Origin of the sequence: Enterobacter sp. KBR-315C3_2022, assembly GCF_041399425.1 — a bacterium.
Classification (GTDB): domain Bacteria; phylum Pseudomonadota; class Gammaproteobacteria; order Enterobacterales; family Enterobacteriaceae; genus Enterobacter.
On sequence record NZ_JBGKEB010000004.1, the window covers coordinates 113639 to 170310 of the forward strand.

Below are 56672 nucleotides of genomic sequence, written 5' to 3' on the forward strand. Positions count from 1 at the left end.
ACAGGTTGTTCACGATAATCTGCAGATCAACCGCGCCGCTTGGGCCAATCATATAGCCGCGGGAGGTCATCTGTTTTTCCAGCACTTCCTGCAGCAGGAAGCGCAGGTCGCGGGACGCGGTCAGGGTAACCTGCTGGTTGTCGCGGGTGACTTTTGCCAGCGCCTGATCCTGACGCTGGTCAGCGCCGTTGATGCTGACGGTGATGCCCATCAGGCTTGGATCCTGCTGCGGCAGGGCAATCTTAGGGGAGACCTCAATAGTGGTTGGCGGAGTGGCGCAACCTGCGAGCATAAAGAGTGCTACCAACGGAAAGAAGAGTTTTTTTAACATTTTCAGGTTCTCAACGAATCGTAAGCATTTACAGAGAAGAATTGCCGCCATCATAACATCGCTAACGGCGAGGGGAAGTGGTCAACGCATGTAAATTCATCGCCTTGTCCGAAAACTAACCGCCCTGGCGTTTTTCTCCGGCCGAATGACATAAAAGGTATGAGCCTTACAGTGAACTTCATCCGTTTGAATGAGAAAATCAGACGAAAGCTAAATATTTGTTGTCGGGATGCAATGAAAACGGTAAAAGCGGCTAACATTTAAAGGGATGGGTGACATCCTGGCGTTGTCGGAGGAGTGATTTCATGATGATACGTGAACAGATAGAAGAAAAATTAAGGGCAGCGTTCAACCCTGTGTTCCTCGAAGTCGTCGACGAAAGCTATCGTCATAACGTACCGGCAGGTTCTGAAAGCCACTTCAAAGTGGTTCTGGTCAGCGATCGCTTCTTGGGAGAACGTTTCCTGAATCGCCATCGTCTGATCTACAGTACCCTGACGGAAGAACTCTCCACAACCGTACATGCGCTGGCATTGCATACCTATACCGTTAAGGAATGGGAAGGGTTGCAGGATACGGTTTTCGCCTCCCCGCCATGCCGGGGTGCAGGCAGCATCGCCTGAAAAATCGGATTTGCAACCGCCGGAGATTTTCCAGTATGTTGCATAAAGATTGTGTCAAAACGGCCTTATGGCCGTTTTGTTTTGTCTGAGTTTTGAACGTATGGTGCGTTTTTAAGGCCAAAAATAGCCTTAATTTGTGAAAAAAGCCGCAGCAACTGACCCCAACCGTTCTCGACTCCCCTTAGTGATGCCGCTATAATGCCGCGTCTTATTGAATGTCTTCGGCATGATTCTGGCGACAGGGAATGTGAATCTGCACTAAGAGAGCATCCCGGAAAACAGACAGATTCAGAGTTGACCGAGCACTGTGATTTTTTTGAGGTAACAAGATGCAAGTTTCAGTTGAAACCACTCAAGGCCTTGGCCGCCGTGTAACGATTACTATCGCTGCTGACAGCATCGAAACTGCTGTGAAAAGCGAGCTGGTCAACGTAGCAAAAAAAGTACGTATTGACGGCTTCCGCAAGGGCAAAGTACCAATGAATGTTGTTGCTCAGCGTTATGGCGCTTCCGTGCGTCAGGATGTGCTGGGTGAACTGATGAGCCGCAATTTTATCGATGCGATCATTAAAGAAAAAATTAATCCAGCCGGCGCGCCGAACTATGTACCAGGCGAATACAAACTGGGCGAAGACTTCACCTACTCCGTAGAGTTCGAAGTGTACCCGGAAGTTGAGCTGAAAGGTCTGGAATCTATCGAAGTTGAAAAACCGATCGTTTCCGTGACTGACGAAGACGTTGACGGCATGCTGGATACCCTGCGCAAGCAGCAGGCGAACTGGAAAGAGAAAGAAGGCGCAGTTGACGCTGAAGATCGCGTGACTATCGATTTCACCGGTTCTGTTGATGGCGAAGAGTTCGAAGGCGGTAAAGCCTCTGACTTCGTGCTGGCAATGGGCCAGGGTCGCATGATCCCAGGCTTCGAAGACGGTATCAAAGGCCACAAGGCTGGCGAAGAGTTCACTATTGACGTGACCTTCCCGGAAGAATACCACGCTGAAAACCTGAAAGGGAAAGCAGCGAAGTTCGTTATCAACCTGAAGAAAGTTGAAGAGCGCGAACTGCCAGAACTGACCGAAGAGTTCATCAAGCGTTTCGGCGTGGAAGATGGTTCCGTTGCCGGTCTGCGCGCTGAAGTGCGTAAAAACATGGAGCGCGAGCTGAACGGCGCCGTGCGTAACCGCGTTAAATCTCAGGCAATCGAAGGCCTGGTGAAAGCGAACGAAATCGACGTTCCTGCTGCCCTGATCGACAGCGAAATCGACGTACTGCGCCGTCAGGCTGCACAGCGTTTCGGTGGCAACCAGCAGCAAGCGATGGAACTGCCACGCGAGCTGTTTGAAGAGCAAGCTAAGCGCCGCGTTGTTGTTGGCCTGCTGCTGGGCGAAGTGATTCGCACCCACGAGCTGAAAGCTGACGAAGAGCGCGTGAAAGGCCTGATCGAAGAGATGGCTTCGGCGTACGAAGATCCGTCAGAAGTTGTTGAGTTCTACGGTAAGAACAAAGAGCTGATGGACAACATGCGCAATGTTGCCCTGGAAGAGCAGGCTGTTGAAGCGGTACTGGCGAAAGCAAAAGTGTCCGAAAAAGCGACCTCCTTCAACGAACTGATGAACCAGCAGGCGTAATTTCGCCACAACGGTTTAAAGTTTGAACAAAAAACCCGTTGCCCCGGCGACGGGTTTTTTTTATCGCAGCAATAGCCCAGGAAGAGTGCTAAAACGGCTTTTCGGTGTTAGCGTAACATCAAAAGATTGTTATGCTTGAAATAGGGCGAAGTGAACCCCATAAGTATGAAATCACGATGAATGAGACTGGCTGATAATCCGTCCATAAGGTTACAATCAGTACAGCAGGTGTTTTCAATTTTGATCCAGGAGACGGAAATGTCATACAGTGGCGAACGAGATAACTTTGCACCCCATATGGCTCTGGTGCCAATGGTTATTGAACAGACCTCACGCGGTGAGCGTTCTTTTGATATCTATTCCCGTCTGCTCAAGGAACGCGTTATCTTTCTGACTGGCCAGGTGGAAGACCACATGGCTAACCTGATCGTGGCGCAGATGCTCTTTCTGGAAGCGGAAAACCCGGAAAAAGACATTTACCTGTACATTAACTCGCCGGGCGGTGTGATTACGGCGGGCATGTCTATTTATGACACCATGCAGTTCATCAAGCCGGATGTGAGCACCATTTGTATGGGCCAGGCCGCATCCATGGGCGCGTTCCTGCTGACCGCAGGTGCGAAGGGCAAGCGTTTCTGCCTGCCAAATTCCCGCGTGATGATTCACCAGCCGCTGGGTGGCTATCAGGGCCAGGCGACGGATATCGAAATCCACGCCCGTGAAATATTGAAAGTAAAATCGCGCATGAATGAACTAATGGCGCAGCATACGGGTCAACCTCTCGAGCAGATCGAGCGCGATACCGAGCGCGATCGCTTCCTCTCTGCTTCCGAGGCAGTTGAGTACGGCTTAGTCGACTCCATTTTGACCCATCGTAATTGATGCCCGCGACGCGAGTGTGCCGCTATACTAAGGTAGGGCGGCATTTTGCTGACTAGCAGCTTGCGTCTGAAAATGGCATTTGCGTCGTCATGTGCGGCACAAAGAACTTAAAAAGAGGTTTTGACTCATGACAGATAAACGCAAAGATGGTTCGGGCAAACTGCTGTACTGCTCTTTTTGCGGCAAAAGCCAGCATGAAGTGCGTAAACTGATTGCCGGGCCGTCCGTGTATATCTGCGACGAATGTGTTGATTTATGTAACGACATCATTCGCGAAGAGATTAAAGAAGTCGCACCGCACCGTGAACGCAGCGCGCTGCCAACGCCGCATGAAATTCGTCATCACCTTGACGACTACGTCATCGGCCAGGAGCAGGCGAAGAAGGTGCTGGCTGTGGCGGTGTATAACCACTACAAGCGTCTGCGCAATGGCGATACCAGCAATGGCGTAGAGCTGGGTAAAAGTAACATTCTGCTGATCGGGCCTACGGGTTCCGGTAAAACGCTGCTGGCGGAAACGCTGGCGCGCCTGCTGGATGTGCCGTTCACCATGGCGGATGCCACGACGCTGACCGAAGCCGGTTATGTGGGTGAAGACGTTGAAAACATTATCCAGAAGCTGCTGCAGAAGTGTGATTACGACGTGCAGAAAGCCCAGCGCGGGATCGTCTACATCGATGAGATTGATAAAATCTCCCGTAAGTCTGACAACCCGTCTATCACCCGTGACGTATCGGGCGAAGGCGTGCAGCAGGCGCTGCTGAAGCTGATCGAAGGCACGGTTGCAGCGGTTCCACCGCAGGGCGGACGTAAGCATCCGCAGCAGGAGTTCCTGCAGGTCGATACCTCCAAGATCCTGTTTATCTGTGGCGGTGCTTTCGCAGGGCTGGATAAAGTGATTTCTCACCGTGTTGAAACCGGCTCCGGCATTGGTTTTGGCGCGACGGTGAAATCCACGTCTGAAAAGCCGAACGAAGGCCAGCTGCTGTCGCAGGTTGAACCGGAAGATTTGATCAAATTTGGTCTGATCCCTGAGTTCATCGGCCGTCTGCCGGTTGTTGCGACGCTGAACGAACTGAGCGAAGACGCGCTGATTCAGATCCTGAAAGAGCCGAAAAACGCGCTGACCAAGCAGTATCAGGCGCTGTTCAATCTTGAAGGTGTGGATCTCGAGTTCCGCGACGAAGCGCTGGATGCGATCGCCAAAAAAGCGATGGCGCGTAAAACCGGTGCTCGTGGCCTGCGTTCTATCGTTGAAGCGGCGCTGCTTGATACCATGTACGACCTTCCTTCTATGGAAGACGTCGAGAAGGTGGTGATCGATGAATCGGTAATTGGCGGTCAAACAAAACCGCTGCTGATTTACGGCAAGCCGGAAGCACAGCAGGCATCTGGCGAATAATTCGCCAAATCATACAAGCAGTTAATCAAAAAGGGGGGATTTTATCTCCCCTTTACTTTTTCCTGATTCATAGCGTTGAATGTGTGGAATACATCCCCATATACTGGATTACATGTTAATGGTTGTGCGAGGCACAGTCGCATGACCAGTTTACCTGGCGGACACTAAACTAAGAGAGAGCTCTATGAATCCTGAGCGTTCTGAACGCATTGAAATCCCCGTATTGCCGTTGCGCGATGTGGTGGTTTATCCGCACATGGTCATACCCTTATTTGTAGGGCGGGAAAAATCTATCCGTTGCCTTGAAGCCGCCATGGATCATGATAAAAAAATCATGTTGGTTGCGCAGAAAGAAGCATCAACGGATGAGCCGGGTGTAAACGATCTTTTCACCGTCGGGACCGTGGCCTCTATTTTGCAGATGTTGAAGCTGCCGGACGGCACCGTGAAGGTGCTGGTCGAAGGCTTGCAGCGTGCGCGTATTACCACCCTGTCTGACAATGGCGAGCACTTCTCTGCAAAAGCAGAGTACCTTGATTCGCCTGAGCTTGACGAGCGCGAGCAGGAAGTGCTGGTTCGCACCGCGATTAGCCAGTTTGAAGGCTATATCAAGCTGAACAAGAAAATCCCACCAGAAGTGCTGACGTCGCTGAACAGCATCGACGATCCCGCACGTCTGGCAGACACCATCGCAGCGCACATGCCGCTCAAGCTCGCGGACAAACAGTCCGTGCTGGAGATGTCCGACGTTAACGAGCGTCTGGAATATCTGATGGCGATGATGGAGTCTGAAATCGATCTGCTGCAGGTTGAGAAGCGCATTCGCAACCGCGTGAAAAAGCAGATGGAAAAATCCCAGCGTGAGTACTATCTGAACGAGCAGATGAAGGCCATTCAGAAAGAGCTCGGCGAGATGGACGACGCGCCGGATGAAAACGAAGCGCTGAAGCGCAAGATCGACGCGGCGAAAATGCCGAAAGAGGCAAAAGAGAAAGCGGAAGCCGAGCTGCAGAAGCTGAAAATGATGTCTCCTATGTCGGCTGAAGCGACCGTCGTGCGCGGCTACATCGAGTGGATGGTTCAGGTTCCGTGGAACGCCCGCAGCAAGGTCAAAAAAGACCTGCGTCAGGCCCAGGAAATCCTCGATACCGACCACTACGGCCTTGAGCGCGTGAAAGACCGCATTCTTGAGTACCTTGCGGTACAAAGCCGTGTGAACAAAATTAAAGGGCCAATCCTGTGTTTGGTTGGGCCTCCAGGGGTGGGTAAAACCTCTCTGGGCCAGTCCATCGCGAAAGCGACCGGACGTAAGTATATCCGTATGGCGCTGGGCGGCGTACGCGATGAAGCGGAAATCCGCGGCCACCGCCGGACCTACATCGGTTCGATGCCGGGTAAACTGATTCAGAAAATGGCTAAAGTGGGCGTGAAAAACCCGCTGTTCCTGCTCGACGAAATCGACAAAATGTCTTCTGACATGCGTGGCGATCCGGCGTCTGCTCTGCTGGAAGTGCTTGATCCAGAACAGAACGTGGCATTCAGCGATCACTACCTGGAAGTGGACTACGATCTGAGCGACGTGATGTTCGTGGCGACGTCTAACTCCATGAATATTCCGGCTCCGCTGCTGGACCGTATGGAAGTGATCCGCCTCTCCGGCTATACCGAAGACGAGAAGCTGAACATCGCCAAGCAGCACCTGCTGCCGAAGCAGATTGAGCGTAACGCGCTCAAGGCCAGCGAGCTGACCGTTGAAGACAGCGCGATTGTGGGCATCATCCGTTACTATACCCGCGAAGCGGGCGTGCGTAGCCTTGAGCGTGAGATCTCCAAACTGTGCCGCAAGGCGGTTAAACAGCTGCTGCTGGATAAGAGCCTGAAGCACATTGTGATCAACGGTGAAAACCTGCATGCCTATCTGGGCGTTCAGCGCTTTGACTATGGCCGCGCGGACAATGAAAACCGCGTGGGTCAGGTTACCGGCCTGGCGTGGACGGAAGTGGGCGGCGATCTGCTGACCATCGAAACCGCCTGCGTACCGGGCAAAGGCAAGCTCACCTACACCGGCTCGCTGGGTGAGGTGATGCAGGAGTCCATCCAGGCGGCGCTGACCGTGGTGCGCGCGCGCGCGGAGAAACTGGGTATCAACCCTGATTTCTACGAAAAACGCGACATCCACGTCCACGTGCCGGAAGGTGCGACGCCGAAGGATGGCCCAAGCGCGGGTATCGCGATGTGTACCGCACTGGTCTCCTGCCTGACGGGTAACCCGGTTCGCGCCGACGTGGCGATGACCGGTGAAATTACCCTGCGCGGTCAGGTTCTGCCCATTGGTGGTTTAAAAGAAAAACTGCTGGCGGCGCATCGCGGCGGCATCAAAACCGTTCTGATCCCGGACGAGAACAAACGCGATCTGGAAGAAATTCCTGACAACGTGATTGCCGATCTGCAGATCCACCCTGTGAAGCGGATTGAAGAAGTTCTGAGTCTCGCGCTGCAGAATGAGCCGTCCGGAATGCAGGTTGTAACCGCAAAATAGTGACCTCGCGCAAAGAGCGTCAATAAAAACAGGGCTGGTAAGTCATTTCGTGCTTGCCAGCCTTTTTTTGTATAGCTAATTTAGATTGCTGATTAGGTCAGCCATCAACAACGGGTGTTGTAAGCTCATGGCAGGCCTGATATAACTGCTGCGCGGTCGCGTTGTGAAGGATTCAGGCGCGATATAAATTATAAAGAGAGGAAGAGAACAGTGAATAAATCTCAACTGATTGACAAAATTGCTGCTGGTGCTGATATTTCTAAAGCTGCAGCTGGACGTGCGTTAGATGCTTTAATTGCTTCTGTTACTGAATCTCTGCAAGCTGGGGATGACGTTGCACTGGTAGGTTTCGGTACTTTTGCTGTTAAAGAGCGCGCTGCCCGTACTGGCCGCAACCCTCAGACCGGTAAAGAGATCACCATTGCTGCCGCTAAAGTACCTGGCTTCCGTGCCGGTAAAGCGCTGAAAGACGCAGTAAACTGATTGCTTTCTCGCTTCAGGGAAGCCGAAAAGTACAAGGGCGCATCATTTGATGTGCCTTTTTTGTTTGTCCAGAGCTGATTTATGCGAGTTTATGCTTGTTGTGGGCTGACAATCGCCCTGGTTTCTTGTCACAATACGCCTTTACGCGCGACGGTCAGGATTCTCCGTGAGCGTCAGGTAACCAGTCACATACAGCGGAGTGTAGTTACACCATGATGGACAGCTTACGCACGGCTGCTAACAGTCTCGTGCTCAAGATTATTTTCGGTATCATTATCGTGTCGTTCATATTGACCGGCGTGAGTAGTTACCTCATCGGCGGTAGCGCCAACTATGCCGCAAAAGTGAATGGCCAGGAGATCGGTCGCGGGCAGTTCGAGAACGCCTTTGCGGGTGAGCGCAACCGCATGCAGCAGCAGCTTGGCGAACAGTTCTCCGAACTGGCGGCCAACGAAAGCTATATGAAAACGCTGCGTCAGCAGACGCTGAACCGTCTTATTGACGAAGCGCTGCTGGATCAGTATGCCAAAAGCCTTGGGCTGGGCATCAGCGACGATCAGGTTAAAAAAGCGATCTTCTCCACGCAGGCCTTCCAGTCTAACGGCAAGTTCGACAACGCGCGCTATAACAGCATTGTGAATCAGATGGGCATGACGGCCGATCAGTACGCGCAGGCGCTGCGTAACCAGCTGACGACACAGCAGCTGATTAACGCTGTTGTCGGCACGGATTTCATGCTGAAAGGCGAAACCGACGAACTGGCTGCGCTGGTCGCACAGCAGCGCGTTGTCCGTGAAGCGACCATTGATGTGAATGCCCTGGCGGCAAAACAGCAGGTCAGCGACGCGGAAGTGAGCGCGTACTATGAGCAGAACAAAAACAGCTTTGTTGCGCCAGAACAGTTCCGCATTAGCTACATCAAACTTGATGCTGCTGCGCTGCAGGAAACAGCATCTGACGCAGAAATTCAGTCCTTCTACGATCAGCATCAGGACCAGTTCACGCAGCCACAGCGTAACCGCTACAGCGTAATTCAGACCAAAACGGAAGCGGATGCGAAAGCGGTACTGGACGAGCTGAATAAAGGCGCTGATTTCGCTGCCGTAGCGAAGGAAAAATCGACCGATATCATCTCTGCGAAAAACGGCGGCGATATGGGCTGGCTGGAAGATGCGACTACGCCGGAAGAGCTGAAAAACGCGGGCCTGAAAGAGAAAGGCCAGCTGTCAGGCGTAATCAAATCCTCCGTGGGCTTCCTAGTTGCGCGTCTGGACGACGTTCAGGTCGCGAAAACCAAGCCGTTAGCTGACGTTCGTGATGATATCGCGGCGAAAGTGAAGCAGGAGAAAGCGCTGGACGCGTTCTATGCACTGCAGCAGAAAGTGAGCGATGCGGCGAGCAACGACAACGAATCTCTGGCGGGTGCTGAGCAGGCCGCTGGCGTTAAAGCGGTTGAAACGGGCTGGTTTGGCCACGACAACCTGCCGGAAGAGCTGAACTTCAAGCCGGTTTCTGACGCTATCTTCAACGGCGGTCTGGTTGGCGAAAACGGTACGTCGGGCAGCAACTCCGACATCATCACTGTAGACGGCGATCGCGCGTTTGTTATTCGCGTGAGCGAGCACAAAGCGGAAACGGTGAAACCGCTGGCTGACGTGAAAGAGCAGGTTATTGCTCAGGTGAAACACACCAAAGCCGAGCAGCAGGCGAAGCTGGATGCTGAAAAAGTATTGGCAGAGCTGAAAGCGGGCAAAGGCGATGCGGCGCTGAAGGCGGCCGGTCTGAGCTTTGGTGAGGCGAAAACCCTGAGCCGTACCGGTCAGGACCCTATCAGCCAGGCGGCGTTCAGCCTGAGCCTTCCTGCGAAGGACAAGCCGAGCTTCGGTTCCGCGACCGATATGCAGGGCAACGTGGTTCTGCTGGCGCTGGACGAAGTGAAAGCGGGTACTCTGCCAGAAGCGCAGAAGAAAGCCATGGTGCAGGGAATTACCCAGAACAATGCCCAGATCGCTTTCGAAGCGATGATGAGCAACCTGCGTAAAGAAGCCAAAATCAAGCTGGGCGACGTAGTGACTCAGCAGCAATAATTACGCGTCTGCTCGCAGAATTTCGTAACGCTCTGCAAAATCTAAAGGCCGCTTTCGCGGCCTTTTCCACATTTGTTATCTGCTGTTTGTGCCTGTTTTCGCGTGCGGTTATCGTGCCGTGGCTGTCAACAAACAAGGAGATAACAGCATGAAACGTGGAATCAAAGCACTGTTAATTACGCTGGCGATGACGACTGCCGGTATGAGCTATGGCGCACAGGCGGCGACGCCTGTGGCAAAAACACAGGCCGCGCAGGCTCAGTCTGATGCAGGCGCACAAACCCCCGCGCAGACAAAAGCCGTGGCGGCAAGCAAGGCCGCTGACGACGATGGCTCGCGTATCAGCATCAATTCCGCCTCGGCGGAGGATCTGGCTCGCGTAATGAACGGGGTGGGGCTTAAAAAGGCGCAGGCGATTGTGAGCTACCGCGAAGAGTATGGCCCTTTCAAAACGCTCGACGATCTCAAGCAGGTTCCGGGAATGGGCAGCGCGCTGGTTGAGCGCAACCTCTCACACCTGGCGCTGTAATCGCGCAATTTCTTGCACTGCGGCAAAATTTTGCCAGGATAAAGAGGTCATACCAGTTATGACCTCTGATCCTATAACAACAGTAAAGGCTATTGCGCTATGCAGACAAAAATCAAAGTACGCGGTTTCCATCTTGATGTTTATCAGCACGTGAATAACGCTCGCTATCTTGAGTTCCTGGAAGAGGCGCGGTGGGACGGACTGGAAAACAGCGACAGCTTTCAGTGGCTCACCGCGCACAACATCGCCTTCGTGGTCGTCAACATCAATATTAACTACCGCCGCCCGGCCGTGCTGGGCGATGTGCTCACCGTAACCAGCCAGGTGCAGCAGCTGAACGGTAAGAGCGGGGTGTTAAGCCAGGTGGTGACGCTGGATCCTGAAGGCCAGGTGGTGGCCGACGCGCTGATTACGTTTGTCTGTATCGATCTCAAAACGCAGAAAGCGCTGCCGCTGGAAGGTGAGCTGCGCGAAAAGCTGGAGCTGATGATCGTTTAGGTAATTTTGAGGAGTAACCGTGCTGTCGATATGTACCCTTCGACAGCACGGTGGCGTCACTTATTTCAGACCGGTCTTTTGCTTCATCGCGGTCATCACGCCGACCTTATCGGCCAGATAATGATTCAGGCCGTTAGCGCGCAGGTTACAGGCGGCGCACTGGCCGCAGCCGTCGCCTTTGATGCCGTTGTAGCAGGTGAGGGTCTCTTCACGCACTAAATCCAGCTTGCCCCAGTAGTCAGCCAGCGCCCAGGTTTCCGCTTTATCCAGCCACATCAGCGGCGTTTCAAAGCGCGTCTCTTTTGCCATGCCCAGATTAACGGCGTGGTTCAGGGCCTTCACAAACTCGTCGCGGCAGTCCGGGTAGCCGGAGAAATCCGTCTCGCACACGCCGGTGATCACCGCTTCGGCCTTCACCTGGTAGGCGTATATCGCCGTCAGGGTCAGGAAGAGAATGTTGCGACCGGGGACGAAGGTATTCGGAATGCCGCTGGCGTCCGGTTCGTAGTCCGGTACGGGGATGCTGTCGCGGGTGAGGCTGCTCACGGCCAGTTCGTTCAGCAACGTTACGTCCAGCACCTTGTGCGCACGCGCGCCCAGTTTTAACGCCAGTTCCCGCGCTACGTCGATTTCCGCGCGATGACGCTGGCCATAATCGAAAGTGACGCAGTGAACTTCATCATATTGCTGAAGCGCCTGAACCAGGCAGGTAGTGGAATCTTGTCCTCCGCTGAACACGACGACGGCACGTTTCATAAATCATCTCAACAGTTACGGTAAAGACATCATGGTAACGCCTGGCTACTGCGGCGACCAGCTTCTTCACGCTTTAGGCGCGGGAAGCCACGCCTCGGTGAAATCAAACCAGCCCCGGGCGTTGAGACGGATCCCGTTGACCCCCGGCGGCGCGCTGACCTGGTACTGATAGTTAAACAGCGGCGTCAGCACGGCGCTCTCCATCAGCTGAGAGAAAATGGCCTGCAAACCGGCGTGCCGGGCCCGCTCGTCGGCCTGGATCTGAACGGCGTCAAGCGTTGCCTGCAGATGGGCGTATTGCGGCGCGCTCAGAAGCTGCGGCCAAAGCGCGTCGCAGCGCAGCCACTGCTCGAGGGTATATTCCGGCGCTTCCCCGATGAGGCGGTCGCCCATCATGATATCGGCCTGCGCAAGCGCCTGGCATCCGTCCCAGGTTTTGGCATCGTGAAATATCACCTTCAGCGCGCAGCCCTGCCGGGCAAGGTACTGTTTTAGCTGATTCGCCATGGTGTGCAACTCCACGGGAAGGTGGTAGACCAGCGTCAGGGTGTCGGGCAGGGAAACGTCCGTTAAATCCGTCCAGCGGGGGATCTGCCACCCCGGCAGCAGCTCCTCGGTGGGCGTTATCAGCCCTTCATCCAGCGGAAGCGTGTGCAGAAGCGTGGAGAGATGAATGATATTGATCAGCCGCCGCGCCTGCATTTCGCTAAGATGCGGCCCCTGCTTAAGCGTGAGATAGCAAAAGCCCAGGCTGGTGCTGTTGCTGACCTTTCTGAGGCTGGCCAGCTCGTCAGGCTCACCAATGGCAATCTGGACGGGATGGCGGCAGCTTGTCCCCAGCCCCTGCTCAAAAAGCTGCGGCGTGATCCAGTACTCGATGGCTTTCAGCAGAGGGTGACTAAGATGATAGTGCTCATGGCTTTCCAGGCGCACCAGCTCGGGATCGTAGGCGACGATCCTGAAGGGCCCGCTCCCCGTCATCGGCTGTTCAGGGTGCGCCAGGCGGCTACAGTAGCTCGCCAGCCGGTGCGCCAGCCAGTAGTCCGGCTGGTGAAGCTGAACCGTCAGACACTGCGGATGGGTCACCTCAATGCTCGTCACGCTTTGAAAAAGCCTGTTCAGGGCCGGAAGCGCCAGCAGCGCGGTCAGGCTTTGCTGCAGCTGACGCGTGCTGATTTTGTCGCCGTTATGCCAGTGCAGCGTCGAGCGAATATAAAAGTGCCAGCGCAGGCCGTCGGGAGAGACCTCCCAGTGGTGGGCGAGATCCCCCACCGGCTCGCTGCCGTCGCCGTGAAAGCGCGTAAGCCCCGAGAAAACGTGCCCGGCCAGATGCTGCTCCGCGCGCCCGGGTAGAAAGCCGGGATGAAGCGGGTCCAGCGAACGGTAGTACGGAATACGCAGCGTCGGCGTATCGTTTTGCCACTGCCCGCCCAGAAACGGGTGCAGCAGCACGCGTAAATCGTCGGGCGCAAGCTGGGCCAGCTCCAGGGCGTTATGCTGCTGCCCGCTCCTTAAGGCTTCTTCCATCATCGTATTGCGCAGGAAATCCGGCGTAACGTGAAACGTCAGATCCCCGCGCTTGCCGCGCCCGGACCGCGCGCGCCAGCTGAGCCATCCCGCCTCCTGGGCCTGACGCAGCAGCGTGCGCACGTGCCGCTCGCTGCAAAAGCAGCGGTCGGCAAGTTCAGCGACGGTGACCTGCTGCGGCGCACCGGCGGAAGGTTGCCAAAGGCGCTGGTACTGATTAAGACGGTTAAGCTGGCGCATAATAAACCCGGAACAATAATCTTCATCTATTCACTATTACTTCCGTATATCTCACGCAATACTGATGCACAAGTTAACCGCATCACACTTCAGGAGTATTTATGGCCCGGCTCGCTGCATTTGATATGGACGGCACGCTGTTAATGCCCGATCACCGCCTGGGCGACAAAACCCTGGCCACCCTGAAACGACTGCGCGAGCGCGACGTAACCCTGACGTTTGCTACGGGGCGCCACGAGCTGGAGATGCGTCATTTGCTGGGCGCGTTTTCTCTGGACGCGTTTCTGATCACCGGCAACGGCACGCGCATTCACTCCGTGGAAGGGGACGTGCTGCACCGCGCAGATCTCAATCCGGAAGTGGCAGATATCGTTCTCCACAGCGCCTGGGATACCCAGGCCAGCGTTCACGTTTTCAACGACGGAGGCTGGTTTACCGGCCAGGAAATCCCCGAGCTTTTGCACGCCCACGTCTACAGCGGCTTTAAATATCAGCTTATCGACCTGCGCCGGATCCCTGCCCATGCGGTGACCAAGATCTGTTTCTGCGGCGATCATGACGATCTGCGCCGTTTACGCATCCAGCTAAACGAAGCGCTGGGCAACCGTGCGCATTTGACGTTCTCGGCGGTGGATTGTCTGGAAGTGCTGCCGGTAGGGTGCAACAAAGGATCGGCCCTCGCGGTACTGAGCGACCATCTCGGCTTAACGATGCAGGACTGTATGGCGTTTGGCGACGCGATGAACGACCGCGAGATGCTGGGCAGCGTCGGCCGTGGTCTGATCATGGGTAATGCGATGCCGCAGCTCATTGCGGAGCTGCCTCATCTTCCGGTTATCGGACACTGCCGCAACGAAGCGGTGTCCCATTTTTTGACACATTGGCTGGACAAAAACAACCTCCCGTATTCCCCCGAATAGTGAGACCCTTCCAGCAAGCCAGGCTTCGGCCTGGCTTTTTTTTTATTTCACCAGCGCGGCAATCTGCGCTTTCCACGGGGCAATGTCGCCAATATTGGCCTGCACCCATTCATCGTTGTAATAGGTTTCAAGATAGCGCTCGCCGCTGTCGCACAGCAGGGTGACGATCGAGCCCGTGCGGCCCTCTTCGCGCATCCGGGCGGCAAGCTGCAGCGCGCCCCACATGTTGGTGCCGGTGGAGGCTCCCACCTTGCGGCCCAGCTGCGTTTCCAGCCAGTGCGCCGTTGCAACGCTGGCGGCGTCCGGCACGCGGAGCATTTCGTCCACCACGTCAGGAATAAAAGACGGCTCCACGCGCGGGCGACCAATTCCTTCAATTTTACTCCCCACAGGGCTGCGCAGCGCCGCATCGCGGGTTTGCCAGTAGTCGAGGAAAACGGAGTTCTGCGGGTCGACCACCATCAGCTGGGTATCGTAGCCCTGGCAGCGAATGTAGCGGCCGATGGTGGCCGACGTCCCGCCCGTACCCGCGCTCATCACCACGTAAGACGGAACGGGATGCGGCTCGTGGGTCATCTGGCGGAAAATGCTGTCCGCAATGTTGTTGTTGCCGCGCCAGTCGGTTGCGCGCTCGGCAAAGGTAAACTGGTCCATATAGTGGCCGTTAAGCTCGCGGGCCAGCATTTCGGAAGCGGCGTAGATTTCGCAGGCGCTTTCCACGAAGTGGCAGCGTCCGCCGTAAAATTCGATCTGCTCGATTTTGCGTTTCGCGGTGCAGGAGGGCATCACGGCGATGAACGGCAGGCCCAGCAGGCGGGCAAAATAGGCCTCGGAGACGGCGGTAGAGCCGGATGACGATTCAATAATCGTCGTGCCTTCGTTAATCCAGCCGTTGCACAACCCGTACAGGAACAGGGACCGCGCGAGGCGATGCTTCAGGCTGCCGGTAGGGTGGGTGCTCTCATCCTTCAGATAGAGCTGAATGCCGGGAAATCCGGGCAGGGCAAGGCGAATGAGATGGGTATCTGCTGAACGCTGATAGTCGGCATTTATCTCGCTGATGGCATGTTTAACCCAGGTGGTATTCATCGTAATTATCCGTTTGTCATTTTGTGCCCAGCATAGCGAATAGCACAGAAAAAATTGTTGCTATCTGGCCTTTAAAATAGAATTAGGGGAGAAAAATTTTCTCTGCGAGGTGGGAATGTTAGATAAAATTGACCGCAAGCTGCTTTCACTGCTGCAAAACGACTGTACCCTCTCTTTGCAGGCGCTGGCCGATGCCGTTAATCTGACCACCACGCCGTGCTGGAAGCGCCTGAAAAAGCTGGAAGACGACGGCATCCTGCTGGGCCGCGTCGCGCTGTTAGATCCCGAAAAGCTGGGGCTTGGCCTGACGGCCTTCGTTCTGATCAAAACGCAGCACCACAGCAGCGACTGGTACTGCCGCTTCGTTACCCAGGTTTCAGAGATGCCGGAGGTGCTCGGCTTTTGGCGCATGGCGGGAGAGTACGACTATCTGATGCGCGTTCAGGTGGCGGATATGAAGCGTTACGATGATTTCTACAAGCGGCTGGTCAACAGCGTGCCGGGCTTATCCGACGTCACCTCGAGTTTCGCCATGGAACAGATTAAATACACCACTGCGTTACCCATTGAATAACTTAGTCAAATACCTTCAGGAAAAGACCGCGTGCGATTATTTGCCCAACTAAGCTGGTACTTTCGTCGGGAATGGCAACGCTATCTCGGCGCAGTATTCCTGCTTATCATCATTGCCATTCTGCAGCTGATCCCGCCTAAGGTGGTGGGGTACGTCGTGGATGGCGTCACGGAACAGCATTACACCGCCGCGCGGGTGTGGATGTGGATTGGAACGCTGGTGCTCACCGCGGTCATCGTCTACCTGCTGCGCTACGTCTGGCGCGTTCTGCTGTTTGGCGCATCCTACCAGCTGGCCGTTGAGCTAAGAGAAGATTTCTACCGCCAGCTGAGCCGCCAGCACCCGGAATTTTACCTGCGCCACCGCACCGGGGATCTCATCGCCCGCGCGACCAACGACGTGGACCGCGTGGTGTTTGCCGCAGGGGAAGGGGTATTAACGCTGGTGGACTCGCTGGTGATGGGCTGTGCGGTGCTGATCGTCATGTCCACCCAGATCAGCTGGCAGCTGACGCTGCTGGCGCTGCTGCCGATGCCGATCATGGCCCTGGCGATTAACCGCTTTGGCGAACAGCTGCACGAGCGCTTCAAGCTGGCGCAGGCGGCGTTCTCGTCGCTCAACGATCGCACCCAGGAGAGCATGACCAGCATCCGCATGATCAAGGCGTTTGGGCTGGAGGACCGTCAGTCCTCGCTGTTTGCCGCAGACGCGGCGGATACCGGCGCGAAAAATATGCGCGTGGCGCGCATCGACGCCCGTTTCGATCCGACTATCTATATCGCCATCGGTATGGCTAACCTGCTGGCGATTGGCGGCGGGAGCTGGATGGTGGTGCGGGGCACGATGACGCTCGGCCAGCTGACCAGCTTTGCGATGTACCTTGGATTAATGATTTGGCCGATGCTGGCGCTCGCCTGGATGTTCAACATCGTCGAGCGCGGCAGCGCCGCCTACAGCCGCATCCGCGCGATGCTGGCCGAAGCGCCGGTGGTTAACGACGGCAGCAGGCCTCTGCCTGAAGGCCGCGGGGTGATACAGGCGTCTGTTCGCGAGTTTACCTACCCGCAGGCGGAGCATCCGGTGCTCGAAAACGTCAGCTTTACGCTGCAGCCCGGCCAGATGCTGGGGATTTGCGGCCCAACGGGCGCCGGAAAAAGCACCGTTCTGTCGCTGCTCCAGCGCCACTTCGACGTCACGCAGGGCGATATCCGCTTCCACGACATTCCGCTCGACGAGCTGCTGCTGGACGACTGGCGCAGCCGCCTGGCGGTCGTCAGCCAGACGCCGTTTTTATTCTCCGACACCATCGCCAACAACATTGCGCTGGGCTGCCCGACGGCAACGCAGGCGGAGATTGAGCACGTGGCGCGCTTAGCCAGCGTGCACGAGGATATTTTGCGGCTGCCGCAGGGCTATGAAACGGAAGTGGGCGAGCGCGGCGTGATGCTCTCCGGCGGGCAAAAGCAGCGCATCTCCATAGCGAGGGCGCTGCTGCTGAACGCTGAAATCCTGATCCTGGACGACGCGCTTTCTGCCGTCGACGGGCGCACCGAGCACCAGATCCTGCACAACCTGCGCCAGTGGGGCGAGGGGCGCACGGTGATCATCAGCGCGCATCGTCTTTCTGCGCTGACGGAAGCAAATGAAATTTTAGTGCTTCAGCACGGGCATATTGCCCAGCGCGGCCAGCACGAGCAGCTTGCCGACCAGCCGGGCTGGTATCGCGACATGTACCGCTACCAGCAGCTCGAAGCAGCGCTGGATGATGCCCCCGAGCAGGGTCAGGAGGCGAAAGATGCGTAATTTTGGACAGCTATGGCCAACGCTCAAGCGCCTGCTGGCGTACGGTTCTCCCTGGCGCAAGCCGCTGTCGATTGCCGTGCTCCTGCTATGGATCGCGGCGATTGCCGAAGTGAGCGGCCCGCTGCTCATCAGCTACTTTATCGACAACATGGTGGCGAAAAGCTATATGCCGCTGGGGCTGGTGGCCGGGCTTGGCGTCGCCTACGTGGGGCTGCAAATCACCGCGGCCTCGCTGCACTACGCCCAGTCGCTGCTCTTTAACCGGGCGGCCGTTGGCGTGGTGCAGCAGCTGCGAACGGACGTGATGGATGCAGCGCTGCGCCAGCCGCTCAGCGAGTTCGACACCCAGCCGGTCGGGCAGGTGATTTCGCGCGTCACCAACGATACCGAAGTCATTCGCGATCTCTACGTCACCGTGGTCGCCACCGTGCTGCGCAGCGCGGCGCTGATTGGCGCGATGCTGGTGGCGATGTTTAGCCTCGACTGGCGCATGGCGCTGGTGGCCATCACCATCTTCCCGGCGGTGCTGATCGTGATGGTGATTTACCAGCGCTACAGCACGCCGATCGTTCGCCGCGTGCGCGCCTATCTGGCGGACATCAATGACGGCTTTAACGAAGTGATCAACGGCATGAGCGTGATCCAGCAGTTCCGCCAGCAGGCGCGGTTTGGCGAGCGTATGGGCGAGGCCAGCCGCTCGCACTATATGGCACGCATGCAAACCCTGCGCCTTGACGGCTTCCTGCTGCGTCCGCTCCTGAGCCTCTTCTCCGCGCTGGTGCTGTGCGGGCTGCTGATGCTGTTTGGCCTGACGACGCGCGGCACCATTGAGGTGGGGGTGCTGTACGCGTTTATCAGCTATCTTGGGCGGCTTAACGAGCCGCTGATCGAGCTGACGACCCAGCAGTCGATGCTGCAGCAGGCCGTTGTGGCCGGGGAACGCGTGTTTGAGCTGATGGACCGACCGCGGCAGACCTACGGCAGCGACGAGCGGCCTCTGCAAAGCGGCAGCATCACGTTTGATAACGTCTCGTTCGCCTATCGCGAAGACCGGCTGGTGCTCCAGGACATTAACCTTGACGTCCCGTCGCGCGGCTTCGTGGCGCTGGTCGGGCACACCGGCAGCGGCAAGAGCACCCTCGCCAGCCTGCTGATGGGTTACTACCCGTTAACGCACGGGGAGATCCGCCTGGACGGGCGTCCGCTCGCCTCGCTCAGCCACGGCGTGCTGCGCAAAGGCGTGGCGATGGTGCAGCAAGATCCGGTCGTGCTGGCGGATACGTTCTATGCCAACGTCACGCTGGGCCGTCCGTATAACCAGGAGCAGGTCTGGGACGTGCTGGAAAAAGTGCAGCTGGCGGAGCTGGCGCGCGGGTTCAGCGACGGCATCAATACGAAGCTGGGCGAGCAGGGGAATAACCTCTCCGTCGGTCAAAAGCAGCTTCTGGCGCTGGCGCGCGTGCTGATTGAGACGCCGCAGGTGCTGATCCTCGACGAAGCGACGGCCAGCATTGACTCCGGCACGGAGCAGGCTATCCAGCAGGCGCTGGCCGCCGTACGCGACCATACGACGCTGGTGGTGATTGCCCACCGCCTTTCCACGATCGTTGAGGCGGACACCATTCTGGTGCTGCATCGCGGCCAGGCCGTCGAGCGCGGGACGCACAAACAGCTGCTGGAGGCCAAAGGCCGCTACTGGCAGATGTATCAGCTCCAGCTGGCGGGCGAAGAGCTCGCCGCCAGCGCGCGCGAAGAAGAAACCCTTAGCGCCTGATGCACTAAAAGCAGGCAATGCGCTGACGCTCGTCGCTGTTGGTGCAAAACGGAAACGCGCCATGCACTGCCATGGTGCGTTTTTTTTCGCCCGTCCTGTCCTTCCCGCGCATTTACGCGCGTTCAACCGCGTATTCACCTCCATTCCTGTTTTGGCACACCGCTTGCAATAGCTTTCACGTGCGAGCTGCGGCCATTGGCAAATTCTGACTGGAGGGGATTTATGAAGCTGGTTACGGTGATTATTAAACCATTCAAACTTGAAGACGTGCGTGAAGCGCTCTCTTCCATGGGGATTCAGGGCCTGACGGTCACCGAAGTGAAAGGCTTCGGTCGTCAGAAAGGGCATGCCGAACTGTATCGCGGGGCGGAGTACAGCGTTAATTTCCTGCCGAAAGTGAAAATAGACGTCGCGATTGCTGACGATCAGCTCGACGAGGTTGTTGAAGCGGTGAGCAAAGCGGCCTACACCGGAAAAATTGGCGACGGCAAAATTTTCGTTGCTGAACTGCAGCGCGTCATTCGCATCCGTACCGGCGAATCTGACGAAGCGGCACTGTAATTAACGCCTGGCACACAGTGATAGGGATCGAGAAAATGAAGATAGCAAAAATGACAACAGGTCTGGCATCGTTAGCGCTGCTGCCGGGTGCGGCCATGGCTGCACCAGCGGTGGCGGATAAAGCCGACAACGCTTTTATGATGATCTGCACCGCGCTGGTGCTGTTCATGACTATCCCGGGCATTGCGCTGTTTTACGGCGGCCTGATCCGCGGTAAAAACGTGCTGTCGATGCTGACCCAGGTTGCCGTGACCTTCGCGCTGGTCTGCGTGCTGTGGGTGGTGTACGGCTATTCGCTGGCCTTCGGGGAAGGCAACGCCTTCTTCGGCAACTTCAACTGGGCGATGCTCAAAAACATCGAATTGACCGCGCTGATGGGCAGCTTCTACCAGTATATCCACGTCGCGTTTCAGGGCTCGTTTGCCTGTATCACCGTGGGGCTTATCGTCGGCGCGCTGGCGGAGCGCATCCGCTTCTCGGCGGTACTGATTTTCGTGGTGGTCTGGCTGACCCTCTCTTACGTGCCGATTGCGCACATGGTCTGGGGCGGCGGCCTGCTGGCGTCACACGGCGCGCTGGACTTTGCGGGCGGTACCGTTGTGCACATCAACGCCGCGGTAGCGGGCCTGGTGGGCGCCTACCTGATTGGCAAGCGCGTGGGCTTTGGCAAAGAAGCGTTTAAACCGCACAACCTGCCGATGGTGTTTACCGGTACCGCGATCCTCTACTTCGGCTGGTTTGGCTTTAACGCCGGTTCTGCCAGCGCGGCGAACGAAATCGCGGCTCTGGCTTTCGTCAACACCGTTGTTGCCACGGCGGGGGCCATTCTCTCCTGGGTGTTTGGCGAATGGGCCGTTCGCGGCAAGCCGTCGCTGCTGGGCGCGTGTTCCGGTGCGATTGCCGGCCTGGTCGGGATCACGCCAGCTTGTGGTTACGTGGGCGTGGGCGGTGCGCTGCTTATCGGCCTGGTCGCCGGTCTGGCGGGCCTGTGGGGCGTTACCGCGCTGAAACGCGTGCTGCGCGTTGACGACCCTTGCGACGTATTCGGCGTTCACGGCGTGTGCGGCATCATCGGCTGTATTATGACGGGCATCTTCGCCGCGAAATCGCTGGGTGGCGTGGGCTACGCGGAGGGTGTGACCATGGTTCATCAGGTGCTGGTGCAGCTGGAAAGCATCGCCATCACCGTCGTCTGGTCCGGCGTGGTGGCCTTTATCGGCTACAAGCTGGCGGACATGACCGTTGGCCTGCGCGTGCCGGAAGAGCAGGAGCGCGAGGGGCTGGACGTCAACAGCCACGGCGAGAATGCGTATAATGCCTGAGTAGAGTCCGCTGCCCGGTGGCGCTGCGCTTACCGGGCCTGCGTGTTGTGCTTTTGTAGGCCGGGTCAGGCGAAGCCGCCACCCGGCTTTTTAACGTCAACCGCGATTGCGCATCACCCCTTCCTGCACCGTTGACGCGACCAGAACGCCATCCTGCGTGTAGAACTCACCGCGCACAAACCCGCGCGCGCTCGAGGCCGACGTGCTCTCGACGCTGTACAACAGCCAGTCGTTCATATCAAACGGACGGTGGAACCACATCGAGTGATCGATGGTAGCGACCTGCATCCCTTTTTCCAGGAATCCGACGCCGTGCGGCTGAAGCGCCACCGGCAGGAAATTGAAATCAGACGCATAGCCCAGCAGATTCTGGTGAACGCGGAAATCCTCCGGCACCGTGCCGTTAGCGCGCATCCAGACCTGGCGCTTCGGCTCGGCGGTATGGCCCTTCATCGGATTGTGAAATTCCACCGGGCGGATCTCCAGCGGCTTGTCGCACAGGAATTTTTCCTTCGCCTGCGGTGGCAGCAGGTGGGCGAGCGCGCGGGCGATCTCCGTTTCGGATTTCAGATCGTCCGGCAACGGGGCGGGCGGCATCGTTTTTTGATGCTCATAGCCCGGCTCCGGCGCCTGGAAAGAGGCGGTCATGTAGAAGATCGGTTTGCCGTTCTGGATCGCCGCAACGCGGCGCGCGCTAAAGCTGTTGCCGTCGCGAAGCACCTCAACGTCGTACACGATCGGCTTTGCGCTGTCGCCAGGGCGCAGAAAATAGCTATGGAAGGAGTGCACCAGACGGTCTGCCGGAACGGTCTCCTTTGCGGCATACAGCGCCTGCCCAACGACCTGTCCGCCGAAGACCTGGCGCAGGCCTAAATCTTCGCTTTGCCCGCGGTAGAGCCCTTCCTCAATTTTTTCCAGATTAAGTAACGTCAGCAGATTGTTCAGTGCCTGACTCATAGTGGTCCTCAGTAAACGCCGTGGCAAAAGATAGGCTGATTATAACCCAGAAATGTAAGTGGTCCGACGGGTAGAATAATCTTAATATCCGGGCGAAATTAGGCATAAATCCGTGATTTGTGCCACACTTGTTTACGTTATGTGAATGAAACGACATCAGATGGGATCGATCCCGCTGGTGCATTGATGATAAGGAGACTTCAATGAAACTCGTGCCTATGGTAAGTGGTGTGGCAATTGCGGTGGCGCTGTCCGCCTGTGCCGGTAAGAGTGCCGATGTGCCGGTGCCAACAGCAGGTCAAAGCGGGATTAACGCCCCATCACAGCAGGCCATTCAGCAGCCAAATGTTTCCGGTACGGTGTGGATCAAACAGAAAGTGGCGCTGCCGCCGGACGCGGTCTTAACGGTAACGCTGTCTGATGCCTCTCTGGCTGATGCACCTTCGAAAGTGCTGGCGCAGCGCGCGGTGCGCACCGAAGGCAAGCAGCCACCGTTCAGCTTCGTTCTGCCGTATAACCCAGCGGACGTGAAGCCAAACGCGCGCATCCTGCTGAGCGCCGCGGTGACCATTAACGATAAGCTGGTGTTTATCACCGATACGGTCCAGGAAGCGGTTAACCACGGCGGTACGAAGATTGACCTGAACCTGGTTCCGGTGCAGCAGACGGAAGTACCGGTTGCGCCGCAGGGCAATCAGCCGTCCCTGCCTACGCCTCCGACCCAGCTGTAATCGCCCAGCCCTCTTCTGCGGAAGAGGGCTTCAGTACGCCCACCGGTATTTCTGCATATCAATCTGTCCTGAACCCGATACCTGCACGCCTTCTGAAAGCAGGGCCTGCCGCTGGCGCTGCAAGTCTGTACCCGTTAACGATATCGCTCCGTGGCGATTGACCACCCGATGCCAGGGCAGGGTGCTTCCTTCCGGCAATCTTTTCAACACGCCGCCGACCTGCCTCGCCGCGCGTGGCGATCCCGCCAGACGGGCCACGTCGCCATAGGTGGTGACATATCCCTCCGGAATGGAGGCGACAATCTGCCATACGCGCTGTGGGAAAGAGTCGTGGACGTCCATGGGGGCTCCTGTGAGGCTGGTCTGACACTCAGATTGGCAAAAGAGAGATATTACCTGATTACTGCGCAAGTTTGCGCAATAAACCAGCATACGGATGGCGGCGGCTTGCAATTGCAGGGCGGCATAGGGATAATGCGGCTGCGCGTTGGTTAACAACGCTCTCAATGGGGGCTCTGTTGGTTCTCCCGCAACGCTACTCTGTTCACCAGGTCAGGTCCGGAAGGAAGCAGCCAGGGCAGACGACGTGTGTGCCGGGATGTAGCTGGCAGGGCCCCCACCCATTTCTGCTCTTCCTGATTTTCCTCCCTTTCACTGAAATATCCTTTATATTTTAATGGATAATAAATCCGCGCGTTATTTAAGGTTATTGAATTAATATTTAATATATTGTTCATGCACCTGAAATATTACTGTCATAAAGATGAAATAAACGCGTGTCATTTTATATTTGGCCGTAATTTCTCCGTCATAAACAAAAAAGATATGTCTGGATTACCGCCTCACGTTCGTGTATTTAATTAAGCACTTATTCCGAAGGGAAGTGACCATCATGGCGACTGCGGTATTAAACGTTAAAATCGATGAAGCGCTAAAAGAAAGACTTCGCCACTACGCTGAAGTGAACAATGAGAACCTCAGCGTGACCACAGAGAAGCTGCTGCTGCTGGCATTTGAAGCGGAAGCAGAGGCGGGAGTATCGGAAGAGGATATCGATAATCAGCATACGGAAGAAGAGAGTGTTTCTCCATTTACTCCTAAAGAAATCAAAGCACTACGTAAACTTCTGAAGAAGAGAAAATGAAACAACAACTGTCAAACGCCCACGATTACAAAGAAGCCTGCGACCTTCTACGCTCCGGCTATGTTAAACACGTCCGGCTTGACTGGAACGTCGGAAGCGATGAGTTCTTTCGTATTGCGTCGGACTGGTGTGACACCGGTGCCAAAATAAAGAAAGACGGGGATAATTTTGTTATTTCACTGAAAGGCTTCCCGATTCCTCCTCAACACTGAATTCCTGTTTGTGAAAACTGCTGACTGCATCTGCTACAGTCAGCAGTTTTTATTTCAAACCACACTTCGCCTGATGGTGGGGCCCGCATTATTGAGCGCCAGCCACAGCGGCTTGATTTTTAACAGCGCCTGCTCTAATTCCTCCGGCGGAAGTGAAAAAGGCATGCGTAAATAACGATCGAACGCGCCCGAAAGGCCAAACCGCGTCCCGGTGCCGAGGTTGATGCCGATCGTTTCTGCACGGGCCGCCAGCTGCGTGGCCTGCATGCCCGGTAGCGCAATCCAGTAGGACAGGCCGCCTTCGGCCTCGTGAAACGTCCAGTCGGGAAAATGCTCGCGCAAAAGCGCCCTGCACCGGTTGCGCCGTTCCGCCAGCATGTTTCGACGCGCGGGGAGAAATTCGTTGGCATGCTCAATCAGCCACTGCGTGGCGAGCTGCTCCAGCAGCGGCGAGCCCAGGTCCATCGCGTCGCGCGTCTGAACCAGCATCGCTATCGTGCGCGACGAGGCGCGGATCCAGCCAAGGCGCAATCCTCCCCAGAAGCTTTTGCCGGTTGAGCCGAGCGTAATCACCGTGGCCTCAGGGTTAAAAGAGGCCAGCGGGGGCGGCGGCGGCGCATCAAACCACAGGTCTACCATTGTTTCGTCCACCACCAGCGCGGTGCGGGTTTGCGCCGCAACGTCTGCTATCGCCTGGCGCGTTCGAACGTCCATGCAGCGGCCCGTCGGGTTATGGAAATCAGGCATCAGGTAGGCCAGGCGAGGAGCCGTCTGGGCAATGGTGGCGGCGAAGCCATCGGTGTCCCATCCCGTTTCGGGCAGCGAGACGCCAACCGGGCGGCAAAGCGCCCCCTGAATGGCGGCAATCGCCAGCGCGTAGGTAGGATGATCGACCACGACGCGATCGCCGGGTCCGGTCATCATCCGCAAAACCAGCGCAAAGCCGCTCACCGCGCCGTTCACCACCATTACCTCATCGGCCCGCGTTGGCAGCCCGCGCGCGGCGTAGCGGTCCGCTATCGCCTGGCGCAGGGCGGGCAACCCCAGCTGATCGTAACCCGTCAGCGTCAGGTGCTGCGCAAGCGCGGTGAGCGCGTGGCTGTAGGCCTGGTGAATTTCAGGCCCGGCGCCGAGCGCGGCGGTGGAAAGATCCAGCGCCGCGCTGGCGGTTGAAAGCGTCGGGACGGCGTGCGAGTCCGGCAAAATCACGCGCGACCCGCTGCCGTGGCGGCTTTCCAGATAACCCTCTTCGCGCAGAAGCCCCAGCGCGCTGCCGATCGTGGTGCGGCTAACCTCCAGCGCGGCGGCGAGCTCCCGTTCGCCCGGCAGGCGCGTGTGCAGCGCCAGCCTGCCGTCCAGAATGAGCATGCGCAGCGCGTCCGCCAGCTGGCGCCACAGCGGCGTGCGGGAACCGGGATGCTGCCAGTTGCCCAGCAGGCGCACCAAAGACTGACTACCGAAACGACGAGCTGACATATGCAGTCCACTATTTGAAAACTGGACATTAATCATAGAGCCAATTTCACCGATGATGAAAGCCTGATTTTTGGGAGAAGAAAAAATGGTACGTCGTCTGATTCAGCTTTACGTCGGCCTGGGGCTTTACGGCCTGTCGACCGCAATGTTTATCCGCTCGGATCTGGGCGTCGATCCGTGGGATGTATTTCACCTGGGCGTGGCGCTGCAGCTGGGCGTGAGCATCGGCACGGTGATCATCGTGACGGGCGCGCTGGTCCTGCTGCTGTGGATCCCGCTGCGGCAGCTGCCCGGTCTTGGGACGATCAGTAACGTGATCTGCATTGGCCTCGCGGCGGATGCGTCGATGGCGCTGATCCCGGACATCGCCTCGCTGCCGATCCGCATCGCGCTGCTAGTCTCGGGGATCGTCGTGAATGCGATCGCCACCGGGATGTATATCGGCGCGGGGTTTGGCGCGGGGCCGCGAGACGGCCTGATGACCGGCATGCACGCCCGCTTCGGCTGGTCGATCCGCGTGGTGCGCACGGCGATTGAGGTCTCCGTACTGCTGATCGGCTGCCTGCTGGGCGGAACGTTCGGCGTGGGAACGGTGCTCTATGCGCTGACCATCGGCCCGCTGATCCAGCTCTGCCTGCCGTGGTTTCGCCATAAGCCGCGGGCGCGGGCGCTAGCCGAACCCGAGCGTATTGTTTAATTCTGCGAAGCGCTCACAAGCTTTAGCCACGCTGCTGTGCCAGAATAGCGGCATCTCTTCTGGCGATGCAGGAAAGCATGAAAGCTATCACGCTCTATGACGTCGCCCGCCTGGCGGGCGTCTCTTATCAAACGGTTTCCCGCGTGCTTAACGACGCGGATCACGTGTCTGACCGGACGCGGGAAAAGGTGCAGCAGGCGATGGCGGAGCTGCACTACGTGCCCAACCGCGGCGCGCAGCAGCTGGCGGGCAAGCGCGGCCGCACGCTGGGGCTGATCACCACCGACCTGGCCCTGCACGCCCCGTCGCAAATCGTCTCGGCGGTAAAATCCCGCGCGGTTGAGCGGGGGGCAAGCGTGCTGATCTCCATGGTGGGATCTGCCGGGCAGTGCCAGGGCGCGCTGCAGGAGCTGCTGTCCCAGCGGGTAGAGGCGCTGCTGGTGAACGTTCCGCTGGACGACGCGCACGCCGAGGCGCTGCGCGAGACGGCCGCGCCGGTGCCGGTGCTGTTTCTGGACGTTGCGCCCTCGGCGCGGGTTCATAGTCTGATTTTCAACGCGGACGAAGGGGCGAGGCTCGGCGTTGAGCACCTGCTTGGCCTCGGCCATCAGCGAATCGCGCTGCTGAGCGGGCCGGAAAGCTCGGTGTCCGCACGGGCGCGCCTCGCGGGCTGGAAAGCGGCGCTAGGGCAGGCCGGGCTTGAACCGGCGGGAATTGTGAGCGGAGACTGGAGCGCAGCCTCCGGTTATGAGAAGGGGCACCGGCTGCTTTCGGGCGCGGCGCTGCCGGGGGCTATCCTGGTGGCTAACGATCAGATGGCGCTCGGCGTTATGCGCGCCTGCGCGGAAAAGGGGCTGGCGGTTCCCGGCCAAATTTCCATCGTTGGTTTTGACGATACGGCCGACAGCGCGTGGTTTTCTCCGCCGCTGACCACGGTGCGCCAGGCGTTTCGTGACGCGGGGGAGCGCAGCGTTGAGTGGCTGCTCGCACCGATCGACGCCGATCGCTGCTGGCAGGTTCAGCTTCCCGTCACGCTGATCGCCCGCCACTCGTCTGCGCCCCGGGCGTCGCGGCAGGCCGATCGCGAAGCGCTCGCGCAGCAGCTTCGCAGCCTTGCGATCCTTGCCGAACAGCTGGCGCGGGAATAAGACTTTGTGATCTGACTCGCTTCATTGCACGCGCGGGCTTTACCGCACTTCATTACCAGGGCATGTTGCTTCAAATTGTGAGCGCTTCGCAAAGAGGTTAATATGTCCACGTTACCCCCGCTGACCCTCAGCGCACTTCTTGCCCGTCGGGACTGGGAAAACCCCGGCGTTACCCAGTGGAATCGCCTGGCCGCACACCCGCCTTTTCACAGCTGGCGCGATGAGCCGCTCGCGAGAAAGGACGCGCCGTCGCAGAGCCGACGCTCGCTGAACGGCGAGTGGCGCTTCCATTTTTATGCCGCGCCGGAACGCGTGCCGGAGGCGTGGGTTGCGCAAGACTGCGCCGAGGCCGTCGCCATGCCCGTGCCGTCAAACTGGCAGATGCAGGGCTTCGATACGCCCATCTACACCAACGTAACCTATCCGATTCCCGTCAATCCGCCGTTCGTACCGGCAGAAAATCCGACCGGCTGTTACTCGCTCACATTTGATGTGGATAGCGCCTGGCTGGCGCAGGGGCAAACCCGGATTGTCTTCGACGGCGTTAACTCGGCCTTCCACCTGTGGTGCAACGGCCAGTGGATCGGCTATTCCCAGGACAGCCGCCTGCCTGCCGAATTTGACCTCACGGCGGTCCTCCGCGCGGGGCAGAACCGCATTGCCGTCATGGTGCTGCGCTGGTGCGACGGAAGCTATCTGGAAGATCAGGACATGTGGCGCATGAGCGGCATTTTCCGCGACGTCACGCTGCTGCATAAGCCTGAAACGCATATTGCCGATTACCACATTACGACTGACCTGAACGCCGAGTGCGATCGGGCGGTCCTGAAGGTTGATATCGCGCTGGCGGGCCCGCGCTACGCGGAGTGCGAGGTAGAATGCACGCTCTGGCGCGACGACGAGCGGTGCGCCAGCGTCGCGCGGCGGGCGGGCTCAGCCGCTGTCGACGAGCGCGGAGGCTGGGCGGAGCGGCTCACGGTGTCGATGCCCGTTGAGGAACCGGCGCTGTGGAGCGCGGAGACGCCTTCACTGTACCGCCTGACGATGACGCTGCGCACCGCGCAGAATCAGCTGCTCGAAACCGAAGCCTGCGACGTCGGCTTTCGCCGCGTGGCGATCGAAAACGGGCTGCTGAAGCTGAACGGTAAACCGCTGCTGATCCGCGGCGTCAACCGCCATGAGCATCACCCGGAAAACGGCCAGGTCATGGACGAGGCAACGATGCGCCGCGACATTGAGCTGATGAAGCAGCACAACTTCAACGCCGTTCGCTGCTCGCACTATCCCAACCATCCGCTCTGGTACACCCTCTGCGACCGCTACGGCCTGTACGTGGTGGACGAGGCCAATATTGAGACCCACGGCATGGTGCCGATGAGCCGCCTTGCCGACGATCCCCGCTGGCTGCCCGCCATGAGCGAGCGCGTCACGCGGATGGTGCAGCGCGATCGGAATCATCCCTCCGTTATCATCTGGTCGCTCGGCAACGAGTCCGGGCACGGTGCGAATCACGACGCGCTCTACCGCTGGGTGAAAAGCACCGATCCGACGCGTCCCGTGCAGTATGAAGGAGGGGGGGCCAATACGGCGGCGACCGATATCGTTTGCCCGATGTACGCCCGCGTCGACGAGGATCAGCCGTTCCCGGCGGTCCCGAAATGGTCGATTAAGAAATGGATCGGCATGCCGGACGAAGCGCGCCCGCTGATCCTCTGCGAGTACGCCCACGCGATGGGCAACAGCTTTGGCGGGTTTGCCAAATACTGGCAGGCGTTTCGCGACCACCCGCGCCTGCAGGGCGGGTTCGTCTGGGACTGGGTCGATCAGGCGCTGACGAAGAAGGACGACGACGGCCGGGCGTTCTGGGCCTACGGCGGGGATTTCGGCGACAGGCCGAACGATCGCCAGTTCTGCCTGAACGGACTGGTGTTCCCGGACCGGACGCCGCATCCGGCGCTGTTCGAAGCGCAGCGCGCCCAGCAGTTATTCACCTTTACGCGGGCCAGCGCCTCGCCGCGGGTGGTTGAGGTGCACAGCGACTATCTGTTCCGCACGACCGACAACGAGCGCCTCAGATGGTCCGTTGCCCGCGACGGCCTGATACTTGCCTCCGGTGAGGTGGCGTTGGACATTGCGCCTCAGGGCACGCAGCGCGTGGAAATCGTTTTGCCAGAATGGGATGCCGCGCCGGGCGAGGTCTGGCTTAACGTAGAGGTGTTTCAGCCGCGGGCTACGCCGTGGTCACCGGCCGGACACCGCTGCGCCTGGGATCAGTGGCAGCTTCCGGCACCGATGCACGTCGCGCCACCGGCGCGCGGGGGAACGCCTGGGGCACTGTCGGAGCACGCCGACGCGTTTGAGGTTGTCCATCAGCAGCAGCGCTGGCGGTTCGACCGAGCCTCCGGCAGCCTGACGCAGTGGTGGAACCACGGCGTGGAGACGCTGCTTTCGCCGCTGACGGATAATTTCACCCGCGCGCCGCTGGATAACGATATCGGCGTCAGCGAGGCCACGCGCATCGATCCGAACGCCTGGGTTGAGCGCTGGAAGGCGGCGGGCATGTATGAGATGTCGCCGCGCGTATTGCAGTGCGAAGCGCAGCAGCGGGAGGAAGAGGTGGTGGTGACAACGCGCCACGTCTGGGAATATCGCGGCAAGGCGCTATTCCAGAGCGACAAGGTCTGGCGGGTGGACGCCCGCGGCGCGCTGCACGTTGACCTGACGGTTTTGGTCGCGTCCGATATTCCCGAGCCCGCCCGCGTGGGCGTGAGCGTTCAGCTTGCGCAGGCGCCGGAAACGGTATCCTGGCTTGGCAAAGGGCCGCTGGAAAACTACCCGGACCGGAAGCTGGCGGCGCAGCACGGGCGCTGGACGTTACCGCTCGCCGCGCTGCATACGCCCTACATCTTCCCAACGGAGAACGGCCTGCGCTGCGACACGCGCGAGCTGGCGTTTGCCGGGCATCAGCTTCAGGGGGATTTCAACTTCTCGCTGAGCCGCTACGGCCAGAAGCAGCTGCACGTGACGACGCATCAGCACCTGCTGCGCGAAGAGCCGGGCTGCTGGCTGAGCCTGGACGCCTTCCATATGGGGCTGGGTGGGGACGACTCCTGGAGCCCGAGCGTTTCACCGGAGTTTCTGCTGCCAGCGCGCCGGCTGCGCTATGCGTTTAACTGGCAGCAAGCGCCGCGCTAGTCCGCGCCCCGCCGCCGTCAGGCCTGCGGCGGCGGGGCGAGGTTGCGCTCGGCCCAGAAGATATATTCCACTTTTGGCAGCGCCCTGCTGTAGTACCAGCCTTGCCCGTACTGGACGCCGTGGCGGCGCAGCCAGGCAAGCTGGCCTTCCGTTTCAATGCCTTCCGCCACCATGGTCAGCTTCAGCGATTTTGCCATCTCGATAATGTGCGGCGTGACGTTTTTGTACTCCAGCGCGTCCACGAAGGACTTGTCGATCTTCAGCGTATCGACGTCCAGATCCTGCAGATAGCTGAGGCTGGAATAGCCGGTGCCGAAGTCGTCAATGTAAACGGCGTGGCCCGCGCGGCGGAAAGCGGCAATCGCCGGGGCGCTCACTTTGGGATCGGCAAAGCCGCGCTCGGTGAGCTCAAGGGCAATCTGTCCGGGATGAACGCCCCATTTATTCAGAAGGTCGTGCAGCAAGGGCAGCAGCCTGCCGGAGGTTAAATCCGCGGGGGCGAGGTTAATCGAGATATGCTGCTCCGGGTGTAAATGCAGCCAGCTCCCCATGTCTTCGAAGACTTTTTCGATAACCAGCTGGGTGAGCTGCGAAATGAGCCCCGTCTGCTCCGCCAGCGGAACGAAGATTTCCGGTGAAAGATAGCTCCCGTCAGGCTGAGGCCAGCGGGCCAGGGCCTCCGCGCCCGCTATTTTTCCGCTGTTTAACGCCACGATGGGCTGGTAGTTCACGATAAAATCGCGGCTGTTGAGTGCGTCAAGCAGGCGGTTGCGCGGGGACTGCAGGCGGCGCAGGATCCGCAGCACGAAGAGGGCGGCGATCAGGCTAACCAGCATGCCGAAGGGGAGCCAAAAGAGCAGCTGCTTGTGCCAGCTTTCGGCCAGCGGTTTTAAAGGCGCCCACGCGATAACGGCAATGCCCAGCTCCGGGATGGCCTTGCGGATATACATCGCCCCGTCATACTCAAGCTGCGCCAGCGCTCTGCTTTCCATCAGCAGCCGAACGTGCTGGTTAAGCGCGCTGCTGCTGGCAAAAACAAGGTGGCTGGTGTTCCCGATCAGGGCGGCGTCGATGGCGATCGTCCCGAAGGGGATCACGTCCACCAGCGAGGCCGGGTCGATCATGACGAGGTAATTTCCTTTCCCCAGCACGGCCATGTAGTGATGAAAGCCGAGATCGTTTTGTGGCGTAATCCAGGCGCTGTAGCCGTCGGAGGTGCGGCGCATGGGCGGCGGGAAAGGAACGCCGCTGCTGTTCTGCTCAAGGGAGGAGCAGATCGGCCTGAGGTTTTCGACGTAAATGGCTTCCTGAATATAGCGACGAGAAAAGGCCACCTGGCGTATCTCGCGCAGGTGCTGACGGCTGCACGGGACGCCTTTGGAGCGCTGCAGCTGCGTCAGGGCATCTTTGGCCTGGTCAACAACCCTGTCCGTGCGCAGCAGCACGCGCGATGCGTAGTTATCGAGCGTATCAATAAACTCCTCTTCCGCCTGGCGATGCGCCAGCCAGATGCTCAGGCAGATGGGGAGTAGTACGGACAAGATCAAAATCCCTGTGACCAGGCTGACCAGATGTCGGGTTTTCATGCTGCCGTTCCTTCCTCTTGCGCCCGCTCCCGGGCAGCGACGACGTTTGCCTGAGGAGAAATAATTTCACCGTGAAATGATACAGTTATAGCATGAGAAAACATTGATCTTGTAGCGGTGGCAGGGATCGGATGATATTCCCGATCGGAAAGGGGTTGTTTTTGGCGAAAAGCTTCGCTATTCTTTTGTTATGTTATAACAAAACAAAAGGCCAATTATGAAACCGAATATTCATCCTGCCTATCGCACCGTGGTTTTCCACGACACCAGCGCCAACGAATATTTCAAAGTCGGTTCGACGATCAAAACCGACCGCGAAATTGAGCTCGACGGTGAAACCTATCCCTATATCACCATCGAGGTGTCATCAAAATCGCATCCGTACTATACCGGCAAGCAGAAAACGTTTTCGACGGAAGGCAGTGCGGCCCGCTTCCGCCAGCGTTTTGGCGGCTTTCTTAACGCGAAGCGAGGCTAATCATGCAGGTACTTAACTCGCTGCGCAGCGCAAAACAGCGCCATCCTGACTGCCAGATCGTTAAGCGCAAAGGGCGCCTGTACGTCATTTGTAAGTCTAACCCGCGTTTTAAAGCGGTGCAGGGACGTAAAAAAAGACGCTAAACGCGCGCTTCACGCCAGCTCTCCAGGGTTCTTCGCTGCTTGCCATCGTCGGTAAAATTGTCGTTGGCAAGCCAGCGTTGAAACGCCTGCGAAAGCGCCGGCCACTCGCTGTCGATAATCGAAAACCAGTCCGTATCCCGGTTGTGGCCCTTCACGACCAGCGCCTGACGAAAACGCCCCTCATACTGAAACCCCAGGCGCAGCGCCGCGCGCCGCGACGGTTCATTCAGGCTGTTACATTTCCACTCGTAGCGACGATAGCCCAGCGTCTCGAACGCATACTGCATCAGCAGAAACTGCGCCTCGGTCGACATCGGCGTGCGGCTGAGCAGGGGCGAAAAGTGCACGTGTCCCACTTCGACCACGCCGTTTTTAGGATCGATGCGCATCAGCGCGAGCGTCCCCACGGGGGCCTGTGTTTTATTATCGATCACGGTGAAGTGGATCGGATCGGGCAGTTCGCACACGCTCGCGACCCAGCGGGTGAACTCGTCCGGGGTGGCGTCCGGCTCGCGAAGCAGCCAGGTCCAGCTTCGGGTATCTTCAGCCAGCCGATAGGCGTTAAACAGCGCGTCGGCGTGCGCCACGCTCAGCGGCTCGAGCCGACAGTAGCGTCCGCTTAGCGTTACGCGGGCAGGATGAGGGCGCGGCTGCCAGTCGACGAGCGCGACGCCCACGGGCTGTCCAAACTGATTCAACGTATTCATTGTTAGCTCTCGTTGGGGGATAAGATCGCCAGATTATGGAAAATCTGGTTCCTTAAAAAGAACCACCGGGGTATGTTCTGGTGGTACCACGGAGAGCAAAATGAATATACCCGGCGATGACTTTTACACCCTGATGCACGCCGCGCTGGCGCAGCGCGGCGCGGAGACCCTGCAGCGAGCGCTCTATCTCGCGCTTCGGGAGGCGATCCTGTGCGGCAGGCTTCAGGCCGAAAGCCGCCTGCCGGGGTCGCGCGTTATTGCGCGACAGCTCTCCCTGTCGCGCAATACCGTGAATGCCGCGCTTGAGCAGCTGACGCTTGAAGGGTATCTGCACCGCAGCAGGCAGGGCACCCGGGTGGCTGCGCAGGTTTATCGCGCGCCTGAAGGCGCATTGTCCGAGCCCTCCGTGAAGCTGGCTAAACGCGTGGCCCGGCTCCCACGCCCCACGCCGAGAGATACGCCGGTGCCTGCGCTGACGCCCGGTACGCCAGCCATTAACTATTTTCCGCTGCCGCTGTGGCGGCGCTTGTACGACCGCGTGCTGCGCGAGCAGGGAAGCGCGCTGCTGGGCTATGGCGATCCGGCGGGGGAACCGCTCCTGCGCGAGGCGATTGCCCGCCACCTGGCGCTGTCGCGCGGCATTGATTGCGATGCCGGGCAGGTCATCATCACCGAGGGGGCGCTCGAGGGCGTTAACCTGTGTACCCAGCTGCTGAGCGAGCCCGGCGACGTGGCGTGGGTGGAAAATCCGGGCTACGCCGGAGCGAAAAGCGCCTTTGCCAAAGCGGGGCTGGCGATGGCCGGTATCCCCGTCGATGAAGAGGGGATGTGCTGGGAGGGGTTAACGCTTCCTCCTCCGGCGCTGATTTTCAGTTCACCCTCGCACCAGTTTCCCTACGGCAGCGTGCTCAGCGCGCGCCGCCGTCTGGCGCTGCTGGCGCTGGCCCAGCGGCACAGCGCATGGATTATTGAAGATGACTACGACAGCGAGTTTCGCTATTCCGGCGAGCCTGTGCCCGCCATGCTCGGGATGGTGAAAAATGCGCCCGTGGTCTATCTCGGCACGTTCAGTAAAACGCTGTTTCCGTCCCTGCGGATTGGTTTTATGGTGCTTCCTCCGGCGCTGGCGAACGCCGCGCGTCCAGCCATCGGCGCGCTGCTGCGGGGCGGCCATCGCGCCGAGCAGCGCACGCTGGCGCGGTTTATAGAAGAAGGCCATTACGCCCGCCACCTTGCCGCGATGCGTCGGCTCTACCGCAAGCGCTATCGGCAGCTGCGCGAGGCGATCGATGCAGAGCTTCACGTTGCGCATCGCGTGCTGGCGGGGGAGGGCGGAATGCACCTGACGGTGGCGATTGACGGGATTGACGATGTGGCGGTTGTTCAGCAGGCGCGGGCTTTTCAGCTGGCGCCCGCTGCACTGAGCGGGTACTACCTGGATAGTCAGCAGGGGCAAACCGGCCTGGTTATCGGATACGGTAATACCTCTGCGTCACAGTTTGCGTCGGCTATCCGACGCTTACAGCAGGTGATTGGGCAGCAGACGGGCGGGAAAGCGTGAAAACGTCATAAAACGAAAGCTCGCCCTTGGTCGACACCATTTTCTGCAGCTTCTCTTTCTGCGTCGCGTCTACCGCAGGAGAACGCATAATGCTGTCAATCAGCTCTTCAGGCACAAAGCGGGTGTTATACCACTCGCCGTTGTAGCAGACGCGAAAATCAAGCACGTCGATATCTTCATAGCGGTAGCGCGGATTAACGTCGAAGAAGAAGAACGCGTTAAACACCACGAACAGCACCACCAGCAGCCAGACCGAGTCCACCAGGGTTTCGGACCTGAGCATCACAATCAACGTTGCTAGCCAGGCGGCGTACATGGCGATAAAAAGACCCGGATGTTTACGGATAAAGCTGATGCTAAAGCGCGGGCGATTGTCGCGCTTTTCGCGGGTATTCAGGTCGTCGATGGTTACAGTGAGCAGGCGCTGTATCTCTGTCATTTTTTGCCTTCATGAATCGTGAAAATACAGGGGATCTGCCCATTTTAGAGGAGCGGTTCAGCCTGAAAAAGTAACAGTTGTTGGCTGAAAGACCATAACAGTTGCTCGCTACGCCTGAAGCATTTTAATCACCTTCGCCGGATTGCCGCCCACGACCGCATTGGCCGGAACGTCTTTCGTCACAACGGCACCTGACGCAATCACCGCGTTGTCACCGATCGTTACGCCCGGGTTAATGACCGCGCGCCCGCCGATCCAGACGTTATGGCCGATGGTCACCGGTTTGCCAAACTCTACGCCGCTGTTTCGCTCGACCGGGTCCACAGGATGGGTTGCCGTATAGATATGCACGCCCGGCGCGAGCATGCAGTTATCACCGATATGAATAGGGCAGACGTCCAGCATCACGCAGTCGAAGTTGGCGTAGAAATCCTTGCCGAGGAAAATGTTATAGCCGTAATCGCAGCGGAAGCTCGGTTCTATATAGGCGCCTTCACCGCGGCCCAGCAGGGCGGCAAGCAGCTCCTTACGTTCGGCTTTTTCATCGGGAGCGGTATGGTTATAGCGGTGAATCAGATGGCGAGCGCGGATGCGGTCGGCGCGTAACGTTTCGTCACCGGGGCGGTAGTGTTCCCCGGCAATCATCTTTTGCTTTTCAATACTCATTGTAACCTCTCCAGCGGTGTCCATTTTCTCTACAGGGTAACGGAGAGATACCGGAAAGGGAACGTTCCCAAAAGGCGGGTGTGACAATAATCACAACTTTATTGTCGCAAAGCACTTTGCCAAAGGGGCCTGTCTTTTCATCCGGGGGGGATAACTCGAAAGGTAAATTCTGCTACATACTGCGACGTAGAACTCTACAGCCACCGATCAGGATTTAACGTACAAATTTCCACACAGAAGACGGTATCTTGTCATACAGCTTATTCATGGTTAACTCTGCAAGACGATGGTCAGCGGCTGAATAAAATACAGCCAGTTCATTGTCAGAGAGCTCATATTTATTTTTTTCAATGACGCGCTCGAGTGTGTCAATTGACTGGCAACGTCGTAAGCGCATCAAATAATCGACTTTAGTGAGTGGTTTATCAGACATAAATTTACCTTAATAATTGTAATAATTTTAACAGGAAAGGCTAACAGGGTTAGCTCTGCTCACATTGGTGAAACAGCGGAATAGTCTGTTCCCGGACTTTCGCCATTTCTGTAAATCCTGTGCATTAATGCCGTAGCTGCTGAACAACATAAAGGTGTCGTCCAGATATTCGTCAATTTGCTCAATCAATTTATTATCGTCATTGTACTTAATTTTATAATTAAGTGCGAAGGTCGCGATATGCTCAATCAGTTCATTGAGCTGCAAATTGATAGCAGAAGTTGGATCGTTCACCCAGCCATGGTTGCTTTCATCAAGATTGGCAAGGCAGTCATGGTACAAGGATTCGCAGAGAAATTTCAACTGCGCGATATCATGCCTTTTTGGCGAGTACTCGTCCATAGCGCATCCCCTTTTGAGTGATTTCTTACTCACCGAGCTTTAAGGTCGGGATGGATACCACATACTTAACATCATGGGTGCTGTGTTCCTGATACCTCTAACTATATGTCACTCTGATCAAGATTTCATCGCGCTATTACGAAAAATTACAATTAAAACGCGGTGCTGCGAGCCTCTACGCAAATGTTCACATACGGAGAGTCTATCGTTCTATTTTAAACGAGCGCCATTAAGGCATCCTTAAGTTTCATTACGTTAGCACGTTCTTTCAGATGAAGCTTTCGCCAGAGTCGCCTAAGCCACCAGGAATATTCCTAATGTCTTAAGAGAGCCTTTAAAATTAGAGAATTAAAAAAAGTTCAAAACATTATCCATTAATTATGATGTGCCTAATCGCGAGGCAAAAAATAAATAAAGGCGCAATAAGCGTATTTGATGATTTTTATCGACGTAAAAAAGGCCGCTATTGCGGCCTTTTTAGGATGTGAAACCGGTATCAGTGATGTTCTACCGAATGGCTGTGCTCAACGTCTTCATTCTTACGGCTGAAGCGGCGGCGTACCACCACGAAGAACACCGGTACGAAGAAGATCGCGAGAACGGTCGCGGTCACCATGCCGCCCATTACGCCCGTACCTACGGCGTTCTGCGCGCCGGAGCCCGCGCCGGAGCTGATAACCAGCGGCATAACCCCGAGGATAAACGCCAGAGAGGTCATCAGGATTGGACGCAGACGCATACGGACCGCTTCAAGCGTCGCTTCAATCAGCCCTTTGCCCTCTTTCTCCATCAGATCCTTGGCGAATTCAACGATAAGTATCGCGTTCTTCGCCGACAGGCCAATGGTTGTTAGCAGGCCCACCTGGAAGTATACGTCGTTGGTCAGGCCGCGGAAGGTTGCGGCCAGCAGCGCGCCGATAACGCCCAGCGGGACAACCAGCATAACGGAGAACGGAATCGACCAGCTCTCGTACAGCGCTGCCAGACACAGGAACACCACGATCAGTGAAATGGCGTACAGGGCAGGGGCCTGGTTACCGGACAGACGTTCCTGATAGGACATCCCCGTCCAGTCGTAGCCGATACCCGCTGGCAGCTTGCTGGCCAACTGCTCCATCATCGCCATCGCTTCACCGGTACTCTTACCTTCTGCAGCCTGACCGAGGATTTCCATCGATGGCAGGCCGTTATAGCGTTCCAGACGCGGTGAACCGTATTCCCAGTGCGAAGTCGAGAAGGCGGAGAACGGCACCATCTGACCATCGCTCCCGCGAACGTACCAGTTGTTGATATCGTTCGGCAGCATACGGTATTTCGCTTCCGACATGACGTACACTTTCTTCACGCGTCCGCGGTCGATGAAGTCATTGACGTAGCTACCGCCCCAGGCGGCACCCAGCGTGGTGTTGATGTCGCTAATGGACACGCCCAGCGCCTGCGCTTTTTCCTGATCGACGTCGATTTTGTACTGCGGCGTATCTTCCAGGCCGTTAGGACGCACGCCGGTCAGCAGATCGGGGTGTTTGGCAACTTCCCCAAACAGCTGGTTACGCGCCTGCGTCAGTTTTTCATGACCCAGACCGCCCTGGTCGATCAGCTGGAAGTCGAAGCCCGTTGCGGTACCCAGTTCAACAATCGCCGGCAGGTTAAAGGCGAAGACCATCGCATCTTTAATCTGCGAGAAGGTACCCATTGCGCGCGCGGTAATCGCCTCAACCTTGTTCTCTTTGCCCGGACGTTCAGACCAGTCTTTCAGAGAGACGAAGGCGATACCGGTGTTCTGACCGCGACCCGCAAAGCCAAAGCCGTTAACCGCAAACACGGATTCAACGTTGTCTTTCTCTTTGGTGAGGTAGTAGTCGGTCATCTCATCCAGCACTTTCTGGGTACGCTCCTGCGAGGCACCCGCCGGAAGCTGAGCCATGCTCAGGAACACGCCCTGGTCTTCATCCGGCAGGAACGAGCTTGGCAGACGAACGAACAGGAAGGCCATGCCCGCCACGATGATGATATACAGCAGCAGATAACGACCGGTGCTGCGCAGGATGTTGCCCACGCTGTCGGTGTAGTGGTGCGTGCTCTTATCAAACATGCGGTTAAACCAGCCGAAGAAGCCTTTATGCTCGCCGTGACCGCCTTTCTGAATAGGCTTCAGCATGGTGGCACACAGGGCTGGCGTCAGGATCAGCGCAACCAGTACAGAGAGCGCCATCGCCGAAACGATGGTGATGGAGAACTGACGGTAAATCGCACCGGTGGACCCACCAAAGAAGGCCATCGGGATAAATACCGCGGACAGCACCATCGCGATACCGACCAGCGCGCCCTGGATCTGGCCCATAGATTTACGCGTCGCTTCCTTCGGCGGCAGGCCCTCTTCGGCCATAACGCGCTCGACGTTCTCAACCACGACGATGGCGTCATCCACCAGCAGGCCGATGGCGAGCACCATCCCGAACATCGTTAGGGTGTTTATCGAATAGCCAAATATCGCCAGTATCGCAAACGTCCCGAGCAATACGACCGGTACGGCGATGGTGGGAATCAACGTCGCGCGGAAGTTTTGCAGGAACAGATACATCACCAGGAATACCAGGATGATCGCTTCAACCAGCGTTTTCACCACTTCGTGAATGGAGATTTTCACGAACGGGGTGGTGTCATACGGGTAAACAATTTTCAGACCTGACGGGAAGAACGGTTCCATCTTCTTCAGTTCTTCGCGGATCGCGTTGGCGGTGTCCAGCGCGTTGGCACCCGTCGCCAGCTTGATACCCAGGCCGGAAGCCGGCTTGCCGTTGAACTTCGCAATCACGTCGTAGTTTTCACCGCCCAGCTCCACCTTCGCCACATCGCGCAGGCGAACCTGAGAACCGTCCTGATTCACTTTCAGCAGAATTTTGCTGAACTCATCGGCGGAGGTCAGACGCGTTTGTGCGATGATCGAGGCGTTAAGCTGCTGGCCTTTCACCGGCGGCGTACCGCCGAGCTGGCCCGCGGCCACCTGGGCGTTCTGCGCTTTAATAGCGCTGATCACGTCAACTGGCGTCAGCTGGAAGTTGTTGAGCTTGTTCGGATCCATCCAGATACGCATCGCGTACTGGGAACCGAACAGCTGAACGTCACCCACGCCTGACGTACGGCTGATGGCGTCCTTCATGTTGGCGCCCACGTAGTCGGAAATATCCTCCTGCGTCATGGTGCCGTTGGTGTTGATAACGCCGACAACCATCAGGAAGCTGCTGGACGATTTCTCGACGCTCACACCCTGCTGCTGGACTTCCTGCGGCAGAAGCGGCATCGCCAGCTGCAGTTTGTTCTGCACCTGAACCTGGGCGATATCCGCATCAGTACCGGATTCAAAGGTCAGCGTAATCTGCACCGTACCGGTAGAGTCACTGTTGGAGGACATGTACATCAGGTTATCGATACCGTTCATGTTCTGTTCGATAACCTGCGTAACGGTGTCCTGCACCGTTTTGGCATCAGCCCCAGGGTAGGTTGCGGAGATCGTCACCGCCGGTGGCGCAATCGTTGGATATTGCGCGACAGGCAGCTTCAGGATCGCAAGTCCCCCGGCTAGCATGATGATAATGGCGATCACCCACGCAAATATGGGGCGATCGATAAAGAAATTAGGCATGTCTTAACGGCTCCTGTTTAAGTTAAGACTTAGGTTGTTCTGACTGACCACCGGCTGCGGCTTGTTGTTTATCGTCAGACTTCACTTCCTGTACTTTTACCTGCGCACCGGGACGCACTTTCTGCAGGCCCTCAACGATGACGCGATCGCCATCTTTCAGACCATCCGTGACCAGCCACTTATCGCCAATCGCCTGCGTTGCGGTGATATTGCGCGTTTCAACTTTGTCATCGGCACCCACAACCAGCGCGCTCGCATCGCCGCGCGGCGTACGGGTCACGCCCTGCTGAGGAACGAGAAGCGCCGTTGGGTTTGTCCCTTCTTCCAGACGCGCGCGAACGAACATGCCCGGCAGCAGATTTTTGTCTGGGTTCGGGAAGATGGCGCGCAGGGTGATAGACCCGGTGGTCTGATCGACCGTCACATCAGAAAATTCCAGTGTGCCCGTCTGCGGGAACTTGATACCGTCATTGGTAACAAGCTCGACTTTGGCCTTGCCGTTTTCCTGCTTCAGCGTGCCGTTGGCCAGCTCCTGCTTGAGGCGCAGGAAATCGTTGCTGGACTGGGTGACGTCAACGTAGATCGGATCAAGCTGCTGCACGGTTGCTAGCGCGTTAGTTTGACCGTTCTGCACCAGCGCACCTTCCGTAACGGAAGATTTACCAATGCGACCGCTGATAGGGGAGGTCACCTTGGTGTAGGCCAGGTTGATACGCGCCGTCTCTACCGCCGCTTTTGCTGCGACAACGGCTGCGCTGGTCTGCTGTGCATCCGCCAGTGCAGTATCGTAATCCTGTTGGCTGATGTACTGGGTGCCGAGCAGCTTTTTATAACGGTTCAGCGTCACCTGGGAGATTTTGGCTGCGGCTTCCGCCTTTGCCAGATCGCCTTTCGCGCTCTCGTAAGACGCCTGATAGGTTGCTGGATCAATCTGATACAGAGACTCACCGGCCTTAACGTCACCGCCTTCGGTGAAGTTACGTTTGAGGATAATGCCGCTTACCTGAGGACGAACTTCCGCAATGCGGTAAGCGCTGGTACGGCCCGGTAATTCGGTAGTCATCTGGAGAGGTTCGGATTTGAGCGTCACAACGCCAACTTCCGGCATCTGCTGCGCTCCCTGTTGAGCCTGTTTGTCGTCACATCCTGTAAGCGCTAAGCTGCCTGAGAGCATCAGAACGACCGCCAGAGGCGTTAACCCTCTGTTTTTGTTCATATGTAAACCTCGAGTGTCCGATTTCAAATTGATCAATGGTCCTGAGTCTAAAAACCCATTGCTGCGTTTATATTATCGTCATGCTATGGTACATACATTCATAAATGTATGTAAATCTGACTCCTGTAAATTCACAGACGTATGGCACGAAAAACCAAACAACAAGCATTGGAAACCCGGCAACACATCCTCGATGTGGCAATGCGTCTGTTCTCACAGCAAGGTGTTTCGTCAACCTCGCTGGCGCAGATTGCTCAGGCCGCGGGCGTCACGCGGGGAGCGATTTACTGGCATTTTAAAGACAAGTCAGATCTGTTCAGCGAAATCTGGGAGCTTTCAGAATCCAGCATTAGCGATCTTGAGACTGAGTATCGGGCAAAATTCCCCGACGATCCACTCTCAGTATTAAGAGAAATTTTAGTATATATCCTTGAAGCAACGGTAGTTGAAGAACGCCGACGCCTGATGATGGAGATTATTTTTCATAAATGCGAGTTCGTTGGCGAAATGGCGGTGGTTCAGCAGGCGCAGCGTAGCCTGTGCCTGGAGAGCTATGACCGCATAGAGTTTACGCTAAATCAATGTATCCAGGCGAAATTACTTCCTGCCAATCTGCTCACGCGCCGGGCGGCGATCCTGATGCGCAGCTACATTTCCGGCCTGATGGAAAACTGGCTGTTTGCCCCGCAGTCCTTTGATCTGAAAGCCGAAGCGCGCAGCTACGTCGCGATCCTGCTGGAAATGTGCCAGTTCTGCCCGACGCTGCGCGACGCGGCTTCCTCATCTGTCGTCTGAAATCCCCTGGAATTATCTTAGAGGACCACGTTCCCGCTATTCTGCTCCCTGCGGGCGTGATATTCTGCACGCCGGACTATTTTCGGTCATCTGCTCAGATCAAACTCACGACTATGCTGCACTCCAATCGCTCGCAAGCTTCTGTTTTTGCATTTATTTTTGCAATGCTGTTTCTTTTCGTCGCGGTGCCCGCTGCGCACGCCCGCGCGGACAACACCAGCGACATCCCAACGCGTGCTGACGTTCAGTCGCAGCTGGACACTCTTAACAAGCAGAAAGAACTTTCCCCGCAGGAGAAGCTTGTCCAGCAGGATCTGACGGAAACGCTCGAAACGCTTGATAAAATCGATCGCGTCAAAACCGAAACGACGCAGCTGCGCCAGAAGGTCGCGCAGGCGCCCGACAACATGCGCAAGGCGATGGATGCGCTGGCGGCCCTGAGCGACGTTGATAACGATGACGAAACGCGCAAAACCCTCGCGTCTCTTTCGCTGCGCCAGCTGGAATCGCGGGTAGCGCAGCTGCTCGACGATCTGCAAACCGCGCAATCCGATCTCGCGACCTACAATAGCCAGCTTGTCTCGCTGCAAACGCAGCCCGAGCGCGTGCAAAACGCAATGTACGCCGCCTCGCAGCAGCTGCAGCAAATACGCAACCGCCTGAACGGCACCGAGGTGGGCGAAGGGGCATTGCGTCCGACCCAGCAAACGCTGCTTTTAGTGCAGCAGATTTTACTCAATGCCGAAATTGAGCAGCAGCGTAAGAGCCTGGAAGGCAACACGGTGCTGCAGGATACGCTGCAAAAGCAGCGCGATTACGTCACGGCCAACATCAACCGCCTGGAACACCAGCTGCAGCTTTTGCAGGAAGCGGTGAACAGCAAGCGCCTGACGCTTACCGAAAAAACGGCGCAGGAGGCGGTATCGCCGGATGAAACGGCGCGCATTCAGGCTAACCCGCTCGTCAGGCAGGAGCTGGAGCTTAACCACCAGCTCAGCCAGCGGCTGATTACGGCCACCGAAAGCGGTAACTCGCTGGTTCAGCAAAACATCAAGGTCAAAAACTGGCTCGATCGCGCGCTGCAGGCCGAGCGCAACATCAAGGAGCAGATTGCGGTGCTGAAGGGCAGCCTTCTGCTGTCGCGCATCCTCTACCAGCAGCAGCAGACGCTGCCGTCGGCGGACGAGCTGGAGGACATGACCAACCGCATCGCCGATTTACGCCTCGAGCAGTTTGACGTGAACCAGCAGCGCGACACCCTTTTCCAGAGCGATGCCTTTGTCGCCAAAATTGAAGAGGGCCACTCCGAAGAGGTAAATCCGGAAGTTCACGATGCGCTGCTGCAGGTGGTGGACATGCGCCGCGAGCTGCTCGATCAGCTTAACAAGCAGCTTGGCAACCAGCTGATGATGGCCATCAACCTGCAGATTAACCAGCAGCAGCTGGTGAGCGTGTCCAAAAACCTGCAGGAGATTTTGACCCAGCAGATTTTTTGGGTAAACAGTAACAAGCCGATGGACTGGGACTGGATCAAGTCCTTCCCCGAGACGCTGAAATCCCAGATCAAGAGCATGAAAATCACCGTGAACTGGGAGAAAGCCTGGCCTGCGGTGATGATTGCGTTCCTCGCCGGATTGCCGCTGCTGCTCATTGCGGGCCTGATCCGCTGGCGCTTGCGCTGGCTGAAAAACTACCAGGCGAAGCTGGCGGGCGAAGTGGGGCAGCTGCGCAATGACAGCCAGCTGCATACGCCGAAGGCGATCCTGATCGATCTGATCCGCGCTCTGCCGGTCTGTCTGCTGATCCTCGCCGCGGGCCTGATCCTGCTGACGATGCAGCTCAACGTCAGCGATCTGCTGTGGGCCTTCAGCAAAAAGCTGGCGCTGTTCTGGCTGGTGTTTGGCCTGTGCTGGAAGGTGCTGGAAAAAGACGGCGTGGCGGTGCGTCATTTCAACATGCCGGAGCAGCTCACCAGCCACTGGCGCCGCCAGATTGTGCGCATCAGCCTCGCGCTGCTGCCGCTGCACTTCTGGTCGGTGGTGTCCGAGCTTTCCCCGCTGCACCTGATGGATGACGTGCTGGGCCAGCTGGTTATCTTCCTCAACCTGCTGCTGATTGCCGTGCTGATGTGGCCCATGTGCCGCGACAGCTGGCGCGACAAGGAGTCCCACAATCTTCGCCTGGTCACTGTGACGGTGCTGGCGATCATACCCCTGGCGCTGATGGTGCTGACGGCCACCGGCTACTTCTACACCACGCTGCGCCTTGCCGGGCGATGGATTGAAACCGTTTATCTGGTAATTATCTGGAACCTGCTGTTCCAGACCGTACTGCGCGGCCTGAGCGTCGCGGCGCGCCGCATTGCCTACCGTCGCGCCATCGCGCGTCGCCAGCATCAGGTGAAAGAGGGCGCCGAAGGGGCCGAGCCGCAGGAAGAGCCGACCATCGCTCTCGAGCAGGTCAACCAGCAGACGATGCGCATCACCATGCTGGTGATGGTGGCGCTGTTCGCGGTGATGTTCTGGGCCATTTGGTCCGATCTCATCACCGTGTTTGCCTATCTCGACAGCATCACGCTCTGGCAGTACAGCGGCACCGAAGCGGGCGCGGCGGTGATGAAAAGCGTCACCATGGGCAGCCTGCTCTTTGCGCTGGTCTCGCTGGTCGTCGCCTGGGCGCTGATCCGCAACCTTCCGGGCCTGCTGGAAGTGCTGGTGCTATCCCGCCTGAACCTGCGGCAGGGGGCATCGTATGCGATCACCACCATCCTCAACTACGTAATCATTATCGTCGGCGCAATGACGGTCTTCGGCTCGCTGGGCGTGTCGTGGGATAAACTGCAGTGGCTGGCCGCCGCGCTGTCGGTCGGCCTGGGCTTTGGCCTGCAGGAGATCTTCGGTAACTTCGTTTCCGGCCTGATCATCCTGTTTGAACGCCCGGTGCGCATCGGCGATACGGTGACGATCGGCACGTTCTCCGGGACCGTCAGTAAGATCCGCATCCGCGCGACCACCATTACCGACTTCGATCGCAAAGAGGTGATCATTCCGAACAAGGCGTTCGTGACCGAGCGCCTGATCAACTGGTCGCTTTCGGATACCACCACCCGCGTGGTGATCCGCCTCGGCGTGGCCTACGGTTCCGATCTGGACAAGGTGAAAGAGGTTCTGCTGAAAGCGGCGAACGACCATCCGAAGGTGATGCACGATCCGGCGCCGTCGGTGTTCTTCACCACCTTTGGCGCGAGCACGCTGGATCACGAGCTGCGCTTATACGTTCGCGAGCTCCGCGATCGCAGCTACACCGTTGATGAGCTGAACCGCGCTATCGATCGCCTGTGCCGCGAAAACGACATTAATATCGCCTTCAACCAGCTTGAAGTTCACCTGCACAATGAGAAGGGTGACGAGCACACGGAAGTGAAGCGCGAGATTAGGGGTGATGAAAACTCTGACCCTCACCCTAACCCTCTCCCTTGAAGGGAGAGGAAACAGTCTGGTGCGGGCTGAATGATTGCCACGAGCCCGCTTTTCCCCCTCTCCCTTGTAGGGGGAGGGAACAGTCTGGTGCGGGCTGAATGATTGCCACGAGTCCGCTTTTCCCCCTCTCCCTTGAAGGGAGAGGGAACAGTCTGGTGCGGGCTGAATGATTGCCACGAGTCCGCTTTTCCCCCTATCCCTTGAAGGGAGAGGGAACAGTCTGGCGCGGGCTGAATGATTGCCACGAGTCCGCTTTTCCCCCTCTCCCTTGAAGGGAGAGGGAACAGTCTGGTGCGGGCTGAATGATAGTCACGAGTCCGTTTTTCCCCCTCTCCCCTCAGGGGAGAGGGCCGGGGTGAGGGGCGAGCGTGAAACCTTACCCTCAAAATCCTTTCTAACAATCTCCAGCGCCTTCAGCACCGTTTCCGCCGGAATAGCGTGATCCTCCAGCAGCATAATTAAATCGACGGCCAGTTTGACCTCGTCGGGGGCGTTTTCAAGTGACATGCAGGGCTCCAGTTATCGGGTCAGGCGTTCAATTACGCGTTCAATCTCATCCAGCGCCTGGCGGCAGCGAACGAGGCGTCCTTCCAGGGCGGTAATTTCTCGCATCAGTCGCTGCTGTTCTTCCAGCGTTTCGGCGGCGCGTAGCCGCGTTTCCCGCTCGTGCTTCATCTCAAACAGGCGGCGCTCAAACTCCTGGTTTTCCAGACGCTTGCGCTGCCACTTGCCTAGCCCCGGCGAGGCGCTGTCCCAGGCGCGCAGCGGCCAGGCGATGATTTCGCGGTGCAGGGCGGTGAGCTGCTCGGCGAGATGTTCGGCAAGCCAGGCAACCTGGTTTTTCTGTCCGCTCTCTACCGCATGGCGCAGCGCGTCGAGCTGGGTTTGCGCTTCGGTAAGATAGTCCTGAATGCGCGTGCTGCGGGTGCGAAAAAGCTGTCGGTCGAAGCGCGGCTTCAGCGTGGCGTGCCCCATCAGCGGCGCGGCCTGCGCGCGCAGCGCGGTCAGCTGATTTTGCAGCGTTTCCAGAAGCAGGGCTGTTTTCAAAACGCTCTCCAGTGGTAAAGTAGCCGTTCAGTTTGATAACGATTCGCATTATGCAGCGTACTATTTTAATCATCATTGGCTGGCTCGCGGTAGTGCTTGGCACGCTGGGCGTCGTTTTGCCCCTGCTGCCCACCACGCCGTTTATCCTGCTGGCGGCCTGGTGCTTCGCCCGCTCGTCGCCGCGCTTTCACCACTGGCTGCTCTATCGCTCGTGGTTTGGCGGCTATCTGCGCCACTGGCAAAAGCACCGCGCGATGCCGCCGGGCGCGAAGCCGCGCGCAGTTGCGGTGATCCTGGTGACCTTCGCCGTTTCACTGTGGATGGTGAACATGCTGTGGGTGCGTATTCTGCTGCTTATTATCCTCAGCTGCCTGCTTTTCTTCATGTGGCGAATCCCCGTGGTGGACGAAAAGCAATAAAAGCACGGAAGCCTTATCATGGCTGTTGCAATTATCGCGCGCAGCCAGTAAATTCGACCGTTTTCGAGCACAGGTGCGCCTGGTTAAAGGTTAAACAATTGTTACCTTGACCGACTCGTCGCGCGCCGTGAGTCACACTGTTTCATTTAGGCACAAACCGATGACCGCAACTGCACAGCAGCTTGAATATCTTAAAAACAGCATCAAAAGCATCCAGGATTATCCAAAGCCTGGCATTCTTTTCCGTGATGTCACCAGCTTGCTGGAAGACCCGAAAGCGTACGCGCTCAGCATTGAACTGCTGGTCGAGCGTTATAAAAACGCCGGGATCACCAAAGTCGTAGGGACCGAAGCCCGCGGCTTCCTGTTTGGCGCACCGGTTGCGCTGGCGATGGGCGTCGGTTTTGTACCGGTACGCAAGCCGCGCAAGCTGCCGCGCGAAACCATCGCGGAAAGCTACGAGCTGGAATACGGCACCGATCAGCTGGAAATCCACGTGGATGCCATTAAGCCTGGCGACAAAGTGCTGGTGGTGGACGATCTGCTGGCGACCGGCGGCACCATCGAAGCGACCGTGAAGCTGATCCGTCGTCTGGGTGGTGAAGTGACCGACGCGGCCTTCATCATCAACCTGTTCGATCTGGGCGGCGAACAGCGCCTCGAAAAACAGGGTATTACCAGCTACAGCCTGGTGCCATTCCCGGGTCATTAATCCCGGTTTTCACAACCTCGCTCAACGGGTGAGGTTGTGATAGCATTCCCCTCCATAAATTCACCTTCCAGCGTTGCAGAGCCTGCCCATGAGTTATCAGGTGTTAGCCCGTAAGTGGCGACCACAAACCTTTGCTGACGTTGTCGGTCAGGAGCATGTGCTGACGGCCCTGGCGAACGGCTTGTCGCTAGGTCGCATACATCACGCCTATCTTTTTTCCGGCACCCGCGGCGTCGGTAAGACCTCTATTGCCCGCCTGCTGGCAAAGGGACTGAACTGTGAAACCGGGATCACCGCCACGCCGTGCGGCGTGTGCGACAACTGCCGTGAGATCGAGCAGGGGCGCTTTGTCGATCTGATCGAAATCGACGCCGCCTCGCGCACCAAGGTAGAAGACACCCGCGACCTGCTCGACAACGTGCAGTACGCGCCGGCGCGCGGCCGCTTCAAGGTCTACCTGATCGATGAAGTGCACATGCTGTCGCGCCACAGCTTCAACGCCCTGCTGAAAACGCTGGAAGAGCCGCCGTCGCACGTTAAGTTCCTGCTGGCGACCACCGATCCGCAAAAGCTGCCGGTCACGATCCTGTCGCGCTGCCTTCAGTTCCACCTGAAGGCGCTGGACGTCGAGCAGATCCGCGCCCAGCTTGAGCATATTCTCGACGAAGAGAAGATTGTCCACGAGCCTCGCGCCCTGCAGCTGCTGGCGCGCGCGGCGGACGGCAGCCTGCGCGATGCGCTCAGCCTCACCGATCAGGCCATTGCCAGCGGTGACGGCAAGCTTTCAACCGAGGCGGTCAGCACCATGCTCGGCACGCTGGACGACGATCAGGCGCTCTCGCTCATTGAGGCGATGATTGCCGCCAACGGCGAGCGCGTGATGTCGCTGGTGAACGATGCCGCCGCCCGCGGCGTCGAGTGGGAATCACTGCTGGTGGAGATGCTCGGCCTGCTGCACCGCGTGGCGATGCTGCAGCTTTCCCCGTCGGCCATCGGCGCGGATATGGCGTCCATCGAGCAGCGGATGCGCGAGCTGGCCCGCACCGTGCCGCCTGCCGACGTTCAGCTGTACTACCAGACCCTGCTGATTGGCCGCAAGGAGCTGCCTTTCGCGCCGGATCGCCGCATGGGCGTTGAAATGACGCTGCTGCGCGCGCTGGCGTTCCACCCGCGCATGCCGCTGCCGGAGCCGGAAGTACCACGACAGTCCTTTGCGCTGGTTGCGCCCACGGCGGTGATGTCGCCGCAGCAGGTGCCCCCGCAGCCGACGCCGCCACCGCAGCAAAACGTACCGCTGTCGGATGCCACCAGTTCGGTGCTTGCCGCACGCAGCCAGCTGCAGCGCGCGCAGGGAGTAACCAAACCAAAAAAGAGTGAACCGGCAGCGCCTGCAAGAGCGCGGCCGGTGAACAACGCCGCGCTTGAACGTCTGGCCTCGGTAACGGAGCGCGTACAGTCGCGCCCTGCGCCGTCCGCGCTCGAACAAAAAGCCCCGGTGAAGGAAGAGGCTTACCGCTGGAAGGCGACCACCATCATCGAAACGGTGAAGGAAGAGGTCGCCACGCCAAAGGCGCTGAAAAAAGCGCTGGAGCATGAAAAAACGCCGGAGCTTTCCGCGAAGCTCGCCGAGGAATCGATCGAGCGCGACGCCTGGGCCGCCGAGGTCAGCAAATTGCATTTACCGAAGCTGGTAGAACAGGTCGCGCTGAACGCCTGGAAAGAGCAGGAGGGGAATACCATCCGCCTGCATCTGCGTCCGGGCCAGCGGCATCTTAATTCCCCTGGCGCGCAAAAAGCGCTGGCGGAGGCGCTCTCTGCATTGCACGGTGCGCCGGTTGAATTGACTATCATTGAAGATGATAATCCGGCCGTGAAAACGCCGCTGGAGTGGCGACAGGCAATTTATGAAGAGAAGCTCGCGCAGGCGCGCGAGTCGATTATTGCGGATAACAACATTCAGACCCTGCGCCGGTTCTTCGACGCCGATCTGGATGAAGAAAGTATTCGCCCCATTTGATCGTGAGCCTGGCTTACGGTTGTAATCCTTAAACGTGAAAGAGAGAGAAGCCTATGTTTGGTGGAAAAGGCGGTCTGGGTGGCCTGATGAAGCAGGCTCAGCAGATGCAGGAAAAAATGCAGAAGATGCAGGAAGAGATCGCTCAGCTGGAAGTCACGGGTGAATCCGGCGCGGGTCTGGTCAAAGTGACCATTAACGGCGCGCACAACTGCCGCCGCGTTGAAATCGACCCAAGCCTGCTCGAAGACGACAAAGATATGCTGGAAGATCTGGTTGCCGCCGCGTTTAACGATGCCGCGCGCCGTATCGACGAAACCCAGAAAGAGAAAATGGCCTCTGTTTCCAGCGGTATGCAGCTGCCGCCGGGCTTCAAGATGCCGTTCTGATGCAAACCAGTCCGCTGCTCACGCAGTTAATGGAAGCGCTGCGCTGCCTGCCGGGCGTTGGCCCGAAGTCGGCCCAGCGCATGGCGTTTACGCTATTGCAGCGCGACCGCAGCGGCGGGATGCGCCTGGCGCAGGCTTTGACCCGCGCCATGTCGGAAATTGGTCACTGTGCGGATTGCCGCACCTTTACCGAGCAGGACGTCTGCAACATCTGCACGAACCCGCGTCGTCAGGAAAACGGTCAGATTTGCGTGGTGGAGAGTCCTGCGGACATCTACGCCATTGAGCAAACCGGGCAGTTTTCCGGCCGCTACTTCGTGCTGATGGGGCATCTTTCCCCGCTGGACGGCATCGGCCCGGACGATATCGGTCTGGACCGCCTGGAGCAGCGTCTTGAATCGGAAACGATCAAAGAGGTCATTCTCGCCACCAACCCAACGGTGGAAGGGGAAGCGACCGCGAACTATATCGCCGAGCTTTGCGGCCAGTACGGCGTCGACGCCAGCCGCATCGCCCACGGCGTGCCGGTCGGCGGCGAGCTGGAGATGGTCGACGGCACCACGCTGTCGCACTCTTTAGCCGGACGTCACAAGATTACTTTCTGACCAAACGGAGGCTGCCTTCGCGGCCTCCGCTTGAAATTTCTCCCCCTTATCCCCATCTCTCACTCAACGTTTTTAAACCCCATTAAATGGCATTGTTGAGGTCGACTTAGATGAAAGGACAAGAAACCCGCGGTTTCCAGTCAGAAGTAAAACAGCTTCTGCACCTGATGATCCATTCCCTGTATTCCAATAAAGAAATTTTCCTGCGCGAGCTGATTTCCAACGCCTCGGACGCGGCGGACAAGCTGCGCTTCCGCGCGCTTTCTAACCCGGACCTGTACGAAGGCGACGGCGAGCTGCGCGTGCGCGTCTCTTTCGACAAAGAAAACCGCACCCTGACCATCGCCGATAACGGCATCGGTATGAACCGTGACGAGGTGATCGACCATCTCGGCACCATCGCGAAATCCGGCACCAAGGCGTTTCTGGAGTCTATGGGCTCCGACCAGGCGAAAGACAGCCAGCTGATCGGCCAGTTCGGCGTGGGCTTCTACTCGGCGTTCATCGTGGCGGATAAAGTCACCGTGCGCACCCGCGCGGCGGGCGACAGCGCGGAAAACGGCGTCTTCTGGGAATCCAAAGGCGAAGGCGAGTACACCGTTGACGACATCACCAAAGCGGATCGCGGCACCGAGATCACCCTGCACCTGCGTGAAGGCGAAGACGATTTCCTGAACGACTGGCGCGTGCGCTCCATCATCAGCAAATATTCCGACCACATCGCGCTGCCGGTTGAGATTGAAAAACAGGAAGAGCAGGACGGGGAAACCGTTGTCTCCTGGGAAAAAATCAACAAGGCGCAGGCCCTGTGGACGCGCAACAAGTCTGAAATTAAAGACGACGAATACAACGAATTCTACAAGCACATCGCCCACGACTACACCGATCCGCTGACCTGGAGCCACAACCGCGTGGAAGGTAAGCAGGAGTACACCAGCCTGCTGTACATCCCGGCCCAGGCACCGTGGGATATGTGGAACCGCGATCACAAGCACGGCCTGAAGCTGTACGTCCAGCGCGTGTTCATCATGGACGACGCCGAGCAGTTCATGCCGAACTACCTGCGCTTTACCCGCGGCCTGATTGATTCTAACGATCTGCCGCTGAACGTTTCGCGTGAAATCCTGCAGGACAGCACCGTCACCCGCAACCTGCGCAACGCGCTGACCAAGCGTACGCTGCAGATGCTGGAAAAACTGGCGAAAGACGATGCGGAAAAATACCAGACCTTCTGGAAACAGTTCGGCCTCGTGCTGAAGGAAGGCCCGGCGGAAGACACCGCGAACGTTGAAGCTATCGCTAAGCTGCTGCGCTTTGCCTCTACGCATACCGATTCTTCCGAGCAGAACGTGTCTCTGGAAGAGTACGTTTCCCGCATGAAGGAAGGGCAGGAGAAGATCTACTACATCACCGCCGACAGCTACGCCGCGGCGAAGAGCAGCCCGCACCTGGAGCTGCTGCGTAAGAAGGGCATCGAAGTGCTGCTGCTTTCCGACCGCATCGACGAGTGGATGATGAACTACCTGACCGAGTTCGACGGTAAATCCTTCCAGTCCGTAGCGAAAGCCGACGAGTCCATCGACAAGCTGGCGGACGAAGTGGACGAAAGCGCGAAAGAGGCCGAGAAGGCGCTGGAGCCATTCGTTGAGCGCGTGAAAACCCTGCTGGGCGACCGCGTGAAAGAGGTGCGCTTCACCCACCGCCTGACCGATACCCCGGCGATTGTGACCACCGACGCGGATGAAATGGGCACCCAGATGGCGAAGCTGTTCGCCGCCGCGGGCCAGGCGATGCCGGAAGTGAAATACATCTTCGAGCTGAACCCGGATCACCCGCTGGTGAAACGCGCCGCCGATACCCAGGACGAAGCCCGCTTCGCCGAGTGGGTAGAGCTGCTGCTGGATCAGTCCCTGCTGGCCGAGCGCGGCACGCTGGAAGATCCTAACCTGTTCATTAAACGCGTGAATGCGCTGCTGCTGGCGTAATTAAACCAAAACCTTACCCTCACCCTAACCCTCTCCCCAAAGGGGAGAGGGAACTTGAACACCCTCTCCCCTTTGGGGAGAGGGCAGGGTGAGGGGCAATCCTCCCCACTCCACCAAATTATCTCCCCCGTTAACCGTTTCAGCCTTCCCGCCTTCCTTGAGCCACGCCCGTTCTGGTGGTATTGTTTAGCGCTTTTGAAAAATTGAAACGACATTTGAGGGGATTTTCGCAATGCGTATTATTCTGCTTGGCGCTCCGGGCGCGGGTAAAGGAACTCAGGCTCAGTTCATCATGGAGAAATACGGTATTCCGCAAATCTCTACCGGTGACATGCTGCGTGCCGCTGTTAAATCTGGCTCCGAGCTGGGCAAACAGGCCAAAGACATCATGGACGCAGGCAAGCTGGTAACCGACGAACTGGTTATCGCGCTGGTCAAAGAGCGCATTGCTCAGGAAGACTGCCGTAACGGCTTCCTGCTGGACGGCTTCCCGCGCACCATTCCGCAGGCTGACGCCATGAAAGAAGCGGGCATCAACGTGGACTACGTGCTGGAGTTCGACGTGCCGGACGAGCTGATCGTTGACCGCATCGTGGGCCGCCGCGTTCACGCTGCTTCCGGCCGCGTGTACCACATCAAATTCAACCCGCCTAAGGTTGAAGGCAAAGACGACGTGACCGGCGAAGAGCTGACCACCCGTAAAGACGATCAGGAAGAGACCGTGCGTAAGCGCCTGGTGGAATACCATCAGATGACCGCGCCGCTGATCGGCTACTACTCCAAAGAAGCGCAGGCGGGTAATACCAAATACGCTAAAGTCGACGGCACCCAGGCCGTTGCTGACGTACGTGCAGAGCTGGAAAAAATCCTCGGCTAATCGCATGTCTCTCACCCGGATCCCCGGGTGAGAATTTTTCTCATTTTCCTTTTGCTGCAATTGGTTCCGTTTAAACGCATTTCCGCTACAATTGACAACCTATCAAATGGTTAAGAGGCGTGAATGAGTCAGGCGAAAACCGGCATCTTGCTTGCCAATCTAGGAACACCCGAAGCCCCCACCCCTGCAGCGGTAAGCCGCTATCTGCGCCAGTTTTTGAGCGACACGCGCGTTGTTGATACGCCGCGCCTGCTGTGGTGGCCGCTGCTGCGCGGCGTTATTCTGCCGATTCGTTCTCCGCGCGTGGCAAAGCTCTACCAGTCCGTGTGGATGGAAGAGGGCTCGCCGCTGATGGTGTACAGCCGTCGTCAGGAAAAGGCGCTGGCCGCCCGCCTGCCGGATATGCCGGTGGCGCTGGGCATGAGCTACGGCAAACCGTCGCTGGAAAGCGCAGTGGAAAACCTGCTGGCGCAGGGCGTTGACCACATCGTCGTGCTGGCGCTCTATCCGCAATATTCCTGCTCCACGGTGGCAGCCGTCTGGGACGAGCTGGCGCGCATTCTGGCGAAGCGCCGCCGCATTCCGGGCATCACCTTTATTCGCGACTACGCGGATAACGATCTCTATATCAAGGCGCTTGCCAGCAGCGCGCGCGCGTCGTTTGAAAAGCACGGCGAGCCGGATCTGCTTCTGCTCTCCTATCACGGCATCCCGCAGCGATTCGCCAATGAAGGGGACGATTATCCGCAGCGCTGCCGCGACACCACCCGCGAGCTGGTCTCCGCGCTCGGCCTGCCGCCGGAGAAGGTGATGATGACCTTCCAGTCGCGCTTCGGGCGCGAGCCGTGGCTCACGCCGTACACCGATGAAACGCTCAAAATGCTCGGCGAGAAGGGCGTGAAGCACATTCAGGTGATGTCGCCGGGCTTCTCGGCGGACTGTCTGGAGACGCTGGAAGAGATCGCCGTACAAAATAAGGAGTTCTTCCTCGAAGCGGGAGGAACGAAGTATGAATATATTCCGGCACTTAACGATTCTCCTGAGCATATCGAGATGATGGCCTCTCTGGTGACCAACAGCCGCTGATCGCGCTGAAGGCCGGGTTTGTGCTACCATTCCCGGCCCATATTCCTTGCATAGCTCAGACCATGAAATTTCCCGGTAAACGTAAATCCAAACACTACTTTCCCGTCAACGCCCGCGATCCGCTGCTGCAGCAAATTCAGCCCGTAAACGAAACAAGCGCGGCATGGGTGGTCGGTATCGACCAGACGCTGGTGGACATTGAAGCGAAAGTGGATGACGCGTTTGTCGCCCGTTACGGGCTGAGCGCCGGGCATTCGCTGGTGATTGAAGATGACGTTGCGGAAGCGCTGTACCAGGAGCTGGTGCGTGAAGATCTGATCACCCATCAGTTCGCCGGGGGAACCATCGGCAACACGATGCACAACTACTCCGTGCTGGCAGACGACCGCTCGGTGCTGCTGGGCGTGATGTGCAGCAATATCGAAATCGGCGGCTACGCCTATCGCTACCTCTGCAACACCTCCAGCCGTACCGACCTGAACTATCTACAGGGCGTTGACGGGCCGATTGGCCGCTGCTTTACGCTGATCAGCGATTCCGGCGAGCGCACCTTTGCCATCAGCCCGGGCCACATGAACAAGCTGCGCGCCGAGAGCATCCCGGAAGAGGTGATCGCGGGCGCTTCTGCGCTGGTGCTGACCTCCTACCTGGTGCGCTGCAAGCCGGGCGAGCCGATGCCGGAAGCGACCATGAAGGCGGTGGAATACGCGAAGAAATACAACGTGCCGGTAGTCCTGACGCTGGGCACTAAGTTCGTGATCGCCGATAACCCGGAGTGGTGGCAGGCCTTCCTGAAAGAGCACGTCTCGATTCTGGCGATGAACGAGGAAGAGGCCGAGGCGCTGACCGGCGAAAGCGATCC

General features: G+C 57.9%; 52 protein-coding genes, 1 other RNA gene and 1 other annotated feature (2 of these 54 running past the window's edge). Of the genes, 36 read left to right on the plus strand and 17 right to left on the minus strand.

Annotated elements, in window-relative coordinates:
• Nucleotides 1-331, minus strand: the 5' portion of a protein-coding gene (locus AB8804_RS06455) for a lipoprotein (RefSeq protein ID WP_112011376.1). It extends 248 nt beyond the left edge of the window; 331 of the gene's 579 nt are visible here — the first part of the coding sequence; it begins with the start codon at nt 329-331; its stop codon lies off the left edge, out of view.
• A 305-nt stretch (nt 332-636) separates the two neighbouring features.
• On the opposite strand from AB8804_RS06455, the gene bolA reads away from it, so the two are divergent.
• The 9 genes from bolA (at nt 637) to AB8804_RS06500 (ending at nt 11002) form a co-directional block, all read left to right on the plus strand.
• Entirely contained in the window at nt 637-954 is a 318-nt protein-coding gene (bolA, locus tag AB8804_RS06460; protein ID WP_371184323.1) for a transcriptional regulator BolA, read from the plus strand.
• Nucleotides 955-1283: 329 nt separating this feature from the next.
• Nucleotides 1284-2582 carry a trigger factor gene (gene tig / locus AB8804_RS06465; RefSeq protein ID WP_371184325.1) on the plus strand — a complete coding sequence of 433 codons (1299 nt, stop codon included), beginning with the start codon at nt 1284-1286 and terminating at the stop codon, nt 2580-2582.
• A gap of 258 nt (nt 2583-2840) precedes the next feature.
• A complete protein-coding gene (clpP, locus tag AB8804_RS06470) occupies nt 2841-3464 on the plus strand; it encodes an ATP-dependent Clp endopeptidase proteolytic subunit ClpP (RefSeq protein ID WP_371184327.1) in 624 nt (207 codons plus the stop codon).
• Between the two features lie 127 nt (nt 3465-3591).
• A complete protein-coding gene (gene clpX, locus AB8804_RS06475) occupies nt 3592-4866 on the plus strand; it encodes an ATP-dependent protease ATP-binding subunit ClpX (protein ID WP_371184329.1) in 1275 nt (424 codons plus the stop codon).
• 184 nt (nt 4867-5050) lie between these two features.
• The gene (lon, locus tag AB8804_RS06480; protein WP_112011260.1) at nt 5051-7405 is read left to right on the plus strand and encodes an endopeptidase La; all 2355 of its coding nucleotides are present in this window, start codon (nt 5051-5053) and stop codon (nt 7403-7405) included.
• Between the two features lie 210 nt (nt 7406-7615).
• The gene (hupB, locus tag AB8804_RS06485; protein WP_002444653.1) at nt 7616-7888 is read left to right on the plus strand and encodes a nucleoid-associated protein HU-beta; all 273 of its coding nucleotides are present in this window, start codon (nt 7616-7618) and stop codon (nt 7886-7888) included.
• 212 nt (nt 7889-8100) lie between these two features.
• A complete protein-coding gene (gene ppiD, locus AB8804_RS06490) occupies nt 8101-9975 on the plus strand; it encodes a peptidylprolyl isomerase (RefSeq protein ID WP_371184360.1) in 1875 nt (624 codons plus the stop codon).
• Nucleotides 9976-10123: 148 nt separating this feature from the next.
• Entirely contained in the window at nt 10124-10504 is a 381-nt protein-coding gene (locus AB8804_RS06495; RefSeq protein ID WP_371184362.1) for a helix-hairpin-helix domain-containing protein, read from the plus strand.
• A gap of 99 nt (nt 10505-10603) precedes the next feature.
• The gene (locus AB8804_RS06500) at nt 10604-11002 is read left to right on the plus strand and encodes a YbgC/FadM family acyl-CoA thioesterase (protein ID WP_006176913.1); all 399 of its coding nucleotides are present in this window, start codon (nt 10604-10606) and stop codon (nt 11000-11002) included.
• 60 nt (nt 11003-11062) lie between these two features.
• Here the strand turns inward: AB8804_RS06500 and queC are convergent, their stop codons facing one another.
• Together queC and AB8804_RS06510 are read right to left on the minus strand one after the other, a co-directional pair.
• Entirely contained in the window at nt 11063-11758 is a 696-nt protein-coding gene (queC, locus tag AB8804_RS06505) for a 7-cyano-7-deazaguanine synthase QueC (RefSeq protein ID WP_371184364.1), read from the minus strand.
• A gap of 66 nt (nt 11759-11824) precedes the next feature.
• Entirely contained in the window at nt 11825-13525 is a 1701-nt protein-coding gene (locus AB8804_RS06510) for an SgrR family transcriptional regulator (RefSeq protein WP_371184366.1), read from the minus strand.
• Between the two features lie 101 nt (nt 13526-13626).
• On the opposite strand from AB8804_RS06510, the gene cof reads away from it, so the two are divergent.
• Nucleotides 13627-14445 carry an HMP-PP phosphatase gene (gene cof, locus AB8804_RS06515; protein WP_371184368.1) on the plus strand — a complete coding sequence of 273 codons (819 nt, stop codon included), beginning with the start codon at nt 13627-13629 and terminating at the stop codon, nt 14443-14445.
• A gap of 42 nt (nt 14446-14487) precedes the next feature.
• On the opposite strand, the gene AB8804_RS06520 is transcribed toward cof, so the two are convergent.
• On the minus strand, nt 14488-15534 hold the full coding sequence (locus AB8804_RS06520) for a PLP-dependent cysteine synthase family protein (protein WP_371184370.1): 1047 nt from the start codon (nt 15532-15534) through the stop codon (nt 14488-14490).
• Nucleotides 15535-15649: 115 nt separating this feature from the next.
• Here AB8804_RS06520 and AB8804_RS06525 point away from each other — a divergent pair, with 115 nt between their 5' ends.
• From AB8804_RS06525 to amtB, 5 genes are all read left to right on the plus strand, one after another.
• Nucleotides 15650-16108 carry an Lrp/AsnC family transcriptional regulator gene (locus AB8804_RS06525; protein ID WP_029739897.1) on the plus strand — a complete coding sequence of 153 codons (459 nt, stop codon included), beginning with the start codon at nt 15650-15652 and terminating at the stop codon, nt 16106-16108.
• Between the two features lie 30 nt (nt 16109-16138).
• Nucleotides 16139-17911, plus strand: coding sequence for a SmdA family multidrug ABC transporter permease/ATP-binding protein (locus tag AB8804_RS06530; protein WP_371184373.1), 1773 nt, complete (start codon nt 16139-16141; stop codon nt 17909-17911).
• Nucleotides 17904-19685, plus strand: a complete 1782-nt coding sequence (locus AB8804_RS06535; RefSeq protein WP_371184375.1) for a SmdB family multidrug efflux ABC transporter permease/ATP-binding protein — start codon at nt 17904-17906, stop codon at nt 19683-19685. The genes AB8804_RS06530 and AB8804_RS06535 overlap by 8 nt, the downstream gene beginning before the upstream one ends.
• A 222-nt stretch (nt 19686-19907) precedes the next feature.
• Nucleotides 19908-20246 (plus strand): P-II family nitrogen regulator, encoded by a 339-nt coding sequence (gene glnK, locus AB8804_RS06540; RefSeq protein ID WP_371184377.1) that lies wholly within the window; start codon nt 19908-19910, stop codon nt 20244-20246.
• Between the two features lie 35 nt (nt 20247-20281).
• Entirely contained in the window at nt 20282-21568 is a 1287-nt protein-coding gene (gene amtB, locus AB8804_RS06545; protein ID WP_371184379.1) for an ammonium transporter AmtB, read from the plus strand.
• Between the two features lie 96 nt (nt 21569-21664).
• Here the strand turns inward: amtB and tesB are convergent, their stop codons facing one another.
• A complete protein-coding gene (gene tesB / locus AB8804_RS06550; protein WP_371184381.1) occupies nt 21665-22525 on the minus strand; it encodes an acyl-CoA thioesterase II in 861 nt (286 codons plus the stop codon).
• A 203-nt stretch (nt 22526-22728) separates the two neighbouring features.
• Between tesB and AB8804_RS06555 the strand changes: the two genes are divergently transcribed.
• A complete protein-coding gene (locus AB8804_RS06555; RefSeq protein ID WP_371184383.1) occupies nt 22729-23256 on the plus strand; it encodes a YbaY family lipoprotein in 528 nt (175 codons plus the stop codon).
• 30 nt (nt 23257-23286) lie between these two features.
• Here the strand turns inward: AB8804_RS06555 and AB8804_RS06560 are convergent, their stop codons facing one another.
• Nucleotides 23287-23598: an MGMT family protein gene (locus AB8804_RS06560; RefSeq protein ID WP_371184386.1), complete on the minus strand. Its 312-nt coding sequence runs from the start codon at nt 23596-23598 to the stop codon at nt 23287-23289.
• Nucleotides 23599-23772: 174 nt separating this feature from the next.
• Here AB8804_RS06560 and ffs point away from each other — a divergent pair.
• From ffs to AB8804_RS06575, 3 genes are all read left to right on the plus strand, one after another.
• An RNA gene (ffs, locus tag AB8804_RS06565) (signal recognition particle sRNA small type) lies at nt 23773-23869 on the plus strand.
• A gap of 279 nt (nt 23870-24148) precedes the next feature.
• A complete protein-coding gene (locus tag AB8804_RS06570) occupies nt 24149-24400 on the plus strand; it encodes a hypothetical protein (RefSeq protein WP_112011275.1) in 252 nt (83 codons plus the stop codon).
• Nucleotides 24397-24612 (plus strand): hypothetical protein, encoded by a 216-nt coding sequence (locus AB8804_RS06575; RefSeq protein WP_371184388.1) that lies wholly within the window; start codon nt 24397-24399, stop codon nt 24610-24612. Before AB8804_RS06570 ends, AB8804_RS06575 begins: the two co-directional genes overlap by 4 nt.
• Nucleotides 24613-24666: 54 nt before the next feature.
• Here AB8804_RS06575 and AB8804_RS06580 read toward each other — a convergent pair whose 3' ends face one another.
• Nucleotides 24667-26088 (minus strand): PLP-dependent aminotransferase family protein, encoded by a 1422-nt coding sequence (locus tag AB8804_RS06580; protein WP_371184390.1) that lies wholly within the window; start codon nt 26086-26088, stop codon nt 24667-24669.
• Nucleotides 26089-26173: 85 nt separating this feature from the next.
• On the opposite strand from AB8804_RS06580, the gene AB8804_RS06585 reads away from it, so the two are divergent.
• The 3 genes from AB8804_RS06585 (at nt 26174) to AB8804_RS06595 (ending at nt 31128) form a co-directional block, all read left to right on the plus strand.
• Nucleotides 26174-26785, plus strand: a complete 612-nt coding sequence (locus tag AB8804_RS06585) for a YitT family protein (protein ID WP_371184392.1) — start codon at nt 26174-26176, stop codon at nt 26783-26785.
• A gap of 77 nt (nt 26786-26862) precedes the next feature.
• The gene (locus AB8804_RS06590) at nt 26863-27933 is read left to right on the plus strand and encodes a LacI family DNA-binding transcriptional regulator (protein WP_371184393.1); all 1071 of its coding nucleotides are present in this window, start codon (nt 26863-26865) and stop codon (nt 27931-27933) included.
• Nucleotides 27934-28035: 102 nt separating this feature from the next.
• The gene (locus AB8804_RS06595; RefSeq protein ID WP_371184395.1) at nt 28036-31128 is read left to right on the plus strand and encodes a beta-galactosidase; all 3093 of its coding nucleotides are present in this window, start codon (nt 28036-28038) and stop codon (nt 31126-31128) included.
• A 17-nt stretch (nt 31129-31145) separates the two neighbouring features.
• On the opposite strand, the gene AB8804_RS06600 is transcribed toward AB8804_RS06595, so the two are convergent.
• Nucleotides 31146-32714, minus strand: a complete 1569-nt coding sequence (locus AB8804_RS06600; protein ID WP_371184397.1) for an EAL domain-containing protein — start codon at nt 32712-32714, stop codon at nt 31146-31148.
• Between the two features lie 217 nt (nt 32715-32931).
• On the opposite strand from AB8804_RS06600, the gene AB8804_RS06605 reads away from it, so the two are divergent.
• On the plus strand, nt 32932-33192 hold the full coding sequence (locus AB8804_RS06605; RefSeq protein WP_112011280.1) for a type B 50S ribosomal protein L31: 261 nt from the start codon (nt 32932-32934) through the stop codon (nt 33190-33192).
• A gap of 2 nt (nt 33193-33194) precedes the next feature.
• Nucleotides 33195-33335, plus strand: coding sequence for a type B 50S ribosomal protein L36 (gene ykgO / locus AB8804_RS06610; RefSeq protein WP_003859006.1), 141 nt, complete (start codon nt 33195-33197; stop codon nt 33333-33335).
• Here the strand turns inward: ykgO and AB8804_RS06615 are convergent.
• The gene (locus AB8804_RS06615) at nt 33332-34042 is read right to left on the minus strand and encodes a GNAT family N-acetyltransferase (protein WP_371184404.1); all 711 of its coding nucleotides are present in this window, start codon (nt 34040-34042) and stop codon (nt 33332-33334) included. The genes ykgO and AB8804_RS06615 overlap by 4 nt on opposite strands.
• Nucleotides 34043-34142: 100 nt before the next feature.
• Between AB8804_RS06615 and AB8804_RS06620 the strand changes: the two genes are divergently transcribed.
• Nucleotides 34143-35603 carry a PLP-dependent aminotransferase family protein gene (locus AB8804_RS06620; RefSeq protein WP_371184406.1) on the plus strand — a complete coding sequence of 487 codons (1461 nt, stop codon included), beginning with the start codon at nt 34143-34145 and terminating at the stop codon, nt 35601-35603.
• Here AB8804_RS06620 and AB8804_RS06625 read toward each other — a convergent pair.
• The 6 genes from AB8804_RS06625 to acrA form a co-directional block, all read right to left on the minus strand.
• Nucleotides 35551-36042, minus strand: coding sequence for a YlaC family protein (locus AB8804_RS06625; protein WP_371184408.1), 492 nt, complete (start codon nt 36040-36042; stop codon nt 35551-35553). The two genes, AB8804_RS06620 and AB8804_RS06625, sit on opposite strands and share 53 nt — an antisense overlap.
• A 108-nt stretch (nt 36043-36150) precedes the next feature.
• Nucleotides 36151-36708 (minus strand): maltose O-acetyltransferase, encoded by a 558-nt coding sequence (gene maa / locus AB8804_RS06630; protein ID WP_371184410.1) that lies wholly within the window; start codon nt 36706-36708, stop codon nt 36151-36153.
• A gap of 214 nt (nt 36709-36922) precedes the next feature.
• Nucleotides 36923-37141, minus strand: a complete 219-nt coding sequence (locus AB8804_RS06635; RefSeq protein WP_015571250.1) for an HHA domain-containing protein — start codon at nt 37139-37141, stop codon at nt 36923-36925.
• Between the two features lie 27 nt (nt 37142-37168).
• Complete coding sequence (tomB, locus tag AB8804_RS06640; RefSeq protein ID WP_371184413.1) at nt 37169-37543, minus strand: Hha toxicity modulator TomB; 375 nt, start codon at nt 37541-37543, stop codon at nt 37169-37171.
• Between the two features lie 496 nt (nt 37544-38039).
• Nucleotides 38040-41186 carry a multidrug efflux RND transporter permease subunit AcrB gene (gene acrB / locus AB8804_RS06645; protein WP_371184415.1) on the minus strand — a complete coding sequence of 1049 codons (3147 nt, stop codon included), beginning with the start codon at nt 41184-41186 and terminating at the stop codon, nt 38040-38042.
• A 22-nt stretch (nt 41187-41208) separates the two neighbouring features.
• A complete protein-coding gene (gene acrA / locus AB8804_RS06650; protein ID WP_371184417.1) occupies nt 41209-42402 on the minus strand; it encodes a multidrug efflux RND transporter periplasmic adaptor subunit AcrA in 1194 nt (397 codons plus the stop codon).
• 141 nt (nt 42403-42543) lie between these two features.
• Between acrA and acrR the strand changes: the two genes are divergently transcribed.
• Together acrR and mscK are read left to right on the plus strand one after the other, a co-directional pair.
• Entirely contained in the window at nt 42544-43197 is a 654-nt protein-coding gene (gene acrR / locus AB8804_RS06655) for a multidrug efflux transporter transcriptional repressor AcrR (RefSeq protein WP_371184420.1), read from the plus strand.
• A gap of 113 nt (nt 43198-43310) precedes the next feature.
• Complete coding sequence (mscK, locus tag AB8804_RS06660; RefSeq protein ID WP_371184422.1) at nt 43311-46676, plus strand: mechanosensitive channel MscK; 3366 nt, start codon at nt 43311-43313, stop codon at nt 46674-46676.
• Nucleotides 46677-46985: 309 nt separating this feature from the next.
• Here mscK and rsmS read toward each other — a convergent pair whose 3' ends face one another.
• Nucleotides 46986-47183 (minus strand): pleiotropic regulatory protein RsmS, encoded by a 198-nt coding sequence (gene rsmS / locus AB8804_RS06665; protein ID WP_371184424.1) that lies wholly within the window; start codon nt 47181-47183, stop codon nt 46986-46988.
• Between the two features lie 12 nt (nt 47184-47195).
• On the minus strand, nt 47196-47723 hold the full coding sequence (gene priC / locus AB8804_RS06670; RefSeq protein ID WP_371184427.1) for a primosomal replication protein N'': 528 nt from the start codon (nt 47721-47723) through the stop codon (nt 47196-47198).
• Between the two features lie 50 nt (nt 47724-47773).
• Between priC and AB8804_RS06675 the strand changes: the two genes are divergently transcribed.
• From AB8804_RS06675 to AB8804_RS06715, 9 genes are all read left to right on the plus strand, one after another.
• Nucleotides 47774-48142, plus strand: coding sequence for a DUF454 family protein (locus tag AB8804_RS06675; RefSeq protein ID WP_371184429.1), 369 nt, complete (start codon nt 47774-47776; stop codon nt 48140-48142).
• 160 nt (nt 48143-48302) lie between these two features.
• Nucleotides 48303-48854: an adenine phosphoribosyltransferase gene (gene apt, locus AB8804_RS06680; RefSeq protein ID WP_000127359.1), complete on the plus strand. Its 552-nt coding sequence runs from the start codon at nt 48303-48305 to the stop codon at nt 48852-48854.
• 88 nt (nt 48855-48942) lie between these two features.
• Nucleotides 48943-50871 (plus strand): DNA polymerase III subunit gamma/tau, encoded by a 1929-nt coding sequence (gene dnaX, locus AB8804_RS06685; protein WP_371184435.1) that lies wholly within the window; start codon nt 48943-48945, stop codon nt 50869-50871.
• Nucleotides 50201-50265: a sequence feature (DnaX frameshifting element), on the plus strand. It overlaps the preceding gene by 65 nt.
• A gap of 53 nt (nt 50872-50924) precedes the next feature.
• Entirely contained in the window at nt 50925-51257 is a 333-nt protein-coding gene (locus AB8804_RS06690) for a YbaB/EbfC family nucleoid-associated protein (RefSeq protein WP_010428194.1), read from the plus strand.
• Nucleotides 51257-51862 (plus strand): recombination mediator RecR, encoded by a 606-nt coding sequence (recR, locus tag AB8804_RS06695; protein ID WP_112011295.1) that lies wholly within the window; start codon nt 51257-51259, stop codon nt 51860-51862. The genes AB8804_RS06690 and recR overlap by 1 nt, the downstream gene beginning before the upstream one ends.
• A 110-nt stretch (nt 51863-51972) precedes the next feature.
• The gene (htpG, locus tag AB8804_RS06700; RefSeq protein ID WP_371184438.1) at nt 51973-53847 is read left to right on the plus strand and encodes a molecular chaperone HtpG; all 1875 of its coding nucleotides are present in this window, start codon (nt 51973-51975) and stop codon (nt 53845-53847) included.
• Nucleotides 53848-54079: 232 nt separating this feature from the next.
• Nucleotides 54080-54724 (plus strand): adenylate kinase, encoded by a 645-nt coding sequence (gene adk, locus AB8804_RS06705; RefSeq protein ID WP_014069168.1) that lies wholly within the window; start codon nt 54080-54082, stop codon nt 54722-54724.
• 123 nt (nt 54725-54847) lie between these two features.
• The gene (hemH, locus tag AB8804_RS06710; RefSeq protein ID WP_371184441.1) at nt 54848-55810 is read left to right on the plus strand and encodes a ferrochelatase; all 963 of its coding nucleotides are present in this window, start codon (nt 54848-54850) and stop codon (nt 55808-55810) included.
• 62 nt (nt 55811-55872) lie between these two features.
• Nucleotides 55873-56672 carry the 5' portion of an inosine/guanosine kinase gene (locus AB8804_RS06715; RefSeq protein WP_371184443.1) on the plus strand. The gene runs 505 nt beyond the window's last position, so only the first 800 of its 1305 coding nucleotides appear in the window; the start codon lies at nt 55873-55875; its stop codon lies off the right edge, out of view.

Coding starts and splice junctions, on each gene's coding strand:
- bolA (WP_371184323.1), top strand. CDS start 637: ATGATGATACGTGAACAGATAGAAGAAAAATTAAGGGCAGCGTTCAAC.
- tig (WP_371184325.1), top strand. CDS start 1,284: ATGCAAGTTTCAGTTGAAACCACTCAAGGCCTTGGCCGCCGTGTAACG.
- clpP (WP_371184327.1), top strand. CDS start 2,841: ATGTCATACAGTGGCGAACGAGATAACTTTGCACCCCATATGGCTCTG.
- clpX (WP_371184329.1), top strand. CDS start 3,592: ATGACAGATAAACGCAAAGATGGTTCGGGCAAACTGCTGTACTGCTCT.
- lon (WP_112011260.1), top strand. CDS start 5,051: ATGAATCCTGAGCGTTCTGAACGCATTGAAATCCCCGTATTGCCGTTG.
- ppiD (WP_371184360.1), top strand. CDS start 8,101: ATGATGGACAGCTTACGCACGGCTGCTAACAGTCTCGTGCTCAAGATT.
- AB8804_RS06495 (WP_371184362.1), top strand. CDS start 10,124: ATGAAACGTGGAATCAAAGCACTGTTAATTACGCTGGCGATGACGACT.
- AB8804_RS06500 (WP_006176913.1), top strand. CDS start 10,604: ATGCAGACAAAAATCAAAGTACGCGGTTTCCATCTTGATGTTTATCAG.
- queC (WP_371184364.1), bottom strand. CDS start 11,758: ATGAAACGTGCCGTCGTCGTGTTCAGCGGAGGACAAGATTCCACTACC.
- AB8804_RS06510 (WP_371184366.1), bottom strand. CDS start 13,525: ATGCGCCAGCTTAACCGTCTTAATCAGTACCAGCGCCTTTGGCAACCT.
- cof (WP_371184368.1), top strand. CDS start 13,627: ATGGCCCGGCTCGCTGCATTTGATATGGACGGCACGCTGTTAATGCCC.
- AB8804_RS06520 (WP_371184370.1), bottom strand. CDS start 15,534: ATGAATACCACCTGGGTTAAACATGCCATCAGCGAGATAAATGCCGAC.
- AB8804_RS06525 (WP_029739897.1), top strand. CDS start 15,650: ATGTTAGATAAAATTGACCGCAAGCTGCTTTCACTGCTGCAAAACGAC.
- AB8804_RS06535 (WP_371184375.1), top strand. CDS start 17,904: ATGCGTAATTTTGGACAGCTATGGCCAACGCTCAAGCGCCTGCTGGCG.
- glnK (WP_371184377.1), top strand. CDS start 19,908: ATGAAGCTGGTTACGGTGATTATTAAACCATTCAAACTTGAAGACGTG.
- amtB (WP_371184379.1), top strand. CDS start 20,282: ATGAAGATAGCAAAAATGACAACAGGTCTGGCATCGTTAGCGCTGCTG.
- tesB (WP_371184381.1), bottom strand. CDS start 22,525: ATGAGTCAGGCACTGAACAATCTGCTGACGTTACTTAATCTGGAAAAA.
- AB8804_RS06555 (WP_371184383.1), top strand. CDS start 22,729: ATGAAACTCGTGCCTATGGTAAGTGGTGTGGCAATTGCGGTGGCGCTG.
- AB8804_RS06560 (WP_371184386.1), bottom strand. CDS start 23,598: ATGGACGTCCACGACTCTTTCCCACAGCGCGTATGGCAGATTGTCGCC.
- AB8804_RS06570 (WP_112011275.1), top strand. CDS start 24,149: ATGGCGACTGCGGTATTAAACGTTAAAATCGATGAAGCGCTAAAAGAA.
- AB8804_RS06575 (WP_371184388.1), top strand. CDS start 24,397: ATGAAACAACAACTGTCAAACGCCCACGATTACAAAGAAGCCTGCGAC.
- AB8804_RS06580 (WP_371184390.1), bottom strand. CDS start 26,088: ATGTCAGCTCGTCGTTTCGGTAGTCAGTCTTTGGTGCGCCTGCTGGGC.
- AB8804_RS06585 (WP_371184392.1), top strand. CDS start 26,174: ATGGTACGTCGTCTGATTCAGCTTTACGTCGGCCTGGGGCTTTACGGC.
- AB8804_RS06590 (WP_371184393.1), top strand. CDS start 26,863: ATGAAAGCTATCACGCTCTATGACGTCGCCCGCCTGGCGGGCGTCTCT.
- AB8804_RS06595 (WP_371184395.1), top strand. CDS start 28,036: ATGTCCACGTTACCCCCGCTGACCCTCAGCGCACTTCTTGCCCGTCGG.
- AB8804_RS06600 (WP_371184397.1), bottom strand. CDS start 32,714: ATGAAAACCCGACATCTGGTCAGCCTGGTCACAGGGATTTTGATCTTG.
- AB8804_RS06605 (WP_112011280.1), top strand. CDS start 32,932: ATGAAACCGAATATTCATCCTGCCTATCGCACCGTGGTTTTCCACGAC.
- ykgO (WP_003859006.1), top strand. CDS start 33,195: ATGCAGGTACTTAACTCGCTGCGCAGCGCAAAACAGCGCCATCCTGAC.
- AB8804_RS06615 (WP_371184404.1), bottom strand. CDS start 34,042: ATGAATACGTTGAATCAGTTTGGACAGCCCGTGGGCGTCGCGCTCGTC.
- AB8804_RS06620 (WP_371184406.1), top strand. CDS start 34,143: ATGAATATACCCGGCGATGACTTTTACACCCTGATGCACGCCGCGCTG.
- AB8804_RS06625 (WP_371184408.1), bottom strand. CDS start 36,042: ATGACAGAGATACAGCGCCTGCTCACTGTAACCATCGACGACCTGAAT.
- maa (WP_371184410.1), bottom strand. CDS start 36,708: ATGAGTATTGAAAAGCAAAAGATGATTGCCGGGGAACACTACCGCCCC.
- AB8804_RS06635 (WP_015571250.1), bottom strand. CDS start 37,141: ATGTCTGATAAACCACTCACTAAAGTCGATTATTTGATGCGCTTACGA.
- tomB (WP_371184413.1), bottom strand. CDS start 37,543: ATGGACGAGTACTCGCCAAAAAGGCATGATATCGCGCAGTTGAAATTT.
- acrB (WP_371184415.1), bottom strand. CDS start 41,186: ATGCCTAATTTCTTTATCGATCGCCCCATATTTGCGTGGGTGATCGCC.
- acrA (WP_371184417.1), bottom strand. CDS start 42,402: ATGAACAAAAACAGAGGGTTAACGCCTCTGGCGGTCGTTCTGATGCTC.
- acrR (WP_371184420.1), top strand. CDS start 42,544: ATGGCACGAAAAACCAAACAACAAGCATTGGAAACCCGGCAACACATC.
- mscK (WP_371184422.1), top strand. CDS start 43,311: ATGCTGCACTCCAATCGCTCGCAAGCTTCTGTTTTTGCATTTATTTTT.
- rsmS (WP_371184424.1), bottom strand. CDS start 47,183: ATGTCACTTGAAAACGCCCCCGACGAGGTCAAACTGGCCGTCGATTTA.
- AB8804_RS06675 (WP_371184429.1), top strand. CDS start 47,774: ATGCAGCGTACTATTTTAATCATCATTGGCTGGCTCGCGGTAGTGCTT.
- apt (WP_000127359.1), top strand. CDS start 48,303: ATGACCGCAACTGCACAGCAGCTTGAATATCTTAAAAACAGCATCAAA.
- dnaX (WP_371184435.1), top strand. CDS start 48,943: ATGAGTTATCAGGTGTTAGCCCGTAAGTGGCGACCACAAACCTTTGCT.
- AB8804_RS06690 (WP_010428194.1), top strand. CDS start 50,925: ATGTTTGGTGGAAAAGGCGGTCTGGGTGGCCTGATGAAGCAGGCTCAG.
- recR (WP_112011295.1), top strand. CDS start 51,257: ATGCAAACCAGTCCGCTGCTCACGCAGTTAATGGAAGCGCTGCGCTGC.
- htpG (WP_371184438.1), top strand. CDS start 51,973: ATGAAAGGACAAGAAACCCGCGGTTTCCAGTCAGAAGTAAAACAGCTT.
- adk (WP_014069168.1), top strand. CDS start 54,080: ATGCGTATTATTCTGCTTGGCGCTCCGGGCGCGGGTAAAGGAACTCAG.
- hemH (WP_371184441.1), top strand. CDS start 54,848: ATGAGTCAGGCGAAAACCGGCATCTTGCTTGCCAATCTAGGAACACCC.